Source organism: Sphingopyxis indica, assembly GCF_900188185.1.
Lineage (GTDB): Bacteria > Pseudomonadota > Alphaproteobacteria > Sphingomonadales > Sphingomonadaceae > Sphingopyxis > Sphingopyxis indica.
The window spans coordinates 56,028-113,255 of record NZ_FZPA01000011.1; the positions used below are offsets into that span (position 1 = coordinate 56,028).

Consider the following 57,228-nt stretch of genomic DNA (forward strand, 5'->3'; position numbering starts at 1 on the left):
CCAGGGTTCCGTCGAGGCCTTATCCTGGGCCGCGGCCGGCAGAGCAAAAAGCGCCGTTCCGACAAGGGCGACACGCGCGAGTGAGCGGGCGATCATAGACATCCTCCATGGCGATCGCGACGCATCCGGTCGTCCGGCAGGCATCAATTGAAAAGGGTCAGTTGTGTCGAAGACGGGTCTTCTCGGTCACGTCGATCTGGACCACCCGGTCTTCGTGTACGGTGATGGCGATCGATCCGTAGCGCAGGTTGAGGAGAGCCTCGCGTATCGACGCGAGACTCTCCTCGATCTGGCGGCGCTTGTCGGGAGCCACGCGGCCGGATGTCGATTCGTCGGTCATTGCTGTACTCCTTCTGCAAAGAGCATGCCCCTGTTAATCCTGAGCCCCAGGCGCTGGCCGATTTGCGGCGGCGACGAAGCCGCGCTCATGTCGATTTCAAGGGGCTTATCGACGCCGGCCACTTCGCCTTCGATCCGCCAGTCGCCGCCGCGCCGATAGACGCCGGTTACCAGAACCGGCAGGCAGCCGGCACCTTCGCCGCAAACCGAAACATCGTGCGGACGAAAATCGAGGCGCGCGGGGCCATCCCCGGCGGGCGCCACCTCGACATCGATCGCCCGGTCGAAGAACTGGGGGCGACCGGCGACAACCGACACCGGAAGGCTGTTGGTCTCGCCCACGAAGTCGGAAACGAAACCGCTGCTCGGCTTCATGTAGATTTCCTCGGGCGTGCCGACCTGCTCGATCACCCCATGGTCCATGACGACAACGCGGTCGGCAAGTTCCAGCGCCTCCTCCTGATCGTGGGTCACGAAGATGGTGGTCAGCCCCATCTGCCCGTGAAGGTGCCGAAGCCATCGCCGCAGATCTTTGCGAACCTTGGCGTCGAGCGCGCCGAAGGGTTCGTCGAGGAGCAGCAATTGCGGTTCGACCGCCAGCGCCCGCGCCAGCGCGACGCGCTGGCGCTGACCGCCCGAGAGCTGTGCCGGATATCGTCCGCCGAGTCCGCCGAGCTGGACGAGCTGCAGCAACTCCTCCGCCCGCGCGCGTATCTGCGCTTTCGGCGGTCGCTGCCGGCGGCTGCGTACGCTGAGGCCGAAGGCGACATTCTGTGCCACCGTCATATGCTTGAACAGCGCATAGTGCTGAAAAACGAACCCGACCTTGCGATCGGCAACCTTGAGCCCCGTCACGTCTTCGCCGTTAAAGGACACCTGGCCCTCGTCGGGAAATTCGAGCCCGGCGATGATCCTGAGCAGAGTCGTCTTTCCCGATCCCGAGGGGCCGAGCAGCGCGAGGAACTCGCCGCTGCGTACGTCAAGGGAGATGTCATTCAGCGCCGCATAGCTGCCGAAGCGCTTGCTGATATTGTCAATGCCAATCAATGTCCTGCGCCTCCGCGATGATAGTCGAAACGCCATTCGACGATCGACTTGAGCACCAGCGTCACCAGGGCGAGCAACGCGAGCAAGGACGCGACCGCGAAAGCCGCGACGAAATTATATTCATTGTAGAGAATCTCGACATGGAGCGGCATCGTGTTGGTGATGCCGCGCAAATGGCCAGACACCACCGAAACCGCGCCGAACTCGCCCATCGCCCGCGCATTGCAGAGCAGCACCCCGTAGAGGAGGCCCCAGCGGATATTGGGCAGAGTCACGCGCCAGAAGGTCTGGAAACCCGAGGCGCCAAGCGACAGGCTCGCCTCCTCATCGTCGCGGCCCTGTTCGCTCATCAACGGAATGAGTTCGCGCGCCACGAAAGGAAAGGTGACGAAGATCGTCGCAAGCAATATGCCCGGCACCGCGAAGATGATCTCGATGTCGTGCGCGCGCAGCCATGGCCCCAGCCAGCCCTGCGCGCCGAACAACAGCACATAGATGAGGCCCGCGACAACCGGCGATACCGAAAAGGGCAGATCGATGAAAGAGATCAGCAGGCTCTTGCCGGGGAAGTCGAACTTCGCGATCGCCCACGCGGCCGCAATGCCGAAGACGATGTTGAGCGGCACACTTATGCCTGCAACAAGGAGCGTCAGCCTGATCGCCGCAAGCGCGTCGGGCTCGGTGACGGCACTGCCGAATGCGGTCGCGCCCTTGGAAAGCGCCTCGCCGAAGACCGCCGCGAGCGGCAGGACGAGGAAGAGCGCAAGAAAGAGAACGGCGACCGCGATGAGGCCGTAGCGGGCGGCGGGACGGGAATTCTCGCGGTGCATCAGCCATCCATCCGCTTGCGGCTCCAGGCCTGAATCAGATTGATCAGGAGGAGCATCGCGAAAGATGCGACGAGCATCACCGTCGCGATCGCCGTGGCGGCCGCATAATTATATTGCTCAAGCTGCGTCACTATCAGAAGCGGTGCGATCTCGGACTCGAACGGCATATTGCCCGCGATAAAGATTACCGAGCCATATTCGCCGACGCCCCGGGCGAAAGCGAGGGCGAAGCCGGTCAATAACGCAGGGAGGATCGCTGGCAGGATGATTCGAAAGAATATCTGCCACGGCCGCGCCCCGAGCGAGAGCGCCGCTTCCTCGACCTCGGCGCTCATATCCTCGAGAACGGGTTCGACCGAGCGGACGATGAACGGCAACCCGATGAAGATCAGGGCCACGGTGATCCCGATCGGATTATAGGCGACCGCGATGCCGAGAGGTTCCAGATATTGTCCGACCCAGCCATTGCCCGCATAAATCGCGGTCAGGGCGATGCCGGCGACGGCGGTCGGAAGCGCGAAGGGAAGATCGACGAGCGCATTGACAATCCGCTTGCCGGGAAACTGGTAGCGCACCAGCACCCAAGCGGTAACCAGACCGAATATGGCATTGATGATCGCGGCCACGAACGCTGTCCCGAAGCTGACCTTGTAGGCGGCGATCGCCCGCGGCGAGAGGCCCGCCGCGACGAACTCCGCCCAGCCCATTCCTGCCGACTTGATGAACACGGTGCTGAGCGGGATGAGAACGATCAGCGAAAGCCATGCGATCGTCAGGCCCATCGTCAAGCCGAAACCGGGGATGATCGATTGCGACCGGCGGCTCCCGCCTCGCGTTTCGGCCGCAAGGCCGGGGGCGGGCATCTGCAGCGGACTGCTCAATGCTATCTCCATTGCGTTTATCTTTTCGTCTTGGCGAAAATCTCGTCGAACACGCCGCCGTCGTTGAAGAAGCGCTTTTGCGCCGCCTGCCAGCCGCCGAACTCGTCATCGACGGTGACGAGGTTCACCTTCGGGAATTGCGAAGCATATTTTGCCTCGGCTTCCGGGCTGATCGGACGGTAGTAATTCTTGCCGATGATGTCCTGCGCCTCGGGCGTGTAGAGATATTTGAGATAGGCTTCGGCGAGCTGGAAATTGCCGTGGCGCTTTGCATTGCCGTCGAGAACGGCGACGGGCGGCTCGGCAAGGATCGAGATCGACGGTACGACGATATCGAACTTGCCCTTGCCGAGCTCTTTCTGCGCAAGGAAGGCTTCATTCTCCCACGCGAGCAGCACGTCGCCGATGCCGCGCTCGACGAAGGTGGTCGTCGACCCGCGGGCCCCGCTGTCGAGGACCGGGACATTGGCGAATAATTTCGTGACATAGTCCCGTGCGGCGGCGTCAGATCCGTATTTCTTGAGCGCATAAGCCCAGGCGGCGAGGAAATTCCAGCGTGCGCCGCCGCTGGTCTTGGGGTTCGGTGTAATCACCTTGACGCCGGGCTTGATCAGATCGTCCCAATCCTTGATGCCCTTCGGATTGCCCGCGCGCACGAGGAAGACGATCGTCGAGGTATAAGGCGAGCTGTTGTTGGCGAGGCGCTTTTGCCAGCCTGGCGACAGCGCATCGGTTCGCGCGGCGATCTCGTCGATGTCATAGGCGAGCGCGAGCGTGACAACGTCGGCGTCCAGACCGTCAATCACCGCGCGCGCCTGCTTTCCGGCACCGCCATGGCTCATGGTGATCTTGACGTCCTGACCGGTCTCCGCCTTCCACTTGGCGGCGAATTTCGGATTGATCTCGGCATAAAGTTCCCGCGTCGGATCATAAGATACGTTGAGAAGTTCGGCCTTCTGCACGGCGCCGCCGCCGTCGTCGGACCCGCTCGAGCAGCTCGCCAGACCGGTAGCGGCGACGACCATGCACAGTCCTGCCACCAGCAGGCGCGGTTTCCGAAACGCTTTCATGATAGTCTCCCTCACTCGCGTGGGGCCTCGCCCCACGCCAATCCCCATTAACTCTACCTAGATAGTAGGGATATTCAAGCGAGAAAATCTATCTAGCCGACGAGGCGCTCTTCCTTCCCGGTGAGCGGCGTCGCGGGCGCACCCGCCAAGGCGTCGGCCAGCGTGCGATTGTCGAGGATACGGCGACTGGCATCATAGGCCCGGCCGAACTCGCGCCGGATCTCGCACAGCGCTTCGCTTTCACATTCGTCGCAGGGGCGATACGCCTGGCGAGAGAGACAGGGCAGCGGCGCGAGCGGGCCGTCGAAAAGTCGCAGTATCTCTCCGAAGCTCACGGTGTCCGAGGGGCGGAGCATGACGTAGCCCCCGCTCTTTCCCCTCCGACTCTCGAGAATCCCGGCCTTTTTCAGGTCGAGGAGTATTTGTTCAAGGAACTTGTGGGGTATCGCGTGCCGCCGGGCGATCTCCGCACTGGTGATTGTTTCGCCCTCGGGGAGCGCGGCCACCGACAGCAAAGCCCGGAACGCATATTTGGCCTTGTTCGAAATCATCGCCTGCTCCTAGCACATTCCCTATTAAATAAATAGGTTTTATAAAGTCGTCAGATCAGAGACATCACTGCGAGCGCAGCGATCCCGACGAGGAGACAGACCAGGAGCAACGGCCCCCCAAAGCGCGGAAAGTCCACGAAGCGATAACCGGCGGCTCCCATGACGACCGCATTGTTATGGTGCCCGAAGGGCGTCAGGAAATCGAGCGAAGCTCCCACCGCCACCGCCATGAGCAGCGGTTCGACCGGTACGCCGGTCCGCGACGCGATGCCCGCGGCAATGGGGCTGAGCACGATCGCCGTCGAGACATTGTCGATAAATGGCGTCATCGCGACAGCGATGCACAGCACGAGCGCGGAGACCACAACCGGGCCGTTCGATGGCAGTTGTTCGGCGATCCAGTTCGCGATGACGCGCGCCGCTCCCGAATCCTCGACGGCCATGCCGAGCGGGATCATGCAGCCCAGCAAGATCACGATCGGCCAGTTGAGATCCTGCACCGCCGTTCGAAGATCGAGCGCGCGGGTTAGCGCAAGAGCGAGAACAACCGCGCCAAAGGCGAGTTCCGGCGGAGCTATGCCAAGCGCGCTCACCAGAATCCCGAGGCCGAAGATTGCGAGGCCGGGGCCGGCCGAGGATCGTCGACGCCGGGGCCGGCGACTGCTGAGCGCGAGCAGTCCGCAATCTGCGACTGCCTGACGCAGCGCGTCGCCCGCGCCCGCGAGGATCAGCACGTCGCCCATGCCGATCTTGAGGTCCGCGAACCGCCCTTCGATGCGGCGGCGACGGCTCGCGAGACCAACGACGCGCACCCCGTGGTCGGCGAAGGCCTCGACGTCTTCGACTCGCGACCCGAGGAGGAGGCTGTCGGGCATGACGACGGCCTCGAACCCGTCGCTTTCGTCGCTGTCCACCAAGGGGGCAAAGCCACCTTCGTCGGCGAGTTGAAGGAAACGGCCATAGTCGCCTTCGGCGAGAAGCCGGTCTCCCGACGCGACGACGATATCGCTGCGTCGCGCGAACACATGGGCGCCGTGGCGAAAAATACCGTGGATATGGCAATCGGCCGCCGACTCGACGTCGGCGAGCGCCCGGCCGACGAAGTCCGACTGGTCGGGGACCACCAGCTCGACGACGAAGTCGGCGGGACCGGCGTCGAAATGCGCCGGGGTCGCCTGCCGCGCGCTTCGAAACGTCCGGGGCGCGGCGAGCACGATCCACGCGAGGCCGACGATGGCGACCGGCGCGCCGATCCGCGCGAGTTCGAAATAGCCGAACCCCGCCCCGGTTTCCGAAATCTTCCATTCGTTGACGATCAGGTTGGCGGGCGTGCCGGTCAGCGAGCACAGCCCGCCGAGCAGCGTCGCGAAAGACAAGGGCATCAGGACGCGCGCAGGCGGGATGTCGAGGCGGGCACACACCGACAGCGCGACCGGGAAGACGAGGGCAAGCGCCCCGACGTTGTTCATGAAAACCGATGTCAGCGCCGCCGTGCCGCACAAGGCCGCCAGAATCACCGTCTCGTTCTGGCTCCGGCCGACCAGCCGCCGCGCGAAATTGTCGATCGTTCGCGTCTGCGCGAGCGATGCGACGATTAGCAGTATTTCGATCACGGTGATGACGGCGGGGCTCGAAAAGCCCGCAAAGAGATTGGACGGCGGCACCACGCCGAGCAGAAAGGCTGCGGCGAGCCCGGCCATCGCCACCATTTCGACGCGGAACCGCTCCGACGCGTAGACGAGCAGCATCGCTGACAAGATTCCCACGATCGCGAACTGCTCGAACGTCATACGGAATGCCTATTGCCGATAGGCGGAAAGCGAAAGCCCGCGTGCAAGATTTCCCTGCCGCCCACCGGCGGCCGGCACCGTGGCCGACCTTCCGGCAAGTCGCCGCATGCCCGGAGCGCCTCGCCGCTGAATGCCAGGGAGAGGCTTGCACCGCAATATCAACTAATTTAGTAATCAATTGTGCCGAACCCGCTCCGACGTTGTCGTGAGGGGCGAAAGGCCGGCCGAGGCGTCGTCGTCAGGCACCACTTCCCCACCATGCGCAGGCCGAGCCGGGCCACCGCGCGCATAACCCACCGGCGGCCCTGCGCTGCCCGGCCGCAACCGACCAGCAAAGGAACTCGACGATGCTCGACAGATCCGATCCCCCGATCCGGCTCTATGCCATTCTGACCGTTCCCGGGCTCGAAAACAGCGGACCCGCCCACTGGCAAAGCCTCTGGGAGGATTCGGATCCCGCGTGCACCCGCGTCGAACTCGGACAATGGGACCGTCCCCATCGCAACAGCTGGGTTCGGCGATTGAACGAAGCGATTGCCGCCTCCGATCGGCCGGTCCTGCTTGCGGCACACAGCCTCGGTTGCCATGCGGTGGCATGGTGGAGCTCCCTTGAACCTTCGGCAGGGGACGGCAAGGTCGCCGGGGCCCTGCTCGTTGCGCCGCCGGCAGTGGAATATGGCCGCCGCGATCCCCGTCTGGCGGCGTTCGCGCCCCTCGTCCGCGAACGCTTGCCCTTTCCGTCGATCCTCGCCGCCAGTCAGGATGATCCCTATGTGTCCTTCGGCCGCGCCGCAAAGATGGCGCGCCATTGGGGAAGCCGGTTGGCCGATGCGGGCTGGGTCGGCCACATCAACGCTGACAGCGATCTCGGCCACTGGCCCTATGGCCGGTTCCTGCTCAGCCAACTCGCGGCGGCGGGCGCGGCGCTCGGCGACCGCGCCGGCGCGGTCGCCCGCTTCCTTCCCTCACGCTCTCGGCAGACCGAAGCCGCCGCCCACGCATTCCCCGCGCACGGCTAGGACGGGGAGCTAAAGACCTTCGCCCGCCGTCCAGTGCGCATTGACGAGACGGCGGGCGAGCGCGCTGACCTGGACCCGAATGTCCGGAACTGCGACGACTTCCCAGAGGTCGCCGCGCGTCATCGGGCCGATCGCCAGCAGGCGCTTCGACACGAGCCCGCCGGCACCGATGACATGACCTTCGCGGTCGATATCGAGACCCAACCGGAGCTGGTCGGGCCGAATCCGCCCTGCCATCAGCATGCGCCCGACGAGCGGGTCGGCGGACCGGATGAGATCGCCCTGCGGTCCGGTGCAGTTGATGGCCCGGGCGACCTCCAATGTTGCGATATTCGACTGCCCGCGCGCACGCCAATCGAGGATCAGCGTGTCGGTGCCTGCGCGCGCGTTCAAGATCTTACCCGCGCGGAAGCGGAGCCGGCCGGACGCGATCAGGGCGTCGATGCGCGCCGCGACGGCCGGCGCGAGACGGTGGCGATGCACGTCCCAATAGGGGCGCAGATGACGCAGGAACCGCGCCCGCTTTTCACGGTCGGCCGAAGCCCACATCATCTGGGTGACGGGTCGCAGCGAATCGATGACGAGCCGCCAGTCGCGCTGCGCCGCTTCGGTGCGTGCCCAGCGCACGAGCGCGGAAAGGTCGGGCGCTGGCCGGGCAAGAACCGGCTTCGGCCAAGACAGGCCTTCGAGGTGGCGATGCGGCCGCAGACCCCGCCGTGACATCGCGGTGATCAGCCCCTTATGTCCGCGTGCATCGAGCCGTAGAATGACGTCGATCGCGGTCAGGCCGGTGCCGACCACAAGGACCGACGCATCTTCGGGCAGCCCCTCTTCGAAGGCCGTCGCCCAGGGATCGCGGACATAGAGATTCGCGGGCAGGCGCTCATCGGCGAGCGCCGGGGGATCGTGCGGCGGCAGATTGCCGATCGCAAGAACCGCGCGGTCGGCTTCGATCGGGCCGCCGTTCACAAGGCTCAGCGAAACCCGACCATCCCCTTCATCGATGGCGAGCACCTCGTCGTTGACCAGCTTCAGCCGCGCACCATTTTCTCCCAGCGCGTCCGCCAGCGTCTCGCGGAGATAGCGACCATAGGTGGCGCGCGTTACAAAAGCATCGTCGCATCCAAGCCCGCGCGCGGAGAGCCAATTGCAGAAATGTTCGGGGCGATCGGCGAATGCGCTCATGTTCGCGGCCCGGACGTTGAGCAGATGCGTGGACTCGAGGCTGCTATAGGCCACGCCGGTGCCCATTCGCCCGCGATCCCGCTCGATCAACAGCACCTCGACGTCAGGCTGCTCGAGAAGGTTGAGCGCGAGCATCGTCCCCGAAAAGCCGGCTCCGACAATCGCCACCCTGTTCGCGGTTCGAAGCCGCGGCCTGAACTGGAAAAGCGGAGAGCCGTCGCTCATCACCGCGTGACCACGTCCCCGCTGACAGTCACGCGCTCGAGCACCCGATGATGCGGCCAATAGTCGCCGACCGCATAATGCTGTGTCGAGCGATTGTCCCAGATGCCGATCGCGTTCGGCGACCAGCGGAAGCGCACCTGATATTCGGGGACCTTGATCCGATCGAACAACAGACGCAGCAGGCTGTCGCTTTCCTCTTCGGGGATGCCGAGGATCCGCGTCGTGAAGGTGTAATTGACGTACAGGATCTTCTCGCCGGTTTCGGGATGGCGTCGCACGACCGGATGGCGAACGGGCGGAAAGGCCGCCGCCAGTTCCGCCCGCTTCTCCTCGCTGACGCGTCCCCCGAAGCTGCGGACGATGTCATGCTCGGCCTCGAGATCCTCGATGCGGTCCTTCACCGCCTGGGGCAGCCCCGCATAGGCTGCGACGGTGTCGGCCCACATGGTGTCACCGCCAAGCGGCGGCAGGATGCGCGCCCGCAGAATCGACGCGACCGACGGTCGCGCCCGAAACGTCACATCGGTGTGCCATTTGTTATAGGCCTGAAAAGGGGCCAGCGTTTCGGCCGACAGCTGGACCCCCTCGACACCTTCGATCCGCAGGATTTCGGGATATCCCTCGACATGCGGTATGACCGGATGGCCTTCAAGCTCGCCAAACAGCCGGCCCAGCCGGACATGGCTTTCGTAGCTGATGTCCTGATGTCGAAAGAAGAGCACCTTGTGCGCGATCCAGGCATCGTGCAGCCACTCGGCTTGCGTTACATTCAGCGGACCGTCGAGATCGAGGCCGGACACTTCGGCGCCGATCGTGGGAGTGGAAGGCAGCAGGTCGAGCCCTAGCGACGCGGCGCGCTCATACAGGGTCGGATCGATCGTCTTGGTGGCCATGCGTCATCTCTCTTGATGAAGCCCCTGGCCGGTCGACTCGTGGCGTCCCGACGGCTCCGATATTAAGGCAATTATTTCAGTTGACAATAGGTTGGACGACTAAGGTCGATAGGGGATGGAATCGGGCAACACGATTCCCACCCGTGCAGCGTAGCTTTCCCAGGCCTTTTCCAGCTCGGCCCTGCGACCGGGCTCGGCGAGCGACAGGTCCCGTGTTTCGCCGGGATCGCGCACGATGTCGAACAGTCGCCACACACCATCGCCGATGTCGGTAATCTTCCAGTCGCCGCGGCGATAGGCGCGCGAACCGAACAGCTCGGTGCCGATACCGTCCTCGGCGCCATAGATGCGCGCGGCCGCATCGCGAAGCCACGGCGCCCACGACCGCCCCGTAATCGGCCGCACGGCGCGACCCGCAACCTCGGTCCGCGAAGCATCGACGCCCGCTACGTCGAGCAGGGTCGGCGCGATATCCGCGACCGACATATATTGCGTTTCGGCCGCGCGACGTTGCGGAATGCCGGCGCCGCTGACGAAGGCGACGGTGCGCGTCCCGCCTTCACTCGCATAGCCCTTGGTCAGCCACGATGGCGCCGTCGCGGCCTGCGCCCAGCCCGCGCCATAGGTGAGATAGGAGGTCGCGGAGCCGCGGTTGCGAAGGCTGTTGTCGGCACCCGCGAGCGCGCTTGCAAGCATCTGCTTGCCCGTCGTCTCGACATCGAGCGCCTCGGCGCCATTGTCGGCGAGGAACAGGATCACCGTATTGTCGAGCTGGCCCGCGGCGCGCAGCGCATCAAGAACACGGCCGACATTCTGGTCGAGCCGGTCGACCATCGCGGCATAGATTTCCATGTTGCGCGCCGCGAGCCGCTGCTGTTCGGCGGTCAGCGAATCCCAGCTTCCGTCGCGGTTGCGCGGCGTGTGCGCGGCAATGTCGGGAGCGAGAATGCCGAGATCGCGCTGACGCGCGAGGCGTCGCTCGCGCAGCACATCGAATCCTTCGTCATAGCGCCCCTTGTAACGCGCGATATCCTCGGGCGGGGCCTGAAGCGGCCAATGCGGCGCCGTGAAGGCAAGATAGGCGAAAAAAGGACGATCCTGCGCTTCGGGCTTCGGCGCTTCCGCAAGGAAGCCGATCAGCCGCGAGGTGAAATAGTCGCTCGAATAGAAGTCGGCGGGCAGCTTCGTCACTCGCTTGCCGTTTTCGCGATAGGTCGAAGCGTGCGGATCGCCCGGGTCGGTGTCGACGCCGAAGTGATTGTGCCCGCCCTGCAGCAGCGCGAAGCTGCGTTCGAACCCGCGAGCATGCGGGCTCTGATCGTCCGCGAGCCCGAGATGCCACTTGCCCGAGAACAGGGTGCGATAGCCACCGGCGGAAAGGCGCTCGGCGAGCGTCGCGACATCGCGACGCAAATAGCCCTCATATCCCGGCTTGCCTTGTTGGTTCGGCCGGATCAGCTCGGCCATGGTGCCAAGTCCCGCGAGGTGATTGTCGGTGCCGGTCAGCAGCATCGCGCGCGTCGGCGAGCATGTCGGGGCGGTGTGGAACCCGGCGAGACGGACGCCCGCAAGCGCAAGTCGGTCGAGGTTGGGGGTGCGGATTTCGCCCCCGAACGCTCCGATATCCGAGTAGCCGAGATCGTCGGCGACGATCAGCAGGATGTTGGGTCGGCTCTCCTTGGCCGCGACGGCGGGCGACAGGCCGCCCGCGAGCAACAGGACCAGGAAAGTGCGAAAGCGGCGGCGAACGGTCATATGGCGTACCTCGACAGGAAAGAAGGGCGGCGCGGCCGGGCGAATGGAACCCGGACGCGCCGCGAGGAAGACCGGCGCTGTCGCAAGATGGAGGAGAGCCTGGCGCCGGTCGGGAGCCGGTCAGGCGGGTTCGTACTGGACCGCCTTTTCCTTGCGGACCGTGCGGCTGCTGCGACCGTCGATCCCCACTGGCACTTCGCCGGCGATCGTCGCGCGGCGCAGCGTCCGGCGCTGAAGACCGAAGTCGGCCGTCGCGCGATGCTGGGTCGCCTGATTGTCCCAGATAGCCACGTCGCCCTCGCGCCAGCGCCAGCGCACGACATTCTCGGGCTTGGTGATATGGTCCTGAAGCGTCTGGAACAGACGGGCGGAGTCGGCGGCATTCAGCCCGACGAACTGCTTGACGAAATGGCCGAGCAACAGGCTGCGCTGGCCGCTGACCGGATGAACGCGCACCACCGGATGCTCGGTTTCATAGACGGTCGAGGCAAAGACGTCGCGATGCTGCGCAATGCGCTCGCGCGCGCTGTCGCCATCGGGCGCCGACTGGAGGATCGCCGCATAGTCATAGAGGTTCGTATGCGTGGCCCACAGATTGTTGACGAGCTGCCGCAATACTTCGGGCAGACCGTCATAGGCGGTTTCGCCATTCGCCCACTGGGTGTCGCCGCCTGCTTCGGGAATGGTGATCGCGCGCAGGATCGACGCCTTCGGATAGGCATCGACAAAGGTCACGTCGGTGTGCCAGCTCGACGCGGCATAGCCCTCGCGGCTGTCCAGTTCGAGCAGGTAGCGCGATCCTTCGGCGACCGGCACGGTCGGATGCGCGACCGGATCGCCGAGCAGCGCGGCGAACGCTTCATGCTCGCTGTCGGTCAGATGCTGCTGGTCACGGAAGAACAGCACCTTGTGGCGCGTCAGAGCGGCCTCGATGGCCTGCACGGTCGCTGCCGGCAGGTCGCCCGAAAGCTGGACGCCGTTGACGACCGCGCCGATGGTGCCGGTCACCGGGGAAATGTCGAGATCGATCCCCTTGTCGCGGGCGTTGGCGTAGCTGGTATGAAGGTCCGTCATGGTCAGTCTCCTTTGAGGTTTGGACGGCGGGTCATTCGGCGAAGGCCAGATCGGGAGAATCCCGGTCGAGCCGTCGGCGAATTTCGGAATGCGCCGCCTCGTCGAGCGGGAAGCGCGCGATCAGGGCGGCGGAAAGGCTGTGGGCGACGGCGGGGCCGATCGCGAAGACGAGCAGCAGGCCATCGAGCGCTTCGGCGCTGTTGGACGCCTTGGGGTCGAAGCCCAGCCAGCTGACGAGCGGCAGCGCGATCCCGACCGCGGCGGCGGTTGCGCCCTTGCCGGCGAGGCTGAAGACCGAATAGAAAAGGCCGGTCCGATCGTCGCCGCTTTCGAGGCGATGTTTGTCGGCCACGTCGGCGACGATCGCGCGCAGCATCAGATTGCCCGCCCCTTGGGCGAGCCCCTGCGCGAGCGTCAGCGCGAGCAGCAGGCCGAAGGTCTGGGGTGTGACGAACAGCAGCGAAAGGTTGATCGCCACCTGGACCAGTTCGCCCGCCACCGCCGTGCGATGCTTGCCGAAACGGCGCCCGATCCTGAGCCAGATCGGCCCGGCGAAGATACCGAAAACGAACTGGAAGAGGAACAGGCCGCCGGCCCATTCGGGGCGGCCCATATAGAAGCTGACGAAGAAGACGATCAGCGCGGCGCGGATATGCTGGGCCAGAGTCACCGCGAAATCGGAGGCAAGGACGCGGAGCAGCAGCGGCTCGCCGACGACCGCCGCTACGGTCTCGCGCACACGCGGCCGCGCCACGGGTAACGCCGGCAGGGGCGGCTCGCGCAGCGCGGTGAGGGTCGACAGTAACGCGGGAACGATGCTGGCGAGCACGAGACCGCCCATCAGGCTGAGCTGGAGACGGCCATCGCCGGGGCGAATCTGATCGGCGATCGTCGGCAGGATCAGGGTCAGCAACAGCGCGCTCGCGGTGACGACCGTCTGATAGGTCGCGATCCGCGTCCGCTGGTGATAATCGCCCGACACCTCGCCGCCCCAGGCCTGGAACGGTATCTGAACCGCGGTCCAGCCAAGATAGAAGAAGAACAGCACGAGCCCGAGCGACAGCGGCGTCACGCCGAAAGGCGGAAAAAAGAGAAAGATCGAGGCGAGCGCGAACACCGCCCCGCCCCCGGCAATCCACGGCTTGCGGCGCCCGTGGATCGTGCGCGTGCGGTCGCTGAGCGTCCCGATCAGCGGATCGGATACCGCATCCCATAGCCTGCCTAGCAGAAACACGAGACCGATGGTCGTCAGCGAGAGCCCATAGTCGCGCGCATAGATTGCGGGCAGATAGACGCCGAGCGGCAGGCCGGCGGCCGCGAGCGGAATCGCCACGGCGGAAAAGCGGACCAGCTCGCTGGCCGTCGGGGGCGGAGCGGCGGTCACAGCTTCGTCCTCACGGTCAGCCCGAGCGTGCGAGGCTCGCCGATCAGCGCGGTCACCAGCCCTGTTGCGCCGGGTGACAGGGTCTGGAAATAATCCTTGTCGAACAGGTTGCGCGCCCAGATCGACAGGTCGAACAATCCATCCTCGGTGCGGATCCCGATGCGCGCATTGGCGATGCCAAAGGCGGGCACATCGGCATAAATGCTGTTGCTCGAGGAGGTGTTGAAGGACGAGCGGTGCGAGTAATCGGCGTGTGCGTAAGCCGCCAGACTGCGTCCGCCGAGAGATCCGACCGGGGCGGATGCGTCGCCGCCGAGCGTGTAGGTGAATTTGGGGACGCCCGGGAGACGCTCGCCCGTCAGGTCCTGGTTGCCGCCCTCATTCGCCCGTTCGGGCGCCTGCGGCGCTTCGGGATAGCTGAGATAGGTCGTGTCCGTATAGGCGAGCGAGCCATAGAAGCTCACATGCTCGGTGGGCGCGGCGGAGAGGTCGACCTCGACGCCGCGCGATCGCGCGCCGGGAATATTGGCGATATATTGGCGGTAGTTGAGCTGCGACACCTGTTCGAAGATCGCCGTCTGATAGTCGGCAATCTCGGTCCAATACGCGGCGGCATTGAGTGTTACGGCTCTCCCGAACCATTGGGATTTGAAGCCGATTTCATAATTATCGACGGTTTCGGGCGCGACGTCGGGGTCGATGCCGACCGGCAGGTTGGTCAGGTTGAGCCCGCCCGACTTATTGCCGCGCGCATAGCTGGCATAAACCAGCGCATCGCCCGAAACTTGCCACGACAGGGTGGCGAGACCCGAGAGGCTGTCGTCGCTAAAGCCGGTCGAATAGCTGGTTTCGGGATTGAAGAGATTGCGGATATTGACGACCGCGGCCGCCAATGGGCCGGGCAGCGTAGCCGGATCGACCCCCGCGACCCAGAATTGATTGAACGATCCGCGCTTCTTTTCATGCGTGTAGCGCAGGCCCGCGGTCAGCGTGAGACGGTCGGTGATCGACCAGTCGGCCTGGCCGAAAAAAGCGAGGCTCTTGGTTTCAGGGTCAGAGGTCGAATTGGACTCAAAGCCGTCGAGCGCGGGGGTCGCGACCGTCGCTGGCACGGCCGGCAGAAACCAGGCCGGCGCCGCGCTGCCATAGCCCACCTTCCCGTAGCCGCGAATGATCTGCCAGAAATAATAGGCGCCGACGACATAGTCTAGCGGGCCGTCCGCGTCCGAAGCGAGGCGCAGTTCCTGGCTGAACTGGCGTTGGCGGTTGGACTGCTGCGCGAGCGAAACGGCAGGCAGCGACGTCGAATCGCCGTCGTTTGCGGGGTTCCAGTCCCACCAGCGGTAGGCGGTGATCGATGTGATTTTGGCGGGCCCGGCATCCCAATCGACCTGCCCCGACACGCCATATCCATCCATGTTCGACTGATAGTGCGCATCGGCCTCGCCGACGCGCGCGAACGGATCGATCACCGGAAATGTGTAACCCGGAAAGCGCGCTGCGCGCTGGGCGAAATTGTTCGGAATGGCGGTTCCGTCCGCATAGGTGCCGAAATAGCCGGCAAGGATGTTGAGGACGTGATTCTGTTTCTGGCGCGCGAAGTCGCCGATCAGACGCACTTCCAGATCCGCGGTGGGCGTGAAGAGCAGCTGCCCGCGCAGACTCCAGTTCGAATAATCCTGCGCCCGGGCCTTCTGCGTGCTGTTATAAAGAAAGCCGCGCCGCTCGGTGACCGCACCGCTCAAGCGCACCGCCAGGACATCGTCGAGCAACGGTCCCGAAGCAGAGCCCCGCAACTGGTAATAGCCATAGTCGCCGACGCTCGCTTCCCCCGAGAATTCGGGGGCGAAGCTCGGCTTCCTGGAACTGATGTTGATCGCACCAGCGGTCGTATTCTTGCCGAACAAGGTGCCTTGCGGGCCGCGCAGCACTTCGATTTGCGCAAGATCGACGAGATCGAACTGCAACTGGCCGACGCGCCCGTAATAGACATTGTCGATATAGACGCCGACGCCATTCTCGAGACCGTCGTTGGTCAGCGACACATTGCTGCCGAGGCCGCGAATGTTGACGTTGGTATTGCGGGGGTTGAAGCTGAACACCTGCAGGCTCGGAACGAGCTGCTGCACCTGCGCGAGGGAATAATTCCCCGTTGCCTCGAGCGTGTCGGAATTTACGACCGACAGCGCGACGGGCACATCTTGCGCGCTCTCGTCCCGGCGCCGTGCCGAAACGATGATCTCATTGCCATAATCGGCGTCGACGAAGGTCGCGGCCTCGGCTGCCGCGGCGCCGGCCTCCCCATCGGCCGCAAAGGCGGGGGTGGAGGGCAGGAGCACCGCGATGCCGAGCAAGAGCGACGCACGAAAATCGGAAGAGTGGCTGGTCATTCGTTATTGCTTCCGGGCGTGGCGCCCGGCCCCTTTTTTGATTGAATGGATGGCGGCGCGAAGCGCCGGGCCGGATCGCTCGCTCGCGTCCGCGCTGCCCCACAAAGCGCGGGCGGCGCTGCGCAGGGACGCGGGATAGCGAGCCAGGTCCGACAGGTCGGATCGGGTCAGATACGGCATGATTCACCTGCCGCCGGCGCATGAGCGCCGGACGCACGGCCGCTACGCCTCAGGCAAGGAAGCAGGGTATCGATGGGAGAAAATGATCGGCCAAATCAGCGGGCGCGGTCGATCCGCCAGCCCGACGGCTTCGGCTTCGACGATCAGTGTCTGGTGCTACAAATCTGCATCGCGAGTTCCCTTTTCACGGAGGAACGCAATGCCTGGCGATGTCGCCCGAGCATCACGCGCTTTAGCCTTTGGTAACGCGGAGCAAGCTGCTTCCTGGATCAAAAGCCGCGGGCCGAAAAGAGGATGTCGTCCGGATCGGCCAATCCGAAAGACAAACTCAACTTAATAGATTGAATTTTGATTCGTCAACAACGGATCGCGATATTTGCGACGAAGAAAATCTTTCCGGCGACCAGCGGAGGCTTGGCCGGACGCTGCGGCGATCGGCGTGCGCAAAACGGGAGAAGACTCCCCGCAGGCTCCGGGCACCGGGCGTTCCAAGCAGGATTGCCAAGGATGACGAGCTGCGAAATATGGCGCGATGGATATGCAGCTTCTTGTGATCTGCCTTTTGACGGCGGTCATCAACCTGATCGGCACACTGGCCTATGGCGCGCGCATCGCAGGGGTGCGCACACGCCGGATTGCGATGAGCTTTGCGCTGTTCAACATTCTCGTCCTTGTTTCCAGAACGTCGAACGGCTTTCTCGGTCCCTTTCTCGCAAAGCGGATCGAAACGCGGATCGCGGGCGGCGGAGGGGACGCTCTCCTGGGGGACTTCCGGCTCGTGCTCGCGTCGGCAGCAGTGTCGGTCTTCGCGGGCATCCTGCTGGTCCCGACGAGCCAGAGACTTTTCTCGCGGGCCATTGGCTATTTCCAGGAGCACCGGTCGACGACACGGCTTCTCCTGCGCAGTGCCACGCCCTCCGGAATGCGGTCCATCAGGCAAGCCATCGCTTTTTCCGGACGCGGCCAGCTGCGCGCCCTTGGCCGGCCGCGGGGCGTCGGATGGCAGGTGCTGTTCGCGAACTGCCTCGCTCAGGCACTGTTGACGGTTGGCGTTCTCGCGTCGCTCTATGCGGGCTATCTTAATCCCGAATATCGCGTCACGGCCTCACAATTATCGGCAATCGTCAACGGCTTTGCCACCATCCTGCTGTTTGCACTGATCGACCCGCAGCTGTCGGTGATGACCGACGACGTCATTGACGGTCGCATCGATGAACCGCTCTTTCGCAGGACGATCGTCTGGATATCGTTCAGCCGACTTGCCGGAACCTTGCTTGCGCAGGTCATGTTTCTCCCCGCAGCGGAAGTCATCGCCTGGATCGCGACGCGCGTGTAACATAAGTCTCGGCGAAGTAGCTACCGATCCGCCCAAATCAGGTGTCGAACAGAGGCGCGTCGCTCCCTGAAAATGTCAGCCCTTGGGCGTTGCTCGGTGCGCCCCGATCCGCCGATTTGATCTGTGCAACTGCCAAATGATGAAAGCGCTGCAAACGCGCTTTCGCCAGTCGACCGCGACGCAAAGCGCGCCTGCTCTGCTCTTCAAGACTTTACGGCCGACATCGAGGGCCTCGGCGATCGCTTGATACGACGGGCCCTTTGGCCGGTGTAACATCAAATCCGCCGCGCCGTCGCGGACGGAAAATTGGCGCTCGGCTGCGGACTGCTCGAATCTCCCGCATGCGTCGGCAAGAGCTAAAGCCCCATCCCGGGCCGCGAAACCGCCGCGCCGATCGCCTTATCCGCGGCGGGCGCAGCGATGGCGGCCCGTGATTGGACGGCCTGAGCGACGGGTGTCCGTGAGAGCGCGGTCTGGACGGCGCCGGCACGTTCGCCGATCGCCGAAACCAGCTTCGCTCGGTCATTGGTGACGATCGTCGCCGACGCCTTCGCGCGCGAGATGCCGACATAGAAGCTTTTCTGGTCGACCAGATTGGCGGCCCGGCTGTCGGCGTGGATGATGACATGATCGGCAGTGCGCCCCTGCGCCGCGAAGGCGGTATCGACATAGGCGTGGGCGATATGCCGGTCGCGCGCGGCGTCGAGGTCGAGGATCTGCACCTGCCCGCGCGCGCCAAGCACCGTCGCCGTGCGTGCCTGCTCATCGATCGCAATGACTTCGCACCGCGCGCCGTTGATCCGCCCGGCCTCGCGATCGTTGCGCGTAAAGCGGATGCTGTCGCCGGTCCTGAGATCGATAGTCTGGGGCGCGAACAGCTGCACCTTGCCGGCGCCCCATTGCCGAAGGCGCCAGTCGACCTCGCGCCCATCTTCGGACCTCAGCGCAATGGCGGCCTTGGCCGGATCGGCCGCCTCGACACGATAGGCTTCGCCCCGCGCGACGCCCTTGTCGGCATAGTCGCGGGTGAAGCGCACGACATCGCCCCGGTCATAGCTGAACGGGTCGCGCGCCTCGGCGCGGGTGAGTCCCTTGTTGACGAGGCTCTCCATGGTGACGGCGGGACCGGAAAGTGCAGCTGACTTCACCAGCGCCGCCCTTATGTCCGCCGTCAGCGCGTCGCGCCCTTCGCGCGAGGGTTCGATAACGAGCGTTCGCGCCCGCGCCGCCTTGTCGAGCCCGGCATAGCGCTCGGCGATAGCGGCGAAGCGGCCGGTGCGATCGGCATGTTCGACGATCTGGCCGCCGCCGCGATCGAGCGCGGCGAGCGCCTTCTTCGCATCGCCCTCGATCGACGCGAGCACCGCTTCCTTGGTCGCCGCATTGCTCTGCCGGACGATTTCGCCGAGCGTGGCGGTCTCCATGCCGGCATCCTGAAGCTGCGCGAACGCCGCGCCGGCCTCGACCGATCCCAGCTGCTTCACGTCGCCGACAAGGATGACCCGGGCATCGTGCTGCTCGGCCAAGTTGAACAGCAGCGCGGTATCGCGCGCCGACAAAAGCGACGCCTCGTCGACGATCCACGCGGCCGGCGGGCCGGGCGCCGAACCTTCCGGCGCGAGCAAATGGCGCGCCACAGTATCGCCGCGTGTGCCGAGCGCCTCGCCGAGTGTCATCGCCGCCGATGCGGTCGGCGCCAGCGCGACCACCGACACGCCTCGCGCTTCGGCCTCGCGCGCGAAAGTCGCAAGCACCGTCGTCGTCTTGGCGGTCCCGGCATAGCCCTGCACAGCGGTGATCCGATTACGGCTGATAAGAAGCTGCTCGGTCGCGGTCTTCTGGTCGGCATTCCAGCCAAAGCCGGACCGTCCGGCCTTCGCCGCCGCACCCGCGACGGCCTTCGCGGCGGCGAGCGGCGAGGCGATCGGCGCGAGCGCACCGCGTCCGTGCGCTTCGATCCGAAGCAGCGTCTTCTCGGCCGCGATATTCTGCCGGGTCGTGAATCCTGCGAATGCGGCGCCGCGCCGGTCGAGGAAGGTGCGGTCAATGAGCTCGCCCTCCTTTGTCGCCTGCCTGATCGCGTCGCCGATCTCGGCATAGCCTACCTTTCCAATTCCAACCCGCCCCGCCTCCTCATGCAGCGCCGCGACCGGGAACACCGATTGCCGCTCGCCAAGCTTGTCGGCGGCATGGGCGACAGCGCGGTCGGCAATCGATGGATCGGGAAGGTGAAGGCCGCTCGCCGCCCTGGCCCCTGCCTCACGCACTAACGCCAGCCGGACATCAGCATCGAACCCCGCCCGGTCCGCGATCTCGCGCCAGTCGGCGACAAGCGTGCCATGATCGGTCGTCCCCTTCGCCTGCCGCGTATCGAGCGCGGCGACCTGCTTTTCGGCGGCGCTGGCTTCCTCGCGCGATGTGCCCCGTTCGCCGAGCGCCGCCTCGATCTCGGCGCTGCGCGTGCTGAACGCCGCCATAACGTCCGCCGACACGCCCTTGATCTCGAACATCGAGTCATTTCGCGCCTCGATTTCATAGCCGAGCTCGCGAACCTTCAAGGCGAGCTCCTGCCGGTAGATGGCGCCGATCTGCTTCTGAAGCTGATAGATGGCGCGCGGTTCGAGGCTGCGCCACGATCCATCTTCACTCTGCGTCGCGTTCATGATGACATTGTGGGTGTGAAGCTGCGGGTCCTGCGCCCGGCTGGTGCCATGCTGGAAGCTCGCGACAATCAAATTGCCGGTGGCCGCGCGTATCACGTTGCCGCCGTGCCGGACGCGGGTCGCGGCCATATGCGCCTCGACATGAGCGAGCGCGGTCTTCACCGCTTCCCCATGAGCCGCGATCAACCGACGGTCGCCGGCGACCTCGGCCATGATCGACACCGACTTGGGCGCACTCAGCGTCACATCCCAGCCGGGCCGATGTTCGAGCTGGCCGTCACGAACGGTTCCAAGTTGCTCGCCCGCCACCTTACCGTCAAGCAACTCGCGGAAGGTGTCGCGATCGACGTCACCCGATAGCCCAAGCTCCTCGGCGCCCTTGCCGTGCCATTCGGACGGCGACAGCCCGCCGTCGGCGTAATAATCGTCGGCCTCATAATAGCTGCTCGCCTGCGCCGAACTGGTCAGCACAGATACCGACGCGACCATCAGACCGGTCCCTCGCCGCTCGGCTGAGGTTTCGGTGGCTTCGGCTCGGCCGGCGGCACCGGCTGAGATGGCGGCTCATCGGGCGCCGCTTTAACCGGCAGGGCCGCGACCGGCAATGGTTCGACCACCTGCTGCCAGAGGCTGGTCTTGGGGTCGCCCGCGATATACCCGAACTGGCGCGCCTTGCCGCGCCGCACGATATGATCATCAGTGAGCGCGATCCTCGCGACCGGCAATCCATCAGGGAAGAGCAAATAGCCCTGATGCTTGGGTAGCCGCAGCTCGCTTTCGAGAATGGCGGGCCGAACCTTGCGCTGGCGGCCGAGCGTCGTGCGGGGCTTGTCGTCACGCTCGGCGAGCGCATCGCTCATCGTCGGCACTTCGACCTCGCAGCTCCCGATGGTGTCGCTCGCCCATTGCCGCGACTCGCTGTCGGTCATCTGGAGGAAGAGCTTGGTGTTGCAGCAGCCGAGCATCGATTCGGACAAATCCTGTCCATAGCGATGCCGCATCTGTCCGATCGCCTGAAAGCTAAGTATGACCGCCGCCCCGAACTTGCGCCCCTCGGGGAGCAGCCGGGCGAGATTGTCGACGCGCGGCAGGTCGGCGAGCTCGTCGAGGACGAACCAGACGCGGCGCTCGGCCGAAGGCGAAAGCCCGAGCATCGCACTCGCGGCACATTCGAGCCAGCAGGCGAGCAGCGGCTTCGACGCCTCGAAATAATCCTCCTTTCGCGGGACGAAGATCCAGGGCTTGGCGCCCTCATGCTCGTCGAGCCCCGAAATGAAGTCGCGGAACGCAAATAGCTCCCGCTTGTCCTCGTCGATGCGCAGGAACTGAATGAGGTTCGCAGCCTTGGCGAGCATGAAGAGGACGCTTCCGGTCGCGCGGTCGGCGTCCTCTGCGAAGGTGCGCGCCGACGAACTATTGCCTAGCCATAGCTTGAGATCGTCCTTGGTCCGCACCTGCAAGGCATGGAGCAGATCGGGCAATGTACATTTGCCCTCGCGCCACAGCGCGCGGATCATGTTCGCGACGAGGATGCGGCTCGTCTCCAGCCACACGTCGCGGTCATGCTGGCCGGTCTCGGTGACAAGCTGCTGCGCGATGCGGTTGGCGTCCGCCGGATGGGCGATCTCGGCGAAGGGTGTCCAGATCGCGCAGCGCGCATCGAACGGATTGAGAATGATGTCGCCGCGCCGGGGATCATAATATTGGGCGACGAACTCGCCGCTCGTGTCATAGACGAGTGCCGCCTCGCCGCGGGCTTCGATACCGTCGAGCATCTGGCGGAGCACCGTGGTCTTGCCGCTCCCGGTCGTGCCGACGATCGCCATGTGGCGGGTTTCAAGGCGGGCAGGCATGGGTACTGTCGCGATGGCGAGGGCATGACCCCCTGCTTCGGAATGCGTCAGCTTCGCGAGCTTCGTCTCCGTCGTGACGATTGTTCCCCCGACGACGTGATCGCGCAGCATCCGCTCGCGCCGCCGGTCCATCGCCCCGCGAAGCAGGACCAGGCCCGACAGCCAGGCGCCAAACCCCAGCCAGCATCCGCGGATGACGAAGGCGATCACCGTGTCGGCCGACCGGCGAAAATAGGGATGTGCCGCGACCGCGCGGGCCGAAGCTTCGTAGCGCTCGCCGCCGCCACCGATCATGACGCCGGGATCGGCGTCGGTGCCGCTCGATATCCACGTCTTCAAACGGGCGACATACCAGGTCCCGGTCGCCTGCATCGTCGCCGGCGTCAGCATGAGATAGGGAAGCGCCAGGCCGCCGAGCGCGATCGATCCCGCTAGGATGATCGCATGGCGTTTGAACTGCCGCGCCTGGTTCGATCGCCAGTGGCGCCGCAGCGCATCGGCATGGATGCGCCGGTCGCGATCGCGCATCATGACCGGCCCACCTCCGCAAGGCGCCGCTGGCGATCATGGGCGGGGCCGATCTCGGCGCCGATCTCCTCGTCGCTCTTCCCGCCGCCGAAGGCGGCGCTGCGCGCATAACAATAGGATGCGCAGGCAGTGAACAAGGTGCGGTCGAGCAGGCGCTCGACGTCGGCCAGCCGGGTGCCGAGCGACACAAGCTCGGCGACGAGTTCGCGGTTGTGGGATCCGTCCGCCACAGGGCTCGACAGCGCCGCAACCCCCGCTTCGACGCAGGTTGCGAGGATCGCATAGGCAGTTTCGCCTTTCACCTTCGCAAGCTCGCCTACCGCCTTGTCGACCTCGACCGGCAGTCGCACCGTATGCCTGACCAGCTTCATCGCGCTGCCCGATTGCGACGCCAATGCGGCGTCTCCAAAAGTGCCGGAATTCCGCCATTTGCGAGCATGCCGTCCGAAGCGACGTCGAATCCGCCGCTCGAAAAGCGGCGGAAATGCTGGATGCACCCGTGCGTGAGGTGTGTATCCAAATTATGGGTCCGATGCGTAGCATCGCGGCCCAACTTCTTTGCCTGAATGACTATGACTTCAGACTTGAGCCGGGCTCCCGGCAGCAGAGAATTGAGGCTGCCAGCCCAGCGGGCCTGCATGCCGGGACCTGCAAGGGAAGGTGCAACGATTGGGGGCCAATAGCGGCCGGCGTGGAGGATCTGGTATCGGCGCGCAATCATGGCCGATGCTGCTCGGACCGAGCAATGAAAAGCGGCGAACCTGCGTCCGGGACGGCGGCAGCTTCACCCGCAGAAGCTGCCGGGCGCGCAGCGTCGATCGCCGCCGCTGGTGCGACAAAAATGGCCGCATCGCGCCAGCCCGGCGACCGTCTTGGCAGCGAAGCGACGGCAGAAGTTCCAAGCGGCGCGTGCAGTTCGGGCGCGATCTTCGCGACATAGGCGCGCGTCTCGGCTGGCAGTCCGCGACGCCCCGCGACATAGGCATCGGCGCGGCCGGGACCTGCATTATAGGCCGCGAGCATCAGCCGGACATCGCCATAGCGGTCCCACATCGCGCGCAGATACGCCGCACCTGCGAGAATATTCGCACGCGGGTCGAACGGGTCCGAGCCGAGCCGGTGGCGCACCGTCAGCGACGCCCAGGTTGCGGGCATGATTTGCATCAGACCCATGGCTCCGGCGCGCGAGACGGCGCCGGTACGGCCGCGGCTTTCGGCGTGCATCACCCGCCAGATCCAGAGTTCCGGGATGCCGAAGCGCTGCGCCGCTTCGGCGACCGGAGCGGCATAGGGATGGCGCTCCTGCTGCGTCGCGGCCGCAGCCGGAGCGCAGATTGGCGGCAGAAGCAGTGCAGCCGATATGGCCGCGCGCCGCGCGACGACGCGCATCGACCGGCACAGCACAGACAGGATGGCGAGGCTTCGCCGCAGTCGCGCAGCGATCATCGTGCTTGCTCCCTCACGTCGGAAATGCGTTCGAAGGAAGGGCTCGCGCGGTGCCAGCGAAGCGGAGCTTCGGCGTTGCTGCGCGTCAGAACAGGGTGCGCCTTGCCGATCAGTCCGGATGCCGGAATTGGCCCGAAATAACGCCCATCGAGGCTGCCCCGTGCCGCACTGATCAGGAATAATTCCTGCGCGCCGACGATGCGGCAACCGCGCCAGACCGGGAGCGGACGGCCTGCCCCGTCGCGCGCCAGCGCGCGGGCTACGCCCGCTCCATCGATCGTGACAAAATCACCCGAACGGCAGACAAGAGCACCCGGAAGCGCGGCGATGCGCTTCAGCAGCGGTACGCCGCGCGGGAGATATCCGCGCCGGGAAAGATAGGCCGCGAGCGCCGGCGGCGGGTCGATGGCGACAAGGTCGCCGAGCCGCGGCCGCGCGCCGACATCGATCCGGTAGAGGCCGAGGGGAGCGCTGGCGCTCGCATTCCAGAGCAGACGTGGCGCCGGCTTTAGCCAGGCGACCGCGACAAAAGAGACGGCAAACAGCGCCGCTGCGCCCACCGTCGCGTACAAGAGCCGGCGGTTCATGCCTCGATCGCCCGGCGGCGCAGCCATGCCGTGTGGCGATCGAGACCATAGGGCCGGAAAGGCAGGCCGGCGGCGAGCCGGTTGCCGACATGGCGCCAGTGGTCGGGCGATGCATCGCAGGCCTCGATGCCAGCCGCCTCCACCGCGTCGATCGCCGCGAGCGCCTGCTGGACCTTCGGCCAGCCGTCGATCCGAGCAAGGATTTCGGCGCCGGGGCGGACGAAGGGCAGCGTCGAAAATTGTTCGCCGGGCGTCATCGCAATTGCGATCGCGATGGTCGAGTGGATGGTACCGAAGTCGTTCGACGTCCACCTGACAAAGCCAAAGACCGCGCCGGGACGAAAGGCCATAACGCGGGTGCTGCGGCTCAATATCCGCTCGGCGGCGACGCGGCCGAAGCGGATCCATTGTTCGTGGCGGCCCTCGATCCAGGTCAGTTCGACCTCGGTCAAACCGTTGCCATGGGGCGACGAAGAAACGCATCCGCTGTCGTCGCCGGAGCGGACGAGCGCAGCGCCGGACGCTTCGACAGCGCGCGGCATCAGGCGAGCCCCCGGCGCGCCGGATGCACGGTGCCCACGCCCGGATCGGAGGTCGACGAGCGCCGCCCGAGTTCGACCCATGCGTCGAGTTCGTCGATCGCATAGACCACGCGCCCGCCGAGTTTGCGATAGGCCGGGCCGGTGCCGTAGCAGCGATGCTTTTCGAGCGTTCGCGGCGAGAGGCCGACGCGGCGCGCCGCGTCAGGGGTCCTCAAATAGCGGGGAGGGTGCGCGGCGGTCATGGGATGCTCCTTCCAGCGGCGGCTCCCGAAAAGGCGGGGCAGCGCGCGATGGGGCGTCGTGGCGCGAAAGCGGGAGCGCGGGGGAGCGGCTGAATCGCAGCGCTGTTTTTGTCGCCCCGCGCCGCCGGCGAGGAGCGCGCGATAGCCGCCTGCGGCGAGCGCTTCGGCCTCGTGGATAAGGCGCTGGGTCCGGCGCCGCTCGGGGGACGACTTCCACGAAGCGCCCTGTCCTATCGAAAGGCGCGGATAGACGAGGCGCTGCGCGACCATATGGCTCGTGACATCGCGGCCGCGGCGAAGGTCGAGAATGGCCAGCAGCAGGTGGAGACGCCGAGCCTGATAGGCGGTTGGCCCGAACAACTGCGCACCGCGCCGCGCGCCGCGCAGCCATCGCTCGAGGCCCGCCAGCGCCTCGAGGCGGGCATCGAGCAGCGCATCGCAAGGGATCAGCGCAGCGAGCGGGTCGCCAACGGGCACGCCGCGCAGACAGATTCGATGAAGCGACACACCATCGCCCATCACCAGGTGCGTTTCGTCGACCGCCGACCGCGACGCGATGGCGAGAGGCCAATGGGCGGGATCGAAATGCGGCCTATCTTTCATACCGGCGATTGCGGCGCCGAGGATTATGACCTGGGGGCAGACGGCCGGGTTCCAGAAGCCAGGCGCGTCACGCGCCGACAGATGGGGATCGGCCGGGAAAGCAAAGGCCCCATCGCCGGGCCATCACCTCCTGCGCCTTCGGATCGCCCTCGGGATCCGACATGACGTTCTTATAGTCGCGGCAATATTCGAGATTGCGGCGAAGAAATTCCTGCGCGAAGTCGGGGAAATCGAGCCGGGCCTTGCGGTCCCCTTCTTGCCTTGCTTCCTCCGCCATGCGCGCCTCCGTGCAAGGCGGCAGACTTGGCGACGACGCTCAGGCCGCCAATTCCATGAGGCGGGGAGTCACATCCCCAGAAGTGGGTATCCCGCCCGGCAGCGCCGGGCGGGAGCGGAGCATCAGTCGCCGCGGCGCGCCTGGCGATTCCAGACGAGGTCATGCTCATCGCCTTCGCCCGCGAAGAGCTGCGCGAAGATCGGCGCCGTGAAGCTGGGGTCGTCGAGCTTGACCGACAGATAGGGGCGCTTGTCCTGCGTCTGCTTCTCCCAGGCCGCGCCGACTTCGACGTCGCCGATGAAGACGCGGTGGCTGGGGGCGTTGCCGGTCGGATTTTCCTCGGGCGCGATGCGAACCGACTTCGCCTGCACCGAGAGGGTGACTATGCTGCCCCGAAATTCTCCGGAGACTTGTCTGAATGTGCCGATCTTGGCCATGATGCATTCCTTCCTTGGCTCGGACCGCACCATCGCGGTCTCGATGCGCATCGAAGGTCAGCGGGGACCGGCGGTGCAGCCAAGGGCCCGGAGCAAAGCGGAGGATGGCGCGTGCCCGTCTTTCTTGCTTCGCGAGGAACGGCGGCACGCCGGGGGAAGAAAGACGGGCGCGCGCCGTTGCGCCGAGCCGGTCAGCAAAGCGTCCCGCTGACAGATGGCGCATGTCGAGAGACCGCGACGGGAGGGCCGCAGGACGGACGCATAACCAATCGGCCGGTAAGGAGAGCGAAGATGGAGGGGGTAAGGCGGCCTAGACGGATAAGGCCGGTCGCTCGGCTGAAACCGCAGGTGACACGAGATCGCGCCAGCTCGCATAGCCGGTCACAAGGCCGGCGAGGATGGCGAGGCCATGCTCCGCACCCGCTTCAAGCCCGCCCAAGACGGCGAGCGCGGTCCCGGCCTGATAGCCGGCAAAGGCCGCGGCGCCGACGAACATCAGGATGACGCAGCGCGTCACGGGGAGCGGGGCCGTGCCGCCGACCAACCGCCGGCCAAGCGCCAGGACGGCGATTCCCGCGATCAGCGCCAACCCCAGGATCGTCAACCAGCCAAAGCCGAGATCGCGCAATGCGAAGCCGAGGGCGATCGCGGCGCAGACGGGCAGCGCGAACTTGGCGCTGCGAAAGAGAAGCCGGAGACAGTAGAGCGCCGCGATAGCGCCGAGAATGAGCATCAGGGTCATGTACGTCCTCCTGTCGGACGCGCCCGCCACCACCTCCACAGCGCAACCTGCGCGCGAAGCATAGCAGAAGCCGGTCCGGGGAAGAACCCGAACCGGCCCCAATCTGGACCTATTTTCAAAGGGTCAGCGATTGAAGGGGTCATATTCGCAGACGATCGTTTCGGGGTCGCCATCGAATTCGTCGAGCGGCATCACCGAATATCCGGCGCTGGTTTCGATAAGGATGATCACGGTCATCATGGTCCGGGCGAGGTTCCAGCCGAGCGATTGGGCGGTGGTGAGCGGCATGGGATGAACTCCTGTCCTTGGGAGCGGGCCATTCCCGCTCGACAGGCGCCCCGCCGGACGGGGACTGGCCGCAATCATCGCGGCAAAGCCGCGGCCCGAGCGCAGCGTGGGGACCCTTTACGGGTTGATTGAAGGAGGCCGGGCCTCGGCCAAGGGATCAGCGACAATCGAGAGCGGGGATGGCCCGCCCCCATGCGGCAGCCCCCATGCCGCCCAATCGCCCCCTTGCCGCCGCTTCCCGGCGCCTGACCGAATTCTTACCGACACGCCAAACCAGCGATCCCTCACGCCGATCAATCATGATTTTCGAAGCGCCGCGACATGCGGCCCGTCAGGGTGATCCCCAACACAGTTGCCCATTTCGCCAGGGTCTGCCGGGCCGAACATGCCGAACGGCGGCCCGAAGACCGCCGTCCATCGACAGAAGGGAGAAACCGGCTCCGCCCGAGGGCGGAGCCGGGTGGCTGTCAGGCCGGCGGGTTCCAGATGATGACCTTCTTCATCGGGTCGTCGCCCGGCGCATTGGCGACATTGCCGTAGATGGTCCCGAATTCGGGGGCCGACATGGTCACCGACACATATTCGGCGCCGTTGCTCTGCGAGAAACGCTTCCAGCCGGCGCCGAGCTCGAAGCCGTTCTTGCGGCTGAGGATGCGGTAATCGGGCTCGTTTTCCTTGGTCTTGCGGCCATTGGGCACGATCGCGATCGGCGCGGTGACGTTGAGGGTGGCCAGCGTGCCTTCGAAGCTGCCGTCGGCCTTGACGTTGAGGTTGGCAATGGTGGGCATATCAAATCTCCTTCGCTTGCTCGGGGACATCCCCGATGGCGCCGGAAGAAGGGGCCGCGAGCTGCCGTCACCGAGCGGCACGCGAGGGCGAACCCCGCATGGGGTTGACGGCCAGAGGCGAGCCGGACCCGCAAAAGGGCGACAGGAAGGGGTGACCTCGGGCAGGCCAAGGAGCGTTGCCCAGGCTGCCCAAACCTAGTCGATGCGCGATGCACCGTCAGGTCCGAGCGGGCTCCGTCGCTGAGATCTCGCAAGGGAATTCCCGCGCTACGAACGAGGAAATGGTGCAACCCTCAGTGCGACAACGGGCGGAGAAGAGGGCAAAATTTGTTAGGGTAAACAAGGCCGACAATTGCCGTTCCAGGCCCAAAATTCGTTCCAATGGGCCTCGACGCCTGCGCGAAGCGCCCGAGAAGAAGGCGCTCTTGGCGAGCCCGCAGCCGGGCGGCGTGCGCGCGGGCCTGGGGGCCAGCCGCCGTCCGGCAAGGATAGCGAGCCGAGTGCGCCGCGCGGCCCAAAACAACGTGCGGCCCCTGGCGCCGCCTGCCGGCGCCAGAGCACGCCCAATTCAGCCGCGCTCGATTTTGCCGGCCAGTTTCCGGACGTTCAACCGTTGTAGCGAATGACTGGCCCTGGCTCCCCGCAGAGGCCGCACGGACCTCTCAACCGCTCGAAACCTCCGGTCCCGCTCGCCGAACTGGTGACGACACTCGCCTGTGCGATCGACGAGAGGTCGAGCCGGTCGGCGATACATTCGTCGCAAAGCGGCGTCCCGTCCATCCTGCGGACCAGTCCTGCCACTCGTTCTGCGATGGTCGGCCGCTTGGTCATGATGCTGCGATAGTCAGGCAGATCGGCAATCGGAAGCCCCCTGCGAGATTGGTCGCTAGCTGCCTGACGGCTTTGGTGCCTGAATTGGGAGAAGCAGCCACTAGTGATTGCCGACCCGCTACCGCATGAACCCACCCGTCAGCGATAGCCCTGCTCGTCCCACGTTCTCCGGCGGGGAGGCTAAAGAAGAAATCGGCTCCGAATTTGAGATGCAAACGATAGCGGTACCGACCTGGGACCGAAAATCAGTTTAGGCTTTGCGCGGAGCAAATGCTAAGCAACAGCGGGGCGGTCTCATAGACCGAAATGGGGGAGCGATGTGACGATAGCGGCTGCGACTTTGGCTCCTTTAGGCGAGGCGGCAACAGCCTTCGACAGTCTGCGGGTCCGTGCGCGCGGTAACGACGTCTTACTTATCGATCGCGCCGGACGCTTCTTGTTAGTGAATCCACAGCTGGCTGCGCGATATGAGTCCGGTCAACTCTCTGCCAGTGATGAAGATTTTCTCGCGGAGCGCGGCCACTTTCCTCGGTCCGAGCTGGAACGATTAGCCGGAGCCTATATTCGCGGGCGACGCCAAGTCGTGCCCGGAGCACTGGATTATCTCATTCTGGTTCCAACGCTGCGCTGCAATCTCGCGTGCAGCTACTGCCAGGTGTCGCGCGCGGCGATCGATGCGCGGGGCCATGACTGGTCTTCGGCGACGCTCGCCGGGGTGGAGGCGCTTGTTGGGGGGTTGACCGGGCCTGAAGTGAAGATCGAATTCCAAGGCGGCGAACCCACGCTGCGCCCCGATCTCATCAGGGCAGTTATCGACGCAGTGCCAGCGGAGATCCAGGCGCAATTCATCATCTGCACAAATTTGCAAACGCTCAACGACGAGGCGATGGCGCTATTCGACCGCGATGATGTCCAGATCAGTACCTCGCTTGACGGCCCGCTAGCGGTCCATTCACGCCAACGTCAGGTTGACGCCGGCGAGGCCAAAGGATTTCATGCCAATCTCAGGACGCTGCTCGCGCGCTATGGTCCGGGCAAGATTTCGGCACTGCCAACCATAAATCCGCTTTCGCCGCCCGATCCGGAGCAGCTGATCGACAGCTTCGCCGAACTCGGCCTTGATTCGATCTATCTGCGCCCGATCAACTATCAGGGTTTCGCGCGCAAGCGGCACCCCGCATCGCGGGTCAACGGCGACCAATGGCTCGCCTATCATGCAGCCTTCGTGCGCCGCCTGATCGCACGAAACTGGATCGACCGCAGCCGCGTCCTTGAAGAAAGCTATTTCAGCCTGCTCCTGAGGCGCATCTTTCGGCCAGGCGAGGATCGCCACGTCGACCTCAGAAACCCCAATCCGATCGGACGCGACTATATCGTGGTCGACCACGACGGATGCGTATATCCGACCGACGAGGCCCGGATGCTCACTCGCGCTGGCATCATCGATCTTTCGATCGGCGATATTCACGCAGGGTGGGATACGCCGGAACGCGCGGCCCTCGAAGCGGCCGCCACCAACGATGGCGACCCCGCTTGTGAAGCTTGTGCTTATCAGCCTTATTGCGGCCGCGACATCATCGACGACATCGCACGTTATGGACGAATTGATCTGCCGCGCGAAGAAACCGACTTTTGCCGCCGCCACCTATATCTGTTCGATCTTGCCTTCGAGCTCATTCACTCCGATGACCCCGCAGTGCAATATTCGCTGCGTCGCTGGCTCGGATTAGCCGGCGAAACCGGCGCGCTGGCGGCGCCATGATCCCGCTCGTCCTAAACGCCGAGAGCGATGCCGAGGCGCCGTTCGTCACCCGGCTCGCTTCGCGTCGGTCGGCCGATCCCCGCGAGAGCTTTTGTCTTTCCTCCACGCCGACCCAAAGCCTTTGGTGCGGGATGGAAGGCTTGTTCACATTGGCTCATCCAATGGACGCCCTCACCGGCGACGTCGTCCTCGTGGACCCTTCCGCCCGGCGGGCCGAACGGCTTCTGCGTGCCGGTTCGCCGCACAACAGCCTCCTTGTCACCGAACAATGCGATCAGCTTTGCGTCATGTGTTCGCAGCCGCCGAAGAAGACGCATCGCGATCGCTTCGAACATTTCGAGACGGCGTGCCGGCTTGCAGAGCAGGGCAGCGTCATAGGCATTACTGGCGGCGAGCCCACGCTCCATATGGGCCCTTTGCTTGCGATGATCGAGCGATTGCTCGCCGACCGACCCGACCTTGGCTTTCATATTTTGAGCAACGGACAGCATTTCGATGCGGCGAACACGGCGCGCCTTGCCGGACGGCTTCGCACGAACATCGTCTGGGGCATCCCGCTATATGCCGCCGATGCGCCTCTCCACGACCATATTGTCGGCAAGCCCGGCGCGTTCGAGCGGCTGATCGCGAGCTTCGCGCATCTGCTCGTCGCCGGGGCGCGGATCGAATTGCGCACCGTCATGCTTGAAGACAATCTCGATGCGCTCGCGGGCCTTGCCCGGTTCGTCGCGCACAATCTTCCCCATATCGAACAATGGTCGCTCATGGGGCTGGAGAATATCGGCTTCGCGCGGCGGCGCTGGGACGCGCTCCACGTCGATCTCCGCGCACGCTTCGCGCCGGTCGGCAACGCGCTGGATCAAGCGAGTCTCTACGGCGTGCCCGTCCGGCTGTTCAATATCCCGCTCTGCCACATTCCGCCCGAGTTCCGCGATTACGCCGTCGCTTCGATCTCCGACTGGAAGCAACGCTTCGCCCCGGCGTGCGAAGGCTGCGCCGCGCGCGCAAATTGCGCGGGCTTCTTCGAATGGCATCCCGATCATCTCGTCGAGAAGGTAGTACCGCTGTGAAGAAAAGACGTTTCCTGATCTCGGGGCTCGTGGCTGCCGGTATCGCTCCGCTGCCTCCGGCACAGGCCACGCCCGCAGGATTTTCTCCGACCGGCGATGGAGGCGATGGCGACAAGGACGAGATGGTCCGCAAGTTTGCGCAGGACCATCGCTTCACGCTGGCACAGCATCGTTCGCATTCAAGCCATGCATCGCATAGCAGCCATCGCTCAGGCTCGAGCGGACGCGCGCGGGCGCCGGTCTATACTCCGCCGCCGCCGCGTAAGCCGGTGACCCGCCCGGCACCTGCCCCGACGCCATCTCCGCGCAATGAACGCAGCACGCCGCCCTCGTCGATCCTGCCCTCGTCGCCTGCGATCGCCCCGCAGAGCTTCTATAGCGAGCCCTCCGCGCAGCAAATTCGCGACATCGTGATGCGCGTACAAATCTCGCTCAAGGCCTATGGCTATTATGATGGCGGCATCGACGGCATGGCCGGACCCCAGACGCGCGAGGCGTTGAAGCGTTTCCAGACCGACTATGGCCTCAAAGTCACCGGCACCATCACTCCCGAAGTTCTCGATGCGTTCAAGATTTCAACCTGAGCGGATCGCCACGCATCTCGTTGCGCTGCTTGTCGGCGCGCTGATAGCCTGGCTCGCCCTGCCGCTGTGGCGCGAGATGGTGATGGGCTGGAACCAGGAACGCTATGGGCTTCTCGTCGAACAATGCGACGGCGCGATGCGCGACCACTATCAGGCCAAGCAGACCGCCGCACTCGCGCCATCGGCCGATGGGGCGCGCGCACTAGCCGCGAGCGAAATCGGTCTCATCATCTGTCAGGATTATGACCTCCACCAGAAGAAACTTCTCCAATGGGGCCTGAGCGAGAACGAGCTCGCACAGATGCGCCTGCGGGCGATCGAGGCGCGGGCAAGCGATCTTCAGGAAGTGATCGAGACTCATGAAATCCGTTTCTAACGCGACACTGCTCAGCGCGGCGCTGTTCCTCACCGCCTGCGATGCACCTCCCTCCGATGGATCGCAGGCGTCCGCAGAACCGGCGACTGACACCATGCGCATGGCGGCGCTGCGCGACGCCGCGATTGCTTCGGGCTTCGTGCGCGCCGAGGCGCTCGCGATCCCGGTCGATCCGGCGCGGCGCGATGCGGGCCGCCTGATCTTTGCGTCGACCAAGATGAGTCTCAACCAGAGCATCAGTTGCCGCGATTGCCATCTCAACGAGTTCGGCTCGACCGATGGTCTCCCCAACGCCGTCGGCGCCGGCGCTGTAGGTCATGGCGCGGCGCGCATGGCGAACAGCGAGGGGCCCATCCTTCCGCGCAACGTGCTTCCCTTCTGGGGCCGCGGCAGCAAGGGGTTCACGACTTTTTTTTGGGACGGCAAGGTCAGCGTCGAGGATGGGAAAGTCGTCAGCCAGTTCGGTGACCGCGCCCCATCTGGCGATCCGATGGTGGTCGCGGCGCATCTTCCCTCGGTCGAGCTGCGCGAAATGATCGCCGATACACCTACGGTCCGCGACACATTGGTGACCGAAGATGTCGATGCGGCGCGGACGGTGCAGGACGAGCTAGCACGCCGTTTCGCCGACGATGCCGAGATCGGTCCGCGCCTTGCCGCTGCCTATCGGCTGCCCGCCGGCAAGCTGGCTTTCGGACATGTCGCCGATGCACTTGCGGCCTTCATTCGCGACGAATTCCGCATTCGTCCCACGCGTCTCGAGGCATTCGTCTTTGACCGCGGCCAGATCTCGCGCACCGAGCTGGCTGGCGGTTTGCTGTTCTACGGTCGCGGCCGCTGCTCCTTTTGTCACAGCGGTCCCTATTTCAGCGATTTCGACTTTCATGCCGTTGCCTTTCCCCAGGCGGGCTTTGGCAAAAATGGCTTCGGCATTGATGAAGGCCGGTACAATGTCACCCTCGACCCAGCCGATCGCTTTCGCTTCCGTACCCCGCCGCTCTACAATCTATCGAGCACCGGTCCCTATTCGCATTCGGGATCGGTCGTGCGCGTGGAGGATGCGATCATCGCCCATTTCGACCCGCTGCGCCTTATCGACACTAAAGACATGAGCATCCGCGAGCGCGCCGACCTTTATTCGCGGCTGGGACCCGCGTCGCGCGAGCCTCTGCCAAGCGCGCTTACCGATGCCGAAGTCCGCTCGATCGCGGCATTTCTCCGGATGCTCGACTTCAAAGGCCCTAGCTAAGGGGTTCGTCCGAACCGCGCGCGAGCGCATCCAGCCGCGCCGCGATCGCTTTCCACATGGCAATGCCTTCGCTGTCACTCTGAAGCGCGAGCGCGCCGATCCGCTCGGCGACATGGAGCGCCGCGCAAGGCCCATATTGGTTCTGCACGGCAAGCGCGCACGCCCAGACATGCCGCTCCGCGGTCAGGGTGTCCTCAGCTGCCAAACCGAATCCATATCTCCCACGCAATATTGCCGAACACCCAGGCACAGAGAGCGCAGCCGAAGGCGACGACGAGCCTTTCTTTATGGGCTGCGCTCAATCGCATCGATGACCCTCCCAATAGCGCTCCCATTTGGCGGCATAGCCATCGCGCACCATTGCACAGGATAGGTCGCCCGAACGCGGCGAAATACAGAAGGCGGCCGTTCGATTGCCTCCCGCGCTGCCATGCGACATGCACTGCATCGCCGGGCCGGAAACGAGCATATGTCCCGTGGGGTTGGGGCCGCGCGGCTCCCCGACAAGCAAAACGAGATGGTCACGCGCTTTTTGCGCGTCGGCGTCTGGGCAGGGATGTCCGGGGCTGCAACTTCCGTCTATCTCGCGCGCGGCAATACCGGCTAGCCGGACCCGTGGCCCTTCCGCGCACCAAATCGGGCCGTCGCCATCCCACACGGCGGTCGGCGTGCATGTGAACACACTTCCGTTGGGCACGACGGCTACGGTCCACAACAACAAGCTCAGAATCGTCATCAGTCCCCCTAGCAAGCGACGGTAACCGATCAGAGCATCGGGTCAATGCGGTCAAGCGGCGTCTCGATCAAGCGATGGCGTTGGTCCGCAAGTTCAGGCTGAACGGCGCTGTTCAGACGCAGGGTCGCCAAGCCATTGTTGTACCCGACTTTGGCCGGTGCACGAACCACTTCGTGGATTGGCGCTAGCCTCGATGTAAAGCAGCCCTTCGATCGGCGCGCCTGATTGAACGAGGGCCACCACAGGCAGACCCTTTCGACTCCTTTACCTGAGGAGTCGAACGATGAATGAGCTTGTACAGATTGGCCCGATCAGCCCGCTACGCCAGCGGCTGATCGACGACATGACCATGCGCCGCTTCTCGAAGGAGACGCAGCGTAACTATCTGCGCGACGTCGGACGGTTCGCGACCTGGCTGGGGCGCTCGCCGCACACCGCAAGCGCCGAGGATATCCGGCAGTTCCAGATCGAGCAGCAACAGGCGGGCGTCCCGGCGCCGACCATGAACAGCATCGTCGGCGCGCTGAGGTTCTTCTTCACGCACACGCTCGACCGCCCCGATCTCGCGCGCAAGCTGGTCCGCACGAGGCAAGTTCGCAAGATCCCCCTCGTGCTGACGATGGCCGAGGTAAAGCGCCTGCTCGATGCGACGCGCTCCTTGAAGCACCAGGCCGCGCTGTCGGTCGCTTACGGCGCGGGCTTGCGCGTCGCCGAGGTGTCGGCGCTCAAGGTGACCGATATCGACAGCAAGCGCATGCTGCTGCGGATCGAGCGCGGTAAAGGCGGACGCTACCGCAACGCCATGCTGCCCGAAGGCCTGCTCCTGCTCCTGCGCGACTGGTGGCGCGCGGGACGACAGCAGGGCATCCTCGTTCCCGATGGCTGGCTCTTCCCCGGACAGAGCGCCGCGGTTCCGATCAGCACGCGCCAGCTCTACCGCGTCGTCGTCGAAGCCGCCGAGGCCGCCGATATCGACAAGCGCGTCGGGCCGCACACCCTGCGCCACAGCTTCGCCACCCATCTGCTCGAGGACGGCGTCGATATCCGCGTCATCCAGGCGCTGCTCGGCCACGCCAAGCTAAACACCACCGCCTTCTACACCCAGGTCGCGACCAAGACGGTACGGTCGATCGTCAGCCCGCTCGACAGGCTCGCGCTCGCATCGCCGAGCGAGGAGGCACCCGACGGTTAGGGTTCGTGCGCGCCTCACTCGAGGTCGCCGACATCTTCCGTGCCGCTGGCCCCGCATATCGCACGGCCCATGCCGGGCACCTCAGCCTGCATCAGCTGAGGATCATGTCGGCGATCGAACATTGCCGCACCGCCGCGCTCGGCGGTCATGTCGAGGCCTGTACTGACTGCGGGCACTGGCGGATCGCCTATAACAGCTGCCGCAACCGGCACTGCCCCAGGTGCCAGGGCGCTGCGGCGCGCAGCTGGCTCGAAGCGCGCGAGGCCGACCTCCTCCCGGTCGGCTATTTCCACGTCGTCTTCACCCTCCCTGCCGAGGTCGCCGCGATCGCCTTCCACAACAAGGCGCTGGTCTATGACCTCTTGTTCAAGGCGGCGGCAGATACGATGCTGACCATCGCCGCCGATCCGAAGCACCTCGGCGCCCGGATCGGCATCACCGCCGTCCTCCATACGTGGGGCTCGGCGCTCACCTATCATCCGCACATCCACATGATCGTGCCTGGCGGCGGCATCTCGCGTGATGGGACACGCTGGATATCGGCGCGCCCCGCCTTCCTGCTCCCGGTCCGCGTGCTCGGCGCGCTTTTTCGCCGCCTGTTCCTCACCCGGCTGCGCGCGCTGCACGATGCCGGCAAGCTCGCTTTCTTTGGCAGCCTCACGCATCTCGCCGAACGACGCGCATTCCTGCGGCACCTCTCGCCGGTCCGCAAAAAGCGCTGGGTCGTCTACGCCAAGGCCCCGTTCGCCGGCCCCGAAGCCGTGCTCGCTTATCTCGCGCGCTACACCCACCGCGTCGCCATATCGAACAGCCGCCTCCTCCGGTTCGACAAGGCCGGGGTCACCTTCCGCTACAAGGATTACCGCAAGGCCGGCGCCGGACGGCAGCAGGTCATGACGCTCGCCGCCGACGAGTTCATCCGTCGCTTTCTTCTCCACGCCCTGCCGCGCGGGTTCCACCGCATCCGCCACTATGGCCTCCTCGCCAGCGCACACCGCAAGGATCATCTCGAGCGCGCCCGCCGTTTGCTCAGCGCCGCGCCTCCACCGGCCGCCGACTCGATCGATGAGCCCGAGGCCCGGCCGCTGTGCCCGTGCTGCGGCGGCACCATGGTGATCATCGAGGTCTTCGAACGTCGCTATCAACCCCGAGCGCCGCCACCGCCATCACTCTCATCCGGAACACAGGCGCCGTGATCCGGCACGGCTCATCCATTCCCGTACCCGGCGCAGCCCTGCGTCCGGAAGCGGACACACTTGCGCTCGCCCTGCCCAAAAGCAGACGCCGCTATATCAAAATCGGCCCGTCCGCTTTTCGGCGTCCGCTTTTGCAATCTAAATTCAGACGGTCCGATCTCAGATACGTCCGATTTTGGGCAGCAACGGCCAGCACCACGAGCAGCGCAAAACAGCTTTCCCCATAGCTCAGTCCATGCGGCCCGCGGTTCGGGCACCGAAGACTTTCCGACGCCTGGCGGCGTCCGAAACTCTCAACGATAACGGACAGGCAGCTTTCACCAGCAAACGGACGAAAGCTGCCGCTAAGTTCCGGCAGCCTTACCCACTACTTCTCGCCAATCATAATGGGGTTGCACTGAGCGCAATGCCCATTGTCGACAGCGTGCTCGTCAGATTTCTCGCCGCCGATATGTTCAGGCCGAGGGAGAAAATTCATGAGCCCCCCAAGTCAGCGGCAGGACGATCGGCAGTATTCCGGATTTCAGGTCACGCAGTCGGAGGGCGTAGACATCGTGACGCTCGACCGGCCCCACAGGCTGAACGCCATCGATTCCGCCATGGCGCACGACCTTGCCAACTATTTCAGGGATCTGCGCAACGACGAGGCGTGCAGGGTCGTCGTGATGCGCGGAGCGGGCCGCGCCTTTTGCGCCGGGGTCGATCTGAAGGCGACAGAGGGATCCGCGCCAGACCAGCAATTCGGTAATGCGGGAGTCCGCGCCGAACTCGCAATCCAGCGGGTCAATCGCGAATTTATCCTTGAGATGCGACGCTGTCCGCAACCGATCGTCGCGCTACTGCATGGCGCCGTTTGCGGTGCAGGCTTCGCGCTCGCGCTCGCCGCCGACATTCGCCTCGCCGCGGCTGATACCCGAATGAACTGTGCGTTCGTCAACGTTGGTCTCGGTGGGTGTGACATCGGCGTCAGTTACCTGCTTCCACGGTTGATCGGCGCCTCGGTCGCCGCCGAGTTGATCCTTACGGGCGACTTCATCCATTCTGACCGCGCACACAATCTGGGGTTGGTGTCGCAAATCGTGGCAGACGTGGAAGCGCTTGAAGGGGCCAGTGCAGCCTATATCAAGCGCCTGCTGAAGGTCGCGCCGATCGCGCTGCGGCTGTCGAAAGAGGCTTTGCGTCACGCGATTGACGCACCGTCGATCGACGCGGTGATCGCGATGGAAGATCGCAACCAGACGCTCTGCGCACGGACCGAGGATTTTCATGAAGCGATGCGCGCCTTTTTCGAACGACGCGATCCCGTTTGGCGTGACGCATGACACAGCAATCGAAGGCAACCGATCCACGCCTCGCGCTCGGGCTCCTGCTCGCCGTTTATAGTTTCAATTTCATCGACCGGACGGTCATCTCGATTCTCCAAGAGCCGATCAAGGCAGACCTTGGGCTCAGCGACACGCGATTGGGGTTGATATCGGGCACTGCTTTTGCCCTTTTTTATTCGGTGCTGGGTGTCCCGGTCGCCCGGATCGCCGAATGGGTCGACCGCCCCCGAATTATTGCCGTCGCGCTTGCGAGTTGGTCGGCGATGACGATGCTGTGCGGTGTCGCGACCAACTTTTTCCAGCTCTTCCTATTCCGCGTCGGTGTCGGGATCGGTGAAGCCGGCGGGACGCCGCCAGCGCATGCTTTGATCGCCGACCTTTTTCCCACTGAGCGCCGCGCTACGGCGATCTCGATCTATTCGCTTGGCGTCCCGCTGGGCATATTGTTCGGCGCTGTCGCGGGTGGGGCGCTCGGCGAGGCGCTGGGCTGGAGAGCCGCCCTCATGCTCATGGGGGCACCTGGCCTACTCCTCGCGCTGCTGGTCCTCATCGTCATTCGTGACCCGCGATCGGCAGCGCAAGCTGCGGCAGCCGACCGTGCCGCGGTTCCACCGCTTCGTGCCGTGCTCACGCACTTGCTGGCGCGCCGCGCGTTCATCCATCTCACGATCGGAATCACCGCCGCATCGACGGCGGGTTACGGAATATTGGCCTTCACCGCCCCTTTCTTCATGCGACAGTTCGATATGGGACTTGCCTCAGCCGGCTATACGACCGGCCTGATTTGGGGCGTCGCAGCGGGCGTTGGGACCCTGCTTGGCGGCCTGCTCGTTGACCGGGCAATGCGCCGCGACCGGCGTTTCGGCGCATGGATCCCCGCCGCAGGTCTCGCGCTTGCCGCACCCCTGTCGATCGCCGCTTATCTTCAGAATATGCGCGAGGCAGTCATCGCGCTCCTGCTCGTGTCGGGAACAGCGCAGTTTCTTTATCTCGGCCCAACCTATGCGCTGGTCCAGACGCTCGCCCGCCCTGCCATGCGCGCAACCGCAAGCGCGCTGGTCCTGTTGGTCGTCAATCTGATCGGGCTGGGCGTGGGACCGCCGCTGACGGGCTGGCTCAGCGATTATTTCGCCGCGACATCGGGCACCGGCTCCGCCGACGCCAGTGCCGCCGGCCTGCGCACCGCCTTGATCGGGACCGCGACCTTATTCCTTTGGAGCGCGGTCCATTACGGCATCGCGGCGCGTCACCTGCCCGGCGATCTGCACCGTTCCGAATAGACGGGTCGCGATCCGTTGCCCGTTACGCAACGGCCGTTGGGATGTGCGCGATACCAGCCCATCGCCAACCCGCCTACGACGGACGCAGGAAAGGCGCTCCTATGAACGAACTGGCTGTTATCGAAACGAATTTGCAGGCGCAGCTGCTCGACGGTCCGATCGTGTCGCTACTCGAAAAATGCGTTGCGGGACTGCGCGCGCCGTTGTGGATCAGCCCGTTGACCGGGGGGCGCTCGAACCCAACCTATCGCCTTCGCGGACAAGGCGGCCGTTATGTCCTGCGCAGCCGGCCAAGCGGCGCCCGCGCATCGTCGGCGCACCGGATCGATCGCGAAGTGCGCGTCCTGCGCGCGCTCCATGGGTCGGACATCCCGGTCCCCCAGGTGCTGCTGCACGTCACGGACCCGCACTATTTCGGCGAGCCCTTCTACCTCATGTCCTTGATGAACGGCGAGGCGGTGGAGGATGCCGCCCTGCCAGATCACTCCCCTGCCGCCCGGACCCAGGCCTATGAGCAGGCCATCGATATTCTGGCCAGACTCCATCGCCTGTCTCCCGATGCAGTCGGCCTCGCGGGATTCGGCGCGCCAGGAGATTATAACCGACGACAGTCGGCACGCTGGGCGGATCAGATCGCTCGCGATGGACAGGAGCCACCGGCGCTTCGCGAACTCGCGGACCGGCTTGCGAGCGCTCTCCCGGCCCAGCAGCGGACCCGTGTCGTGCATGGCGACTATCGATTCGGCAATCTGCTGCTGCAGGGCGCTCGAATCTCGGCGGTGCTCGATTGGGAACTGTCGACGCTTGGAGACCCCTTCGCCGATCTCGCCTATTTCCTCCTTGCCTTTGACCTCGCGCCGACGGGACAGATATTGCCGGGCGTCTCCGGCCTGCCACTGGGCGATCTGGGCATTCCCGACCCACAGGCGCTTTGCGATCGCTATTGCCGTGCGACTGGATTCACCCTGCCCGCAGACTGGCAATCCTATCGCGCCTTCGCGCTGCATCGCACCGCGGCGATCGCCCACGGCGTTTTCTGCCGCAACGCCGATGGCCCCATTGCCGCCGACCAGCGCGGTCAGATCGAAACGCTCGCAGAAATCGGACTCGCCTATCTGGACGGGTCGTCAACCAATCGAAAGGACAGCATTCGTGGATTTTGAGTTTTCCGACCGCTGCAAGGCGCTGCTCGCGCGGCTACAGAACTTCATGGAGAAGCATGTCTATCCGAACGAAGGCGTGATTTATGACCAGGTCTTTGCCCAGCCCGACGATTTTCGCCGCTGGGAGCCGCTGGAAATCCTCGAGGAATTGAAGACCAAGGCGCGCGCGGCCGGATTGTGGAACCTGTTCCTTCCCGACAGCGAGTTCGGCGCGGGTCTCGGCAACCTCGACTATGCGCCGCTCGCCGAAATTATGGGGCGATCCTATTGGGCACCGGAAATCTTCAACTGCGATGCGCCGAACACCGGCAATATGGAAGTGCTCGTGCGATACGGAACCCCGGCGCAGCAACAGCAATGGCTCGAACCCTTGCTCGACGGCCGCATCCGGTCGGCGTTCGCGATGACCGAACCCGCAGTGGCATCGTCCGACGCCACCAATATCGGCACCCGGATCCGCCGCGACGGCGACGAATATGTCATTTCGGGCCGAAAATGGTGGACGTCGGGCGCGGGCGATCCGCGCTGCAAGATACTGATCGTGATGGGGCAAAGCGATCCCGACAATCCCAATCGCCACGCCCGCCAGTCGATGATCCTGGTGCCGACCGAGACCCCCGGCGTGCATATCCGCCGTTATCTGCCGATTTTCGGGGTGAGCGATGCCCCGCACGGGCATATGGAAACGATCTTCGACGACGTCCGCGTTCCCGCTGACAACATGCTGCTCGGCGAAGGCCGGGGATTTGAGATTGCGCAGGGGCGGCTGGGGCCAGGGCGCATCCATCATTGCATGCGGCTGATCGGCGTCGCCGACCGGGCGTTGGAACGCGCGTGCCGCCGTCTGTCGGAGCGCACGACCTTTGGCGAACTGGTCGCCGACCAGTCGCTATGGCGCTTCCGTATCGCCGAGGCGCGATGCCGGATCGAGCAGGCGCGGTTGATGACGCTGAAAGCCGCGTGGATGATGGACGTCGCAGGGAACAAGGCCGCGAAGGCCGAGATTGCGATGATCAAGATCATCGTGCCGCGGATGGCCGCCGAAATCGTCGACATGGCGATCCAGGCATTCGGCGGCGGCGGCTTCGCCGACACCGCGCTGACGATGGCCTATGTCTATGCCCGCACGACGCAGGTCGCAGACGGACCCGACGAGGTTCATTCGAACCAGCTCGCAAAGTTCGAGCTGGCGCGCCACGCGGTAGCAGACCCCGCGAATACGGCCGGCGAAGCGGCGGTCATGGTGGCGCAAGGGCGCGACTATCAACGATTGGAAGGCTGGTCGCTCGGCGTGTGACGCCCGGCCTTCACGGCATCGGGCGCGTGGTGTAAGGCGAAGGAGGGAGGCTTGAGCAGAACCATCCGACGTCAGGCACCTCCACTCGAGGCGATCGAAGCCTTCATCCTCGCGACGCGCTCGTCGAGCTTTCGCGACGCCGCCGATCGGCTTGCGCTCAGCCCTTCCGCCTTTTCGCGGCGTATCCAGGCGCTCGAAGCTTTCGTTGGCGTTGCGTTGTTCGTTCGCGACAAAGGGTCTGTTACGCTGTCGAAAACGGGCGAGCGCTATCTGCGGATGGTCGAGCCGGCGATCGATTCGATCCGCCGCGCAACCGTCGACCTGCAGGCCGAGCGCGGCGGCATGGCGCTGCGTGTCGTCGTGCCGCAATCCTTCGCGATCGGCTGGCTTATTCCCAATTTGCCCGACTTTCAGCACAAGCATGCCGACGTAAAGGTCGAGCTGCGCATCGGCCGCGACATCGATGATCTGCGCCGCGGCCATGCCGACGTCGCTATCTATGTGGGGCCTGGGAATATCGGATCGATGCCGGCGATCCGCATCGCGCCGATCAACGGGGTTATGGTTTCGGCCCCGGTGCTCGCGTCGGGTTCCGCGCCGCCGACCAGTCTGGCAGAGTTGCCCAATGTCGACCGGCTCGCCGTCTATCGTCCCGAAGGTTTGTGGGAACGCTGGCTGCGCAACCTGAAATATGATGGCCCACCGCTCGCGCCGCCGACCTATTTCGAAGCGCAGTTTCTGATGTTCGAGGCAGCGGCTGCCGGGCTGGGCGTGGCGATCGTAGCGCCAATTCTGGCCCATCGGCTGCTCGATCAGGGCCGGCTGGTGCGCCTAGGCGCCCATGAAGCGCCGCTGGGCATCGACTATTATCTGGTGTCCGCCGACGAGGCGGTGCAGCGCCGCCCCGACGCCATCAAGTTCCGAAAATGGATCGGCGAAGGTCTGGCGCGCTTTAGCTGAGCCGGGTCAAGCTCCGGCATGATTCAGTCGCAGACCCGGGCGCGGCCAGCGCATCGACACCACGCGCCCGATGCCCGAAAGCGTGATGTAGGCGGTCTGCATATCGCGGCCGCCGAAGCAAATGTTCGTCGTGAAAACATCCGGTGTCGGTACGAATTCGACGACATCGCCCGTCGGCGAAATCACCGAAATGCCCGGCTCGCCGATCGTCGCGACGCAGATATTGCCGCATTCTTCGACCGCGAGGCTGTCGAAAAAGCGAAAACCCGCCGGACGATACAGGAAGCGCCCACCATGGCCGAACAAATTTGCGTGCGGCACGATCTCGCCCGGTCCTGCGATCTCGAACGCCCAGAGCTGGCAAGTATAAGTTTCGGCGACATAGAGGGTGCGTCCGTCGGGCGAGAGTCCGATACCGTTTGGATTTTCGAGCGGAAAAATGACTTCGCGGATTTCGCTGCCGTCAGCGGTCGCATAGAATATGCCGACGCGGTCGCGCTGGCGGTGAAAGCTCTTGCCATGGTCGGTGAACCAGAAGCCCCCATGCCGGTCGAAAACCAGGTCGTTGGGCCCACGCAGCTGAACGCCATCGGCCTCGCGATAAAGTGTGCGGACCTCGCCGGTCTCAAGATCGACGCGCTGGATCGAGCCGCCCGCATAATCGCTTGCGGGGCCCACGGGGACATTGATGCCATGGAGCTCGACATCACCGAACTCGAACCCGCCGTTGTTGCAGATGTAGATCGCGCCATCGGGGCCGACGGCGGCACCATTGGGGCCGCCCCCCAACGCAGTCAGTTGATACCGCCGGCCTGCCGCGTCGATCCGCGTCAGGCATTGGCTGCGAATTTCGACCAGCAGAAGACTGCCATCGGGCAGCGCGATGGGTCCTTCGGGAAAGCCGAGGCCCGACGCAACGATGTTGAATTCATCCATGACCGCCAGCCTTTTGCATAGAGGCATCGCGCAATTCCTTGCGTGACAATTTGCCCGCCGCCGTTCGCGGCAGCTGGTCGTGCAGATCGAGCCGCGCCGGCAGTTCGTGGCGGCCAAGCTTGTCGGCGAGAAAGGCGCGGAGCCCGTCCAGCGTCAGCGTCTGGTCCGACCGCAGTTTGACCGCCGCGACCGCAATCTCGCCCCGATAGGGATCGGGCGCGCCGAACACGGTCGCTTCGGCGACCGCTGGATGCTCGTAAATCGCATCCTCCACCACGCGTGGATAGACATTGAAACCGGACGAGATGATCAGATCCTTCATCCGGTCGACGAGATGGATCTGGCCGTCTGCATCGGCATAGCCCATGTCACCTGTCAGCAGATGATGTCCGGAAAAGGCTGAGGCACTCTCCTCCTGGCGGTTCCAGTAACCGCCAAAAATATGCGGGCCGGAGATCGCAATCTCGCCAACCGTGCCGGGCGCGACGGGATTTCGTTCGCCCTCCAGCGCCAATATGGCGATCGACGCGCCGGGCAGCGGATGGCCGATGGCGCCGGGTGGGCTCTTGTCGCCGACGCGACCCAGCGTTCCCGCACCGCAGGTCTCGGTCATGCCCCAGCCGACGATCGGCGGCCGCCCAATCAGCGCGGCCATGCGGTTGGCAACCTCGCCCGGCAGGGGCGCGCCGCCCGACACGCACAATGTGAGGGAAGACAGGTCATGATCGCCGATGTCCGGACACTCGAGAAGCGCGACGAACATGGTGGGAACGCCGAAGAAGAAATTCGCACCGCCGCGACATATATCGTCGAGCACCTGCTCTGCGTCGAACCGGTCGCGCAGCATGATCGTCTCGCCGTTGGCGACTGCACGGAGCATGACGCCGGCCAGTGCATAGATATGAAACAGCGGCAACACGCCGATATGCCGCGCCTCGCCCCGTCGCCATGCCGATCCGGCGGCAATCGCTTCGTCGAACATCGCGACAGCGCTCCGCAGATTGCTGTGCGAAATCATCGCCCCCTTGGGCGTCCCGGTCGTGCCGCCGGTATATTGGATGAGCGCCAGATCGTGCGACGCACATTTTGCGGCGGGGCAAGTCGCAGGCGTGACGATCGCCGCGTCGAGCGACATGGTTTGACCGCTTCCAGCGATCAACGACCCGCTGCCCGTCCAATACTCGTCGCTACCGATGAGCAACAGGTCGATCAGGCCTTCATCGAGCAACGCACGTGCTTGCACACCGAAAGGCTGCTGATCGAGCGTCGCCAGGACACGGGCGCCGGTGTCGGTCAGCTTGAAGCGCAGTTCGCGCGCCGCATCGAGCGGCGAGAGATTCACGACGGTCGCGCCCAGCCGCATCGCGGCAAAGAAGACCACCGGATAGTGCGGCGTGTTCGGGAAATAGAGCGCCACGACATCACCCTTCCCGACGCCCCGACCGGCAAGCGTAGCTGCCACATGTTCGGCCGCTGCCGCCATCTCGGCAAAGCTGATCGCACGGCCCCGAAACTCGAGCAGGGCCCGATCCGCGTGCTGCGCCGCGGCATCAAACAATAAATGGCCCACCGACGAAACATCATCGCGAACTAGCGTCGGAATTTCGGTCGATACCATGCGATGCCCCTCCCTTTCGGCCTACGCTCCAGTCCCGCCCACTATAACCGCCTTCCGCGTCGAACCTGTTGCTGAGCGTGCAACGGTGTTTGCACCCGGCGCGGGCGAAGCATTGTGCGGCGCGCAACGGCGGTCGCAGACCCGTCAATAGCGGCAAACGGCCTTCTCCCTCATCATCGGCGGGGACGAACCGCTACGAGTGCGTCCATGTGGGGAGAGCAGACGTGAAGAAGAAATGGCTTGCCGGGACCGGACTGATCATGATCACCGCGCCATGCGGCGCGATCGCGCAAGAGGCATCGGCGCCCGCCGCCGACCAGCTTGGCGAGATTGTCGTCACCGCGCAGAAGCGCGATCAGAATCTTCAGGATGTCGGCGTATCGATCGCGGCCTTTACCGGGGACCAGCTCAAGGATCTCGGCGTGACCTCGGCAGAGCAGATCGCCGAATCGGTCTCGGGGGTGCAGGTCTACAGCTATCTCGGTCGCCAGCCGACCTTTGTCATTCGCGGCATCGGCGTTCAGGATTTTGCCCCCAATGTCGCCCCGGCTGCTGCGGTCTATCTCGACGAAGTCTATCTCGGCTCCAACATCCTGACCGGCTTCCAGATTTTCGACACCGATCGCGTCGAAATATTGAAGGGGCCGCAGGGTACCTTGTTCGGAAGGAACACGACCGGCGGCGCCGTCAGCTATTCGACGCGGCGACCGGGCGACGCGGTCGAGGGCTATGCCGAGCTTTCCTATGACAATTATCGGACGGTGACGCTCGACGCCGCGGTCGGCGGCCCGCTTTCCCCCGCGCTCAGCGCGCGGCTCGCAGGGCGCTACGCCAAACAATCGCGCGGATTTTATCACAACGACTGGACGCCAGCCGACACTACGCTGCCACTGAGCCCCTTGTTCTTCGATCCCAAACGACGCCCTGGCGAGCAGGAAAGCTGGGCGGCGCGCGGCCTGCTCGAATATGACGACTTTGACGGTGTCGGGCTGCTTCTCAATCTCCACGGCGGCGAAACCAGCGGCGACGTCCAGCCGCTGAGCTCGATCGGTTTCACCTCGATCCCCGGCGCCGCCGAGCCCTGCACAGCAACACCGCTCGAAGGCGTCAGCGACCCGCGTTTTTGCGGTGACGCGTTCGGCTATTCCGACCGCGACGGCGATCCTTACCGCGTACGGGTCGATTTCGTCGGCCGCAATCATGAGCGCAATTATGGCGCTTCGCTGCGTGGCGAATTCGCTCTCGGTGCAGCGACGCTCACCTCGATCACATCCTATGACTGGGCCCGCAAACGAGCCTTCACCGATACCGACGGTGCGCCGCATCACGAACTCAACCAGCTTCGTGATACGCGGCTGGAACAATATGCGCAGGAGCTGCGGCTGGCGTCGAGCGATGAAGGGCCGCTGTACTGGATCGCAGGGCTTTACGGAGCGCGGGAGACGATCGACCTGCGCTTCTTTGGGACGCTGTCCCCCCTGTTGGGGCTCACCAATTTTACCGATCCGGCGCTTGCCGGGCGCGTCGCCGACCAGCTCGAACTGAACTTCGCGCAGGATACTTGGAGCGCGGCCGCCTATGCGCATGCCGAATGGAAAGCGAGCGACCGGCTGACCGTCATCGCCGGGGTACGCTATTCCTATGAGGACAAGGCTTTCCGCAGCCGGTCCGAATGGATCTATACCGACGGCGGAACGCCAGGGCGAGCGGTGGTCAATTTCGGCGCCACCGCCGCCGACGCGGCGGTGGTCGATGACAGTGCGATCTACAAAAGTTTTTCGGGCAAGGTCGGGCTCAATTACAAGCCGTCGGACGAGGTGTTGATCTTTACCAGCATCAGCCGCGGGTTCAAGAGCGGCGGTTTTGACGGCGACTTCGCCTTTACGCGGCAACAGCTGCAGCCGTTCGACGAGGAGAAGCTGACCGCCTATGAGGTGGGCGTCAAAACGACGCTCCTCGACGGCCGTCTGTTTCTCAACGCTTCGGCCTATCACTACGATTTTCGTCAACCGCAAGTTCGTGTCGCGCAGGTCGATACCGTCACAGGACTACCATTCAACCAGCTCCGAAACCTGGCCAAGGCGCGGGTCAACGGGCTGGAGGTTGATGCGACGCTGCGACCGTTTCGGGGTTTCGACCTGCGCGGCGGCGTCGCGTGGATGGACACGCGGATCGACGACCCGGCGCAGCCGGTTTTCGACAGCAATGACCTGCCGCTCGCCGCTAAATTTTCTGCCAACCTGCTCGCGCGCTATCAGTTTGCGATCGGCGATGGATGGGACATGGCGATCCAGGTCGACGGCAAACATAGCGGCGCCTATTTCCTCAATGCCGAAAACACGCCTTATCTTCGCGAAAAGTCGCGCACGCTGGTTAACGCCCGCGTCGGCCTGATTGCCGAGCGCGGTTGGGATCTGGCGCTGTGGGCGCGCAACATCACGCGCGAAAGTTTTGCGGTGCAAAGTTTTGCGCTCTTCGGCGCCTATTCGGTGGCCTATAATCCGCCGCGCACCTATGGCGCGACGCTGCGGTTCGACTGGTGAGCGGCAGCATTGATCCGCCGGCGGGGTTCGAACCGCATTTCCGGCGCAGTCCCGTCACCGACGCATGGGAACCGCTCTTTTCAAAGCGCGAAGGCGACCGCTTCGTCTTTGGGCTGCGCGTGACTGAAGCACATTGCAATGCGCGCGCGATGCTGCACGGCGGGGTGCTGTCGTCTCTCTGCGACAATGCCATGGGGATTGCCTGCGCGCTGGCGCTCGGTGAGAACACGTCGCTCGTGACCATCCATCTGGCGGTCGACTTCCTCGGCGCCGTGCGGGTTGGCCAATGGCTCGAAATTTCGGCGACGGCGACCCAGCCGGGGCGAACCATCGCCTTTGCATCGGCCGAGGCACACGCCGACGGCAAGAGGATAGGAAACGCGTCCGCCCTGTTCCGTGTCGTTTCGACCGGCGGTACGTCTCCCGGTTGACTGAGAGCGGCGATCGCGCACGGAGAAGGGCCGGCCCCATATAGGCACCGGCCCTTTTACCGCCCTATCGAAGTTTGGTGCGCAGCGTCAGCCCATAGGTCCGCGGCTCGCCTTGCGCGCCGACAAGCGTACCGCCTTGGAAGGTCGCGGGGATCGACGAAGCGATGTAGCGCTGGTTCGTCAGATTGCGTGCCCATAGTTCGGCCGTCCAGCGTTCGTCGGCGTCGCCGAGGCCGAGCCGCGCGTTGAGCAGCGCATAGCCCTTTTGCCCCGAGGTCGGCCGCAGCAACCGTTCGGTCAGCACCGCCGACTGATAGCGCCCGTCGAGCTGGACGAAAGCGCGCAGCCGGTCGCTCGAAATGCGGTCGTCCCAGCCGACCGAGCCGGTGACGACCCAGTCGGGCGCATTCGCAAGCTGTTTGCCCGCGATCGCGACCACATTGGCGGGCGGCCCGGCCGGAATCGCGCCATAGCGAGCGCGCGCATAAGTCACTCCGCCGCCCAACTGCCATCCGCGCGCCGGACGCGCGGCCAGCTCAAGCTCAAAACCCTTGGTCGTCACGCGCGGGATATTGGTGGTGATCAGCGCCGCGCCGGTATTGTAGCTGAGCTGATAATCGGTAAATCGCGTGTAGAAGAGCGCACCATTGACCGTCAGCGCGCCGCCAGGCGAGCGGTATTTCAGCCCGCCTTCATAGTTAGTCGCGAACTCGGGATCGAACGCCAGATCGTCGGCGTCGGGCGCCTTGAGCGTGATCGGCCGGAAGCCTGCGCGATCGAGCACGAAGCCGCCAGCCTTGTAACCGCGGCTATAGGTCGCATAGCCGTGCAGCGTGTCGCTGAAGTCATAACTGATCGTCGCGATACCCGACCATTCCTTCTCGACCTTGCGTGAGGTGAAAGACCCGTCGTAGCGCGCGTCGAACAATTGCAGGCACTGGATGCCCGAGATCGGGGTCGCGCCGGGCGCCGAAAGCCCCGCCGCGATCAGCGCCTGGCAGCCGGGGTTGTCGGTGCCGACAATATCGACATCAACGCGCTTCGCCTCACGCGTGAAGCGGATGCCGCCGATCAGGTCGAGGCGGTCGGTCACATGCCAGACATTGTGCGTGAAGACCGAAATGCTGCGCGACGTCTGGTCAAAATCGTCGCGCCCGACCCCCGACCCTTCGGGATAGCTCGCCCCCACAGGCAGGCCGGTGTAAAAGGAAATGGGGTTCGCCTGCCCCGTCGCGGGCGCGAAGAGACGATCGAGAAAGGGTTCAAGATCGCGGCCGATCCGGTAGCCATAGCGGCCGAAAGCCTTTTCATGGCTGTAGAAGCCACCGACCATCCAGTCGAGGGCGCCGGCCGAGCCATCGAAGCGCAGTTCTTGGGTAAAAGTCTCGAACGCCTGCTGCGCCGCCTTGAACGGAATGTAGACAAGATCGGCTTCGGCATAATCGACTTCGCGCGCCTGATCATTGTGCCAATGGCGATAGCCCGTGATCGCCGTCAGGCGGGCGCCGCCGAGATCCCAATTCACCTCGCCAGACAGGCCCCATTGCTCGGTTTTTTCGAACGACGCCCGGTCTTCGCTCGTCGTGATCGTCAGATCCTTGCGGCCGATATGGCTCGGGAAGCCCATCGCCTGAAAAATCGCCACATAGAGCGGGTCGTTCACGGTCGGCGAATAAGTGTCGGGCCCGGTTTCGCGGCGGCGACCATAATCGGCGATCAGGCGGACATCGACATTGTCGGCCGGGGCCAGCAGCAATTGCCCGCGGACCGTGAAGCGGTTGCGATTGCGATAGCGCTGGCCGCTGTCGAAATCGCGCAGGAAGCCGTCGCGCCGCTGATAGGCGCCATCGAGCCGAATGGCTGCGATCCCGTCGACCAACGCGCCCCCGCCACCTGCGTTCACGCGGACCATATCGTAATTGCCATAGGAGAGCGCCGCGTCGAGGCTCGGTTCGAATTTGGGGGCAAAGGTGACGACGTTGATCAGGCCCGCCGACGTGTTCTTGCCGAACAGCGTCCCTTGCGGTCCGCGCAGCACCTCGATCCGTTCGATCCCCGGTATGTCGGTCAGGCTGAGGTTCGATCGGCTCCGATAGACGCCGTCGACAAAGGTCGCGACCGACGATTCAAGGCCGGGGTTGATCGCCTCGCTGCCCACCCCCCGCAAACGGATGACCACGCCCGCCGAGTCCGATGTCGTGCTCGTCAGGTTGAGGCTGGGAGCGAGCCCCATCAGCTCGCGCGTGTCGTTGATCCCGGACTTCTGGAGCTGCTCCGACGAAAAGGCCGACACGGCGACGGGAACATCCTGAAGATTCTCGGACCTTTTGGTCGCGGTGACGATGATGTCGCCGCGCCCGTCGTCGCCATCCTGGGTCGGCGCGGCGATTTGGGCCAGCGCCGGCACCGCACCGATCGTGGCGGCGAGCGACAGCCCGCCGAAAAATATCCGTTTCATACATCCTCCCACTTTTTCAGAAACTTGCAACGATCGCCGAGGTCGGGTCGCCGGAGCCGAACCGCAGGCGCGCCCAGGCCTCTCCGATCGCCGTGCCGCCGCGGACAACTTCGATGCCCAGCCATGGTCGCGATGCCGCGATGAATGCGCGCGTCGCCTCGGCAAGCGCGGCGTCGAACCCGGCCGGCCCCAGCTCGGCTGCCGCCTTGATGATCGCGTCGGGCGCAAAGAAAAATTCGTCGTGGGCGCCGCGTGGCGCCAGCTCCTCGCTCCCGTCGCGCCAATGCGTCATGCCGACCCGGCAAAGCCGCGCGCCGGTGCCGTTACCGCGCAGTCGGTCCAGCATGTCGTGATCACCCGAAAAATCGATGATCACGGCCCCGTCGGATCGCGGCAGATCATCATAGGTTGCGACCGCGTCGAACAGCCCGAGCGCCGTCACCGCGTCGCGATTGCGCGGCGACGTGATGCCGATGCTTCGCTTGGCGGGGCGGTCCCGCAGCAACCAGCCGAGCCCCAGAGCGGTCTTGCTCGACGCGCTGGTGACAATGACCGTGTCGCTTTCGGTGGACGCAGCAACACGCCGGTCTAGCAGGAAGGAGGTGATGAAGAGCGGACGCAGGACCGCCTGCCGATCCTCGCTGCCCGGCGCGTGTATCGGGTCGGCGGCGAGCCGGAAATAGCTGTTGTACGCGGGCGGCAGCGCGCGGCGATGCGGCGAATTTTCGACGATCAGCCGCGCATTGACCCGTCCCGGCTTGAGCACCGTCTCGCTCGCCATCGGCCAAAGGCCATAGAGGCATTCGCCAATCGCGATCCGGTCATCCGCGCTGTCGATGACCGTTGCGAAACCCCAGGCGGGAACGATGCCCCACGGCTCGCCCACCGGGAACAGCGCCCAATATCCCATCCTATCGCCGAGCAGGGCATAGGTAAGATTGTTGGCGCTGAGGCTGAACCGGTCGATGCGCAGGCGAATCTGCCCGTCGCGCAACGGCAGGCGCTCATCGACGACGCGCTGCAATTGTCCAGGCAGCGTCCCCGACCGATCGACCGCGAGCGTGATGATTTCGGCGCCGTCCAAAGTCCATCCCCTGCCATTGGCCGTCGTCGCGACGGGCGCGATGCCATTGTGAGGACAGGTTCGGCGTGTTGGCGCGCGCGATCAAACGGCCAGAGTCGAACGACGATTGCGCGAATTGCAATCGCCAAAGCCGTGTGCGGTCAGTCGAAGCCGGGGCGGCCGTCGGCAATCGTGCGCCTGGCGAGAGAAAAGCATCGTGCGGCGGGATCGGCGAGCGATGCGACCGCGCGCAAGTCGATGTCGATACGATCCGGGACAATGTCGAGCAGCACATAGCCGGCATGCGCGTTGTCGAGAAAGCGGACATGCGGGTTGAGCGCGCGCGCCGTATCGAACAGCGCCGCAGGGCCATTGCGCGACGCGAGGCAGCTCGTCACCACCTCACTCGCGATCACCTTCGACGCCGGGTCGCCGAAATCGGCGCGGATATTGTTGAGCCAGAAGGAGTGGACGTCGCCGCCGAGCAGCACGGCGTTGCGTACTGCGGGACGCGTCAGGCTGATGGTCGCGCGCTGCCGCGCGGCTTCGTAACCGTCCCATATGTCCGAATAGCGGGCATCGGGTGCCTGTGGGAGCGCGAGGCGCGAAAAAATCGTCTGCTGGGTGACAAGACTCCAAGTGCTTCTCTCCTGCGCCAGTCCCCGGTCCAGCCAGGCTTCCTGCCGCGCCCCCAGCACCGTCGCCCGGGGATCGCGCACGGCATCGCAATCCTGCACGATCTGCCCTCCCCGCTTGCCGTTCGAGCATGGCTGGGCCGAGCGGTACTGCCGTGTGTCGAGCATATGGACCGTCGCGAGGCGGCCCCAGCGAAAGCGGCGATAAAGCTGCAAGCCGCCGTCCGCCCGGAGCGCCGAGGGGCGCAGCGGCATATGTTCGAAATAGGCCTGCCATGCTGCGGTCCGGCGGCGCAGAAACGCCGCACGGTCGGCGGTGACCCCGCCGATTTCACCAGCGTAGTCGTTTTCGACTTCGTGGTCGTCGAATGCGACGATGAAGGGCATGGCGGCATGGGCGGCGGAAAGGGCGGCGTCGCTGCGGTACAGCGCGTGGCGCGCGCGATAATCGTCCAGCGTCACCGGATCGGGCGATCCGAACGACCGGACATTGGGGCCGTTTCCGAATGATTTTTCGTAAATATAGTCGCCCACCTGAAGCACCGCCTCGACGCCCTCTGCGATCATGTCGCGATAGGCGCTGAACCAGCCATGTTCCCAATGCTGGCACGATGTGAGCGCGAGGCGCAGCCGCGCAGGGTTGAGCGGCAGGGTTGCCGTGCGGCCGACGCGGCTTACCGCGTCGCCCAAGTGAAAGCGATAGAACCAGGGGCGGCCTGCGGGAAGCCCGCGCACCTCCAGATGAGCGGCACCGCCGCGCGCCGCCGTGGCCGTGACCGTCCCGGACCGCGCGATCGCCCGAAACCCCTCGTCATGCGCGATTTCATACCCCAAGCGGACGTCCTGATCGAGGCCAACCGCGCGCGTCCACAAAACGAAGCCGTCGGCGGCGGGTTCGCCCGACGCCACGCCGAGCGCGAAGGGGTCGGTCACAAGGCGCGGCGCGGCCCAGATCGACGGGTTGCCTGTCGCCGAGAGAAATCGCTCGGCGGCGAGGGCAATTGCCCCTGCGAACAAGTCGCGTCGGCCGAACATCAAAAGCGCGCCGACAGGCGAGCGTACCAGGTACGCCCGTTGAGGCCGATCGGTGTCTCCTCGCCGGTCGGAAAGCTCCCCCCCGTTGCCGCGATAAAGAGTTGCTGGTCGTCGATCGTGTCGGGTTTCGCATCAATCAGATTCTGCACGCCCATCCCGAACCGGACGCCCGGCAGGATACGATAGCCTAGCGACAAATCGACCGTTTCCTTGCCGCCAAAGGTCTGCACCGCAGCGATCGGCTGCGATGTATAGGTTCCGAAGGCGGCGACATTAAGTCCGGCATCGAACGCACCATGCTCGATGCTGGCCTGAAGCGTGAATTTCGATTTCGGTTGGGCTTCCGTCACGAACAGAATCGATTTCCGATTGAGCAGCGGCAGTGCGGGCAATACCGGGTTGGGGCGAAGCGTGTCGAGCCGACTCTTGAACCAGCCGTAGCCGGCGGTCAGCGACAGGCGCGTATCGGGCGCGATGTCGCCCTGCCAGCGCGCGGTCACCTCGACACCGTGCGTCGTCGTATCGATCGCGTTGGTAAAAAATCGCACCTGCTGGAAATTGGTGATGCCGGCGGTGGTCAAGATGCTGATAACGGCGGCCCCACCCAATTGTTCGCTGAGCGCGATGCGATCCTTGATCCGGATGTGAAAATAATCTGCGGTAAAGGAAAAACCTTCGATCGGGCCGACGACGAGCCCTGCGGTGAAATTGCGCGATCGCTCGGGCTTGAGGTCGCTGGCTCCCAGCGCGCGCGCCACCGGGTCGCCGACCGGCAGCGTCCCCACAGTGACGAGCCGGCCGGCGCTGAGCGCGCCTTGCACCGCGCTGAAAAACTGCTGCTGTAGCGACGGAGCGCGAAAGCCGGTGCCGTATGTCGCGCGGATCGCCGCCCCCTCCATGAGTTCAAGGCGCGAGGTCGCACGCCAAGTCGTCTTGCCGCCGAAATCGCCATAATGGTCATGGCGCACCGCACCGCCAAGCAGCAGCGGCCGCACCGGGCGCAGTTCGAGGTCCAGAAAGGCGGCCCACGCGTTGCGTCCTTCATCGGTCGGATTGCGCGGATTGAAGCCTGCAAAACCATCGGCTCCGGCGCCGAAATAGGCATCGGGTTCGCCGCTCCGGATCTTGTAGCTTTCGTGTCGGTACTGGCCGCCCGCGGCGATGTTGCCGCCCGCGAGAACATTGTCGAGAGGAAGCGACAGGGCGAAGTCGGTCACATACTGGCGATAAGTTACCCCGCCCGAATCGAATGCCGTCGGGCTGGTAAGACCGAGCGAGACATTGGCCGTGTCGAAAACACGAAAATCGGCCTTGTTGGACCCGAAACTTTGGCTGAGATCGGCCTTGAGCGCGCCAACCTCCGCACGCGCACCGATTGTGGCACCGATGTCCCAGATGCGCGGTTCGATAATGGGGAGGAAGCCGTCGGGATGGCGGAGAGAGAAGCCCGGCACGCGAAAGCCCGCGCCATTGTTCGATATTTTGCGCGTCAGCGTCCCGAAACCATAGAGTTCGGCCGTCCCGCCGAGCGGCACCGCGGTATCGATCGCGAGGCTGGCGACCGAGGCCTTGGGATCGCCGATCCGATACGTCACCCGGTCGAAACGCTGATCGACGAAGGCGCGATTGGTCGGCTTTTGCGCGCGCGCCGAAACGCTGAGCGTCAGATGCCCCGAATCGCCCACCGCAAACCCCGCGCTGGCGCTCGCCAGAGCGGTTTCGCCGTCGCCCTCCTCGGTAATGCTGCCGAGCAGTTCGGCGCTCGCCCCTCCGGCGTTGGATTTCAGAATGATGTTGACCACACCCGCAATCGCATCGGAGCCATATTGCGCCGCCGCACCATCCCGAAGAATTTCGATGCGTTCGATCGCGCTTTCGGGAATGGTGTCAAGGTCGACCGCTGCCGAACCGCGGCCGATGCTGTTGTTGACGTTCAGCACGGCGTTGGCATGGCGCCGCTTGCCATTGACCAGCACGAGCGTCTGATCGGGAGCGAGGCCGCGCAGCGTGACCGGCTTCGTATTCGCAGCGGTCGCCGTCGTCGCGGCACGCGCGAAGTTGATCGACGGCTGGAGAAAATTGAGCGCGCGGCCCAGATCGGGGAAGCCGGTCGCTGTGATCGTTTCGCCGCTGACGACATCTACGGGGGCCGACGATTCGAGCGCCGCTCGACCGGAGGATCGCGTGCCGGTTACTATGATCTCACTCTCCGGCGACGGACCGGCTTCGGATTGCGCCTGCGCCGTCCCGCTGGCCAGCGCCGCGAACCCTGCCAACGGAAAATAATATTTCATAGGTGCCGCCCTCCTGAATCTTCGCGGTCATTTAGGCGAAGCGGCGCACGGCGTGTTATTGCTCAACCGGAGAGCAGCGTTGCGACAAACGCAATGCCTCCGCACCAAGACTGTCATGGAAGAGAATTAGCGGTGGATGTTTCAACCGTTACAACGCGCTCGAAAGGAGCTGGCTTGCCTTGGCCGATTGCGGTCGGACCGCTTCTTGCTAAAGGATTAGGGAATCAGACAGTGCGCGATCAGCCAAAG

51 protein-coding genes and 1 pseudogene (1 of these 52 cut by a window edge) are annotated in these 57,228 nt (G+C 64.7%); 17 read left to right on the forward strand and 35 right to left on the reverse strand.

Features of this window, described 5'->3' with window-relative positions; all coding sequences use genetic code 11:
- From CHB69_RS14425 to CHB69_RS14460, 8 genes are all read right to left on the reverse strand, one after another.
- A protein-coding gene (locus CHB69_RS14425) for an alginate export family protein (RefSeq protein ID WP_245836819.1) crosses the window boundary here: on the reverse strand, window positions 1-96 show its start. 1,296 nt of this gene lie to the left of the window's left edge; the window shows 96 of its 1,392 coding nt (coding positions 1-96); it begins with the start codon at window positions 94-96; its stop codon lies off the left edge, out of view.
- A 61-nt stretch (window positions 97-157) separates the two neighbouring features.
- Entirely contained in the window at window positions 158-340 is a 183-nt protein-coding gene (locus CHB69_RS14430; RefSeq protein WP_089216727.1) for a YezD family protein, read from the reverse strand.
- Window positions 337-1,386, reverse strand: coding sequence for a sulfate/molybdate ABC transporter ATP-binding protein (locus tag CHB69_RS14435; protein ID WP_245836820.1), 1,050 nt, complete (start codon window positions 1,384-1,386; stop codon window positions 337-339). The genes CHB69_RS14430 and CHB69_RS14435 overlap by 4 nt, the downstream gene beginning before the upstream one ends.
- The gene (gene cysW / locus CHB69_RS14440) at window positions 1,383-2,216 is read right to left on the reverse strand and encodes a sulfate ABC transporter permease subunit CysW (RefSeq protein WP_089216729.1); all 834 of its coding nucleotides are present in this window, start codon (window positions 2,214-2,216) and stop codon (window positions 1,383-1,385) included. Before cysW ends, CHB69_RS14435 begins: the two co-directional genes overlap by 4 nt.
- Complete coding sequence (cysT, locus tag CHB69_RS14445) at window positions 2,216-3,097, reverse strand: sulfate ABC transporter permease subunit CysT (RefSeq protein ID WP_245836822.1); 882 nt, start codon at window positions 3,095-3,097, stop codon at window positions 2,216-2,218. The genes cysW and cysT overlap by 1 nt, the downstream gene beginning before the upstream one ends.
- A 17-nt stretch (window positions 3,098-3,114) precedes the next feature.
- Window positions 3,115-4,167: a sulfate ABC transporter substrate-binding protein gene (locus tag CHB69_RS14450; protein WP_281252664.1), complete on the reverse strand. Its 1,053-nt coding sequence runs from the start codon at window positions 4,165-4,167 to the stop codon at window positions 3,115-3,117.
- A gap of 92 nt (window positions 4,168-4,259) precedes the next feature.
- Window positions 4,260-4,718 (reverse strand): RrF2 family transcriptional regulator, encoded by a 459-nt coding sequence (locus CHB69_RS14455; RefSeq protein WP_089216731.1) that lies wholly within the window; start codon window positions 4,716-4,718, stop codon window positions 4,260-4,262.
- Window positions 4,719-4,768: 50 nt separating this feature from the next.
- On the reverse strand, window positions 4,769-6,508 hold the full coding sequence (locus tag CHB69_RS14460; RefSeq protein ID WP_089216732.1) for an SLC13 family permease: 1,740 nt from the start codon (window positions 6,506-6,508) through the stop codon (window positions 4,769-4,771).
- A 347-nt stretch (window positions 6,509-6,855) separates the two neighbouring features.
- Between CHB69_RS14460 and CHB69_RS14465 the strand changes: the two genes are divergently transcribed.
- A complete protein-coding gene (locus CHB69_RS14465) occupies window positions 6,856-7,527 on the forward strand; it encodes an RBBP9/YdeN family alpha/beta hydrolase (RefSeq protein WP_089216733.1) in 672 nt (223 codons plus the stop codon).
- Window positions 7,528-7,536: 9 nt separating this feature from the next.
- Here CHB69_RS14465 and CHB69_RS14470 read toward each other — a convergent pair whose 3' ends face one another.
- The 6 genes from CHB69_RS14470 to CHB69_RS14495 all read right to left on the reverse strand — a co-directional run bounded on the left by CHB69_RS14470 (window position 7,537) and on the right by CHB69_RS14495 (window position 16,433).
- A complete protein-coding gene (locus CHB69_RS14470; RefSeq protein WP_245836823.1) occupies window positions 7,537-8,880 on the reverse strand; it encodes an FAD/NAD(P)-binding protein in 1,344 nt (447 codons plus the stop codon).
- Window positions 8,881-8,936: 56 nt separating this feature from the next.
- A complete protein-coding gene (locus CHB69_RS14475) occupies window positions 8,937-9,830 on the reverse strand; it encodes a TauD/TfdA dioxygenase family protein (RefSeq protein ID WP_089216734.1) in 894 nt (297 codons plus the stop codon).
- Between the two features lie 99 nt (window positions 9,831-9,929).
- On the reverse strand, window positions 9,930-11,585 hold the full coding sequence (locus CHB69_RS14480) for an arylsulfatase (protein WP_089216735.1): 1,656 nt from the start codon (window positions 11,583-11,585) through the stop codon (window positions 9,930-9,932).
- 120 nt (window positions 11,586-11,705) lie between these two features.
- A complete protein-coding gene (locus CHB69_RS14485) occupies window positions 11,706-12,659 on the reverse strand; it encodes a TauD/TfdA dioxygenase family protein (protein ID WP_089216736.1) in 954 nt (317 codons plus the stop codon).
- 31 nt (window positions 12,660-12,690) lie between these two features.
- The gene (locus tag CHB69_RS14490; RefSeq protein ID WP_089216737.1) at window positions 12,691-14,043 is read right to left on the reverse strand and encodes an MFS transporter; all 1,353 of its coding nucleotides are present in this window, start codon (window positions 14,041-14,043) and stop codon (window positions 12,691-12,693) included.
- Entirely contained in the window at window positions 14,040-16,433 is a 2,394-nt protein-coding gene (locus CHB69_RS14495; protein WP_089216738.1) for a TonB-dependent receptor, read from the reverse strand. Before CHB69_RS14495 ends, CHB69_RS14490 begins: the two co-directional genes overlap by 4 nt.
- Before the next feature lie 712 nt (window positions 16,434-17,145).
- Here CHB69_RS14495 and CHB69_RS14500 point away from each other — a divergent pair.
- Complete coding sequence (locus CHB69_RS14500) at window positions 17,146-17,949, forward strand: lipid II flippase Amj family protein (protein ID WP_089216739.1); 804 nt, start codon at window positions 17,146-17,148, stop codon at window positions 17,947-17,949.
- 356 nt (window positions 17,950-18,305) lie between these two features.
- On the opposite strand, the gene mobF is transcribed toward CHB69_RS14500, so the two are convergent.
- The 14 genes and pseudogenes from mobF to CHB69_RS19790 all read right to left on the reverse strand — a co-directional run bounded on the left by mobF (window position 18,306) and on the right by CHB69_RS19790 (window position 29,776).
- Window positions 18,306-21,101 carry a MobF family relaxase gene (gene mobF / locus CHB69_RS14505; protein WP_089216740.1) on the reverse strand — a complete coding sequence of 932 codons (2,796 nt, stop codon included), beginning with the start codon at window positions 21,099-21,101 and terminating at the stop codon, window positions 18,306-18,308.
- Complete coding sequence (locus CHB69_RS14510) at window positions 21,101-22,996, reverse strand: type IV secretion system DNA-binding domain-containing protein (protein ID WP_089216741.1); 1,896 nt, start codon at window positions 22,994-22,996, stop codon at window positions 21,101-21,103. The genes mobF and CHB69_RS14510 overlap by 1 nt, the downstream gene beginning before the upstream one ends.
- Complete coding sequence (locus tag CHB69_RS14515) at window positions 22,993-23,388, reverse strand: hypothetical protein (RefSeq protein ID WP_245836824.1); 396 nt, start codon at window positions 23,386-23,388, stop codon at window positions 22,993-22,995. Before CHB69_RS14515 ends, CHB69_RS14510 begins: the two co-directional genes overlap by 4 nt.
- A 322-nt stretch (window positions 23,389-23,710) precedes the next feature.
- Window positions 23,711-24,439: a lytic transglycosylase domain-containing protein gene (locus CHB69_RS14520; RefSeq protein WP_170935575.1), complete on the reverse strand. Its 729-nt coding sequence runs from the start codon at window positions 24,437-24,439 to the stop codon at window positions 23,711-23,713.
- Window positions 24,436-25,026, reverse strand: a complete 591-nt coding sequence (locus CHB69_RS14525; RefSeq protein ID WP_089216804.1) for a S26 family signal peptidase — start codon at window positions 25,024-25,026, stop codon at window positions 24,436-24,438. Before CHB69_RS14525 ends, CHB69_RS14520 begins: the two co-directional genes overlap by 4 nt.
- Entirely contained in the window at window positions 25,023-25,568 is a 546-nt protein-coding gene (locus tag CHB69_RS14530; RefSeq protein ID WP_089216742.1) for a DUF2840 domain-containing protein, read from the reverse strand. The genes CHB69_RS14525 and CHB69_RS14530 overlap by 4 nt, the downstream gene beginning before the upstream one ends.
- On the reverse strand, window positions 25,568-25,810 hold the full coding sequence (locus CHB69_RS20190) for a helix-turn-helix transcriptional regulator (protein ID WP_170935583.1): 243 nt from the start codon (window positions 25,808-25,810) through the stop codon (window positions 25,568-25,570). The genes CHB69_RS14530 and CHB69_RS20190 overlap by 1 nt, the downstream gene beginning before the upstream one ends.
- Window positions 25,811-25,999: 189 nt before the next feature.
- A pseudogene (locus CHB69_RS20195) lies at window positions 26,000-26,413 on the reverse strand (DNA -binding domain-containing protein); the annotation flags it as partial.
- A gap of 67 nt (window positions 26,414-26,480) precedes the next feature.
- On the reverse strand, window positions 26,481-26,690 hold the full coding sequence (locus CHB69_RS14540; protein WP_089216744.1) for a transcriptional regulator domain-containing protein: 210 nt from the start codon (window positions 26,688-26,690) through the stop codon (window positions 26,481-26,483).
- A gap of 122 nt (window positions 26,691-26,812) precedes the next feature.
- Complete coding sequence (locus CHB69_RS14545; protein WP_089216805.1) at window positions 26,813-27,127, reverse strand: DUF736 domain-containing protein; 315 nt, start codon at window positions 27,125-27,127, stop codon at window positions 26,813-26,815.
- Between the two features lie 310 nt (window positions 27,128-27,437).
- Window positions 27,438-27,869, reverse strand: coding sequence for a hypothetical protein (locus CHB69_RS14550; RefSeq protein ID WP_089216745.1), 432 nt, complete (start codon window positions 27,867-27,869; stop codon window positions 27,438-27,440).
- Window positions 27,870-27,992: 123 nt separating this feature from the next.
- On the reverse strand, window positions 27,993-28,157 hold the full coding sequence (locus CHB69_RS20200) for a hypothetical protein (RefSeq protein ID WP_167541738.1): 165 nt from the start codon (window positions 28,155-28,157) through the stop codon (window positions 27,993-27,995).
- A 467-nt stretch (window positions 28,158-28,624) separates the two neighbouring features.
- A complete protein-coding gene (locus CHB69_RS14555) occupies window positions 28,625-28,945 on the reverse strand; it encodes a DUF736 domain-containing protein (RefSeq protein ID WP_058456001.1) in 321 nt (106 codons plus the stop codon).
- A 606-nt stretch (window positions 28,946-29,551) separates the two neighbouring features.
- Window positions 29,552-29,776 (reverse strand): hypothetical protein, encoded by a 225-nt coding sequence (locus CHB69_RS19790; RefSeq protein WP_141133998.1) that lies wholly within the window; start codon window positions 29,774-29,776, stop codon window positions 29,552-29,554.
- A 319-nt stretch (window positions 29,777-30,095) separates the two neighbouring features.
- Here CHB69_RS19790 and CHB69_RS14560 point away from each other — a divergent pair, with 319 nt between their 5' ends.
- From CHB69_RS14560 to CHB69_RS14580, 5 genes are all read left to right on the forward strand, one after another.
- On the forward strand, window positions 30,096-31,538 hold the full coding sequence (locus CHB69_RS14560) for a radical SAM protein (protein WP_245836825.1): 1,443 nt from the start codon (window positions 30,096-30,098) through the stop codon (window positions 31,536-31,538).
- A gap of 161 nt (window positions 31,539-31,699) precedes the next feature.
- Complete coding sequence (hxsC, locus tag CHB69_RS14565; protein WP_245836826.1) at window positions 31,700-32,608, forward strand: His-Xaa-Ser system radical SAM maturase HxsC; 909 nt, start codon at window positions 31,700-31,702, stop codon at window positions 32,606-32,608.
- A complete protein-coding gene (gene hxsA / locus CHB69_RS14570; RefSeq protein WP_089216807.1) occupies window positions 32,566-33,192 on the forward strand; it encodes a His-Xaa-Ser repeat protein HxsA in 627 nt (208 codons plus the stop codon). Before hxsC ends, hxsA begins: the two co-directional genes overlap by 43 nt.
- Complete coding sequence (locus tag CHB69_RS14575) at window positions 33,170-33,568, forward strand: TIGR03982 family His-Xaa-Ser system protein (RefSeq protein ID WP_089216747.1); 399 nt, start codon at window positions 33,170-33,172, stop codon at window positions 33,566-33,568. The genes hxsA and CHB69_RS14575 overlap by 23 nt, the downstream gene beginning before the upstream one ends.
- The gene (locus CHB69_RS14580; RefSeq protein WP_212541937.1) at window positions 33,552-34,817 is read left to right on the forward strand and encodes a His-Xaa-Ser system-associated MauG-like protein; all 1,266 of its coding nucleotides are present in this window, start codon (window positions 33,552-33,554) and stop codon (window positions 34,815-34,817) included. Before CHB69_RS14575 ends, CHB69_RS14580 begins: the two co-directional genes overlap by 17 nt.
- Here the strand turns inward: CHB69_RS14580 and CHB69_RS14585 are convergent.
- Window positions 34,810-35,022, reverse strand: coding sequence for a DUF6961 family protein (locus CHB69_RS14585; RefSeq protein WP_245836827.1), 213 nt, complete (start codon window positions 35,020-35,022; stop codon window positions 34,810-34,812). The two genes, CHB69_RS14580 and CHB69_RS14585, sit on opposite strands and share 8 nt — an antisense overlap.
- 225 nt (window positions 35,023-35,247) lie before the next feature.
- Between CHB69_RS14585 and CHB69_RS20805 the strand changes: the two genes are divergently transcribed.
- From CHB69_RS20805 to CHB69_RS14625, 8 genes are all read left to right on the forward strand, one after another.
- Window positions 35,248-35,424: a hypothetical protein gene (locus CHB69_RS20805; protein ID WP_170935576.1), complete on the forward strand. Its 177-nt coding sequence runs from the start codon at window positions 35,248-35,250 to the stop codon at window positions 35,422-35,424.
- A 412-nt stretch (window positions 35,425-35,836) separates the two neighbouring features.
- Window positions 35,837-36,745, forward strand: coding sequence for a tyrosine-type recombinase/integrase (locus tag CHB69_RS14595; RefSeq protein WP_089216749.1), 909 nt, complete (start codon window positions 35,837-35,839; stop codon window positions 36,743-36,745).
- A gap of 5 nt (window positions 36,746-36,750) precedes the next feature.
- Window positions 36,751-37,941 (forward strand): IS91 family transposase, encoded by a 1,191-nt coding sequence (locus tag CHB69_RS14600; RefSeq protein ID WP_089216750.1) that lies wholly within the window; start codon window positions 36,751-36,753, stop codon window positions 37,939-37,941.
- Between the two features lie 476 nt (window positions 37,942-38,417).
- Window positions 38,418-39,263 carry an enoyl-CoA hydratase/isomerase family protein gene (locus CHB69_RS14605; protein WP_089216751.1) on the forward strand — a complete coding sequence of 282 codons (846 nt, stop codon included), beginning with the start codon at window positions 38,418-38,420 and terminating at the stop codon, window positions 39,261-39,263.
- The gene (locus tag CHB69_RS14610; RefSeq protein ID WP_089216752.1) at window positions 39,260-40,546 is read left to right on the forward strand and encodes a spinster family MFS transporter; all 1,287 of its coding nucleotides are present in this window, start codon (window positions 39,260-39,262) and stop codon (window positions 40,544-40,546) included. The genes CHB69_RS14605 and CHB69_RS14610 overlap by 4 nt, the downstream gene beginning before the upstream one ends.
- Before the next feature lie 101 nt (window positions 40,547-40,647).
- Window positions 40,648-41,709, forward strand: a complete 1,062-nt coding sequence (locus CHB69_RS14615; RefSeq protein WP_170935577.1) for a phosphotransferase family protein — start codon at window positions 40,648-40,650, stop codon at window positions 41,707-41,709.
- Window positions 41,699-43,006, forward strand: a complete 1,308-nt coding sequence (locus CHB69_RS14620; RefSeq protein WP_089216754.1) for an acyl-CoA dehydrogenase family protein — start codon at window positions 41,699-41,701, stop codon at window positions 43,004-43,006. The genes CHB69_RS14615 and CHB69_RS14620 overlap by 11 nt, the downstream gene beginning before the upstream one ends.
- A gap of 51 nt (window positions 43,007-43,057) precedes the next feature.
- Complete coding sequence (locus CHB69_RS14625; protein ID WP_089216755.1) at window positions 43,058-43,966, forward strand: LysR substrate-binding domain-containing protein; 909 nt, start codon at window positions 43,058-43,060, stop codon at window positions 43,964-43,966.
- A 6-nt stretch (window positions 43,967-43,972) separates the two neighbouring features.
- Here CHB69_RS14625 and CHB69_RS14630 read toward each other — a convergent pair whose 3' ends face one another.
- Window positions 43,973-44,902, reverse strand: coding sequence for an SMP-30/gluconolactonase/LRE family protein (locus CHB69_RS14630; RefSeq protein ID WP_089216756.1), 930 nt, complete (start codon window positions 44,900-44,902; stop codon window positions 43,973-43,975).
- The gene (locus CHB69_RS14635; RefSeq protein WP_089216757.1) at window positions 44,895-46,520 is read right to left on the reverse strand and encodes an AMP-binding protein; all 1,626 of its coding nucleotides are present in this window, start codon (window positions 46,518-46,520) and stop codon (window positions 44,895-44,897) included. The genes CHB69_RS14630 and CHB69_RS14635 overlap by 8 nt, the downstream gene beginning before the upstream one ends.
- Window positions 46,521-46,744: 224 nt before the next feature.
- On the opposite strand from CHB69_RS14635, the gene CHB69_RS14640 reads away from it, so the two are divergent.
- Both CHB69_RS14640 and CHB69_RS14645 read left to right on the forward strand, forming a co-directional pair.
- The gene (locus CHB69_RS14640; protein ID WP_089216758.1) at window positions 46,745-49,063 is read left to right on the forward strand and encodes a TonB-dependent receptor; all 2,319 of its coding nucleotides are present in this window, start codon (window positions 46,745-46,747) and stop codon (window positions 49,061-49,063) included.
- A complete protein-coding gene (locus tag CHB69_RS14645; protein ID WP_089216759.1) occupies window positions 49,060-49,494 on the forward strand; it encodes a PaaI family thioesterase in 435 nt (144 codons plus the stop codon). The genes CHB69_RS14640 and CHB69_RS14645 overlap by 4 nt, the downstream gene beginning before the upstream one ends.
- A 64-nt stretch (window positions 49,495-49,558) precedes the next feature.
- Here the strand turns inward: CHB69_RS14645 and CHB69_RS14650 are convergent, their stop codons facing one another.
- The 4 genes from CHB69_RS14650 to CHB69_RS14665 form a co-directional block, all read right to left on the reverse strand.
- The gene (locus CHB69_RS14650; RefSeq protein WP_089216760.1) at window positions 49,559-51,952 is read right to left on the reverse strand and encodes a TonB-dependent receptor; all 2,394 of its coding nucleotides are present in this window, start codon (window positions 51,950-51,952) and stop codon (window positions 49,559-49,561) included.
- Between the two features lie 16 nt (window positions 51,953-51,968).
- Entirely contained in the window at window positions 51,969-53,036 is a 1,068-nt protein-coding gene (locus CHB69_RS14655; RefSeq protein ID WP_170935578.1) for a DUF2855 family protein, read from the reverse strand.
- 140 nt (window positions 53,037-53,176) lie between these two features.
- Window positions 53,177-54,667 (reverse strand): alkaline phosphatase D family protein, encoded by a 1,491-nt coding sequence (locus tag CHB69_RS14660; RefSeq protein WP_212541938.1) that lies wholly within the window; start codon window positions 54,665-54,667, stop codon window positions 53,177-53,179.
- Window positions 54,668-54,684: 17 nt separating this feature from the next.
- On the reverse strand, window positions 54,685-56,979 hold the full coding sequence (locus CHB69_RS14665; protein ID WP_089216763.1) for a TonB-dependent receptor plug domain-containing protein: 2,295 nt from the start codon (window positions 56,977-56,979) through the stop codon (window positions 54,685-54,687).
- Window positions 56,980-57,228: the final 249 nt, after the last annotated feature.

What these genes read in the sequence shown, in the direction of transcription:
- CHB69_RS14430 (WP_089216727.1), bottom strand. Translation starts at nt 340, where the DNA reads ATGACCGACGAATCGACATCCGGCCGCGTGGCTCCCGACAAGCGCCGC.
- cysW (WP_089216729.1), bottom strand. Translation starts at nt 2,216, where the DNA reads ATGCACCGCGAGAATTCCCGTCCCGCCGCCCGCTACGGCCTCATCGCG.
- CHB69_RS14450 (WP_281252664.1), bottom strand. Translation starts at nt 4,167, where the DNA reads ATGAAAGCGTTTCGGAAACCGCGCCTGCTGGTGGCAGGACTGTGCATG.
- CHB69_RS14455 (WP_089216731.1), bottom strand. Translation starts at nt 4,718, where the DNA reads ATGATTTCGAACAAGGCCAAATATGCGTTCCGGGCTTTGCTGTCGGTG.
- CHB69_RS14460 (WP_089216732.1), bottom strand. Translation starts at nt 6,508, where the DNA reads ATGACGTTCGAGCAGTTCGCGATCGTGGGAATCTTGTCAGCGATGCTG.
- CHB69_RS14465 (WP_089216733.1), top strand. Translation starts at nt 6,856, where the DNA reads ATGCTCGACAGATCCGATCCCCCGATCCGGCTCTATGCCATTCTGACC.
- CHB69_RS14475 (WP_089216734.1), bottom strand. Translation starts at nt 9,830, where the DNA reads ATGGCCACCAAGACGATCGATCCGACCCTGTATGAGCGCGCCGCGTCG.
- CHB69_RS14480 (WP_089216735.1), bottom strand. Translation starts at nt 11,585, where the DNA reads ATGACCGTTCGCCGCCGCTTTCGCACTTTCCTGGTCCTGTTGCTCGCG.
- CHB69_RS14485 (WP_089216736.1), bottom strand. Translation starts at nt 12,659, where the DNA reads ATGACGGACCTTCATACCAGCTACGCCAACGCCCGCGACAAGGGGATC.
- CHB69_RS14495 (WP_089216738.1), bottom strand. Translation starts at nt 16,433, where the DNA reads ATGACCAGCCACTCTTCCGATTTTCGTGCGTCGCTCTTGCTCGGCATC.
- CHB69_RS14500 (WP_089216739.1), top strand. Translation starts at nt 17,146, where the DNA reads ATGGATATGCAGCTTCTTGTGATCTGCCTTTTGACGGCGGTCATCAAC.
- mobF (WP_089216740.1), bottom strand. Translation starts at nt 21,101, where the DNA reads ATGGTCGCGTCGGTATCTGTGCTGACCAGTTCGGCGCAGGCGAGCAGC.
- CHB69_RS14510 (WP_089216741.1), bottom strand. Translation starts at nt 22,996, where the DNA reads ATGATGCGCGATCGCGACCGGCGCATCCATGCCGATGCGCTGCGGCGC.
- CHB69_RS14520 (WP_170935575.1), bottom strand. Translation starts at nt 24,439, where the DNA reads ATGATCGCTGCGCGACTGCGGCGAAGCCTCGCCATCCTGTCTGTGCTG.
- CHB69_RS14525 (WP_089216804.1), bottom strand. Translation starts at nt 25,026, where the DNA reads ATGAACCGCCGGCTCTTGTACGCGACGGTGGGCGCAGCGGCGCTGTTT.
- CHB69_RS14530 (WP_089216742.1), bottom strand. Translation starts at nt 25,568, where the DNA reads ATGCCGCGCGCTGTCGAAGCGTCCGGCGCTGCGCTCGTCCGCTCCGGC.
- CHB69_RS20190 (WP_170935583.1), bottom strand. Translation starts at nt 25,810, where the DNA reads ATGACCGCCGCGCACCCTCCCCGCTATTTGAGGACCCCTGACGCGGCG.
- CHB69_RS14540 (WP_089216744.1), bottom strand. Translation starts at nt 26,690, where the DNA reads ATGGCGGAGGAAGCAAGGCAAGAAGGGGACCGCAAGGCCCGGCTCGAT.
- CHB69_RS14545 (WP_089216805.1), bottom strand. Translation starts at nt 27,127, where the DNA reads ATGGCCAAGATCGGCACATTCAGACAAGTCTCCGGAGAATTTCGGGGC.
- CHB69_RS14550 (WP_089216745.1), bottom strand. Translation starts at nt 27,869, where the DNA reads ATGACCCTGATGCTCATTCTCGGCGCTATCGCGGCGCTCTACTGTCTC.
- CHB69_RS20200 (WP_167541738.1), bottom strand. Translation starts at nt 28,157, where the DNA reads ATGCCGCTCACCACCGCCCAATCGCTCGGCTGGAACCTCGCCCGGACC.
- CHB69_RS14555 (WP_058456001.1), bottom strand. Translation starts at nt 28,945, where the DNA reads ATGCCCACCATTGCCAACCTCAACGTCAAGGCCGACGGCAGCTTCGAA.
- CHB69_RS19790 (WP_141133998.1), bottom strand. Translation starts at nt 29,776, where the DNA reads ATGACCAAGCGGCCGACCATCGCAGAACGAGTGGCAGGACTGGTCCGC.
- hxsC (WP_245836826.1), top strand. Translation starts at nt 31,700, where the DNA reads ATGGACGCCCTCACCGGCGACGTCGTCCTCGTGGACCCTTCCGCCCGG.
- hxsA (WP_089216807.1), top strand. Translation starts at nt 32,566, where the DNA reads ATGGCATCCCGATCATCTCGTCGAGAAGGTAGTACCGCTGTGAAGAAA.
- CHB69_RS14575 (WP_089216747.1), top strand. Translation starts at nt 33,170, where the DNA reads ATGCGTTCAAGATTTCAACCTGAGCGGATCGCCACGCATCTCGTTGCG.
- CHB69_RS14580 (WP_212541937.1), top strand. Translation starts at nt 33,552, where the DNA reads ATGAAATCCGTTTCTAACGCGACACTGCTCAGCGCGGCGCTGTTCCTC.
- CHB69_RS20805 (WP_170935576.1), top strand. Translation starts at nt 35,248, where the DNA reads ATGCGACATGCACTGCATCGCCGGGCCGGAAACGAGCATATGTCCCGT.
- CHB69_RS14595 (WP_089216749.1), top strand. Translation starts at nt 35,837, where the DNA reads ATGAATGAGCTTGTACAGATTGGCCCGATCAGCCCGCTACGCCAGCGG.
- CHB69_RS14605 (WP_089216751.1), top strand. Translation starts at nt 38,418, where the DNA reads ATGAGCCCCCCAAGTCAGCGGCAGGACGATCGGCAGTATTCCGGATTT.
- CHB69_RS14610 (WP_089216752.1), top strand. Translation starts at nt 39,260, where the DNA reads ATGACACAGCAATCGAAGGCAACCGATCCACGCCTCGCGCTCGGGCTC.
- CHB69_RS14615 (WP_170935577.1), top strand. Translation starts at nt 40,648, where the DNA reads ATGAACGAACTGGCTGTTATCGAAACGAATTTGCAGGCGCAGCTGCTC.
- CHB69_RS14630 (WP_089216756.1), bottom strand. Translation starts at nt 44,902, where the DNA reads ATGGATGAATTCAACATCGTTGCGTCGGGCCTCGGCTTTCCCGAAGGA.
- CHB69_RS14635 (WP_089216757.1), bottom strand. Translation starts at nt 46,520, where the DNA reads ATGGTATCGACCGAAATTCCGACGCTAGTTCGCGATGATGTTTCGTCG.
- CHB69_RS14650 (WP_089216760.1), bottom strand. Translation starts at nt 51,952, where the DNA reads ATGAAACGGATATTTTTCGGCGGGCTGTCGCTCGCCGCCACGATCGGT.
- CHB69_RS14665 (WP_089216763.1), bottom strand. Translation starts at nt 56,979, where the DNA reads ATGAAATATTATTTTCCGTTGGCAGGGTTCGCGGCGCTGGCCAGCGGG.